At 71.9% G+C, this 40,929-nt stretch carries 33 protein-coding genes; 13 read left to right on the plus strand and 20 right to left on the minus strand.

The features are described from left to right. Positions 1 to 46 precede the first annotated feature (46 nt). Positions 47 to 2,767 carry a pyruvate, phosphate dikinase gene (gene ppdK / locus MB828_RS45160; protein ID WP_301653240.1) on the minus strand — a complete coding sequence of 907 codons (2,721 nt, stop codon included), beginning with the start codon at positions 2,765 to 2,767 and terminating at the stop codon, positions 47 to 49. A gap of 408 nt (positions 2,768 to 3,175) precedes the next feature. After that, entirely contained in the window at positions 3,176 to 4,396 is a 1,221-nt protein-coding gene (locus MB828_RS45165) for an ROK family transcriptional regulator (protein ID WP_301653241.1), read from the minus strand. A 120-nt stretch (positions 4,397 to 4,516) separates the two neighbouring features. Between MB828_RS45165 and MB828_RS45170 the strand changes: the two genes are divergently transcribed. From MB828_RS45170 to MB828_RS45180, 3 genes are all read left to right on the plus strand, one after another. Next, entirely contained in the window at positions 4,517 to 5,950 is a 1,434-nt protein-coding gene (locus tag MB828_RS45170) for an MGH1-like glycoside hydrolase domain-containing protein (RefSeq protein WP_133022018.1), read from the plus strand. A gap of 64 nt (positions 5,951 to 6,014) precedes the next feature. Beyond that, entirely contained in the window at positions 6,015 to 7,952 is a 1,938-nt protein-coding gene (locus MB828_RS45175; protein WP_301653242.1) for an amylo-alpha-1,6-glucosidase, read from the plus strand. A 1,006-nt stretch (positions 7,953 to 8,958) separates the two neighbouring features. Beyond that, a complete protein-coding gene (locus MB828_RS45180; RefSeq protein ID WP_430381523.1) occupies positions 8,959 to 10,527 on the plus strand; it encodes a sulfatase-like hydrolase/transferase in 1,569 nt (522 codons plus the stop codon). 94 nt (positions 10,528 to 10,621) lie between these two features. Here the strand turns inward: MB828_RS45180 and dusB are convergent, their stop codons facing one another. Beyond that, entirely contained in the window at positions 10,622 to 11,764 is a 1,143-nt protein-coding gene (gene dusB, locus MB828_RS45185; RefSeq protein ID WP_301653244.1) for a tRNA dihydrouridine synthase DusB, read from the minus strand. Between the two features lie 131 nt (positions 11,765 to 11,895). Here dusB and MB828_RS45190 point away from each other — a divergent pair, with 131 nt between their 5' ends. After that, positions 11,896 to 13,347 carry an MFS transporter gene (locus MB828_RS45190; protein WP_301653245.1) on the plus strand — a complete coding sequence of 484 codons (1,452 nt, stop codon included), beginning with the start codon at positions 11,896 to 11,898 and terminating at the stop codon, positions 13,345 to 13,347. Positions 13,348 to 13,362: 15 nt separating this feature from the next. Here MB828_RS45190 and MB828_RS45195 read toward each other — a convergent pair whose 3' ends face one another. Together MB828_RS45195 and MB828_RS45200 are read right to left on the minus strand one after the other, a co-directional pair. Then, on the minus strand, positions 13,363 to 13,701 hold the full coding sequence (locus MB828_RS45195) for an SCO4225 family membrane protein (RefSeq protein WP_301653246.1): 339 nt from the start codon (positions 13,699 to 13,701) through the stop codon (positions 13,363 to 13,365). Positions 13,702 to 13,784: 83 nt separating this feature from the next. Then, positions 13,785 to 14,801 carry a helix-turn-helix transcriptional regulator gene (locus tag MB828_RS45200; RefSeq protein ID WP_301653247.1) on the minus strand — a complete coding sequence of 339 codons (1,017 nt, stop codon included), beginning with the start codon at positions 14,799 to 14,801 and terminating at the stop codon, positions 13,785 to 13,787. Between the two features lie 101 nt (positions 14,802 to 14,902). Here MB828_RS45200 and MB828_RS45205 point away from each other — a divergent pair, with 101 nt between their 5' ends. After that, the gene (locus MB828_RS45205; RefSeq protein WP_301653248.1) at positions 14,903 to 16,330 is read left to right on the plus strand and encodes an MFS transporter; all 1,428 of its coding nucleotides are present in this window, start codon (positions 14,903 to 14,905) and stop codon (positions 16,328 to 16,330) included. A gap of 20 nt (positions 16,331 to 16,350) precedes the next feature. Here the strand turns inward: MB828_RS45205 and MB828_RS45210 are convergent, their stop codons facing one another. Then, a complete protein-coding gene (locus MB828_RS45210; protein ID WP_301653249.1) occupies positions 16,351 to 18,621 on the minus strand; it encodes an ATP-binding SpoIIE family protein phosphatase in 2,271 nt (756 codons plus the stop codon). Positions 18,622 to 18,969: 348 nt separating this feature from the next. Between MB828_RS45210 and MB828_RS45215 the strand changes: the two genes are divergently transcribed. Next, entirely contained in the window at positions 18,970 to 19,188 is a 219-nt protein-coding gene (locus MB828_RS45215) for a hypothetical protein (protein WP_133022011.1), read from the plus strand. A 55-nt stretch (positions 19,189 to 19,243) separates the two neighbouring features. Next, on the plus strand, positions 19,244 to 20,392 hold the full coding sequence (locus MB828_RS45220; RefSeq protein WP_301653250.1) for a serine hydrolase domain-containing protein: 1,149 nt from the start codon (positions 19,244 to 19,246) through the stop codon (positions 20,390 to 20,392). 11 nt (positions 20,393 to 20,403) lie between these two features. Here the strand turns inward: MB828_RS45220 and MB828_RS45225 are convergent, their stop codons facing one another. Together MB828_RS45225 and MB828_RS45230 are read right to left on the minus strand one after the other, a co-directional pair. Beyond that, positions 20,404 to 20,994 (minus strand): TetR family transcriptional regulator, encoded by a 591-nt coding sequence (locus tag MB828_RS45225; protein ID WP_301653251.1) that lies wholly within the window; start codon positions 20,992 to 20,994, stop codon positions 20,404 to 20,406. Positions 20,995 to 21,041: 47 nt separating this feature from the next. Then, positions 21,042 to 22,064: an aldo/keto reductase gene (locus tag MB828_RS45230; protein WP_301653252.1), complete on the minus strand. Its 1,023-nt coding sequence runs from the start codon at positions 22,062 to 22,064 to the stop codon at positions 21,042 to 21,044. Positions 22,065 to 22,257: 193 nt separating this feature from the next. On the opposite strand from MB828_RS45230, the gene MB828_RS45235 reads away from it, so the two are divergent. Continuing rightward, positions 22,258 to 23,304 (plus strand): chitinase, encoded by a 1,047-nt coding sequence (locus MB828_RS45235; RefSeq protein ID WP_301653253.1) that lies wholly within the window; start codon positions 22,258 to 22,260, stop codon positions 23,302 to 23,304. A 161-nt stretch (positions 23,305 to 23,465) separates the two neighbouring features. Further along, positions 23,466 to 24,593 (plus strand): endonuclease/exonuclease/phosphatase family protein, encoded by a 1,128-nt coding sequence (locus MB828_RS45240; protein WP_301653254.1) that lies wholly within the window; start codon positions 23,466 to 23,468, stop codon positions 24,591 to 24,593. A gap of 136 nt (positions 24,594 to 24,729) precedes the next feature. Here MB828_RS45240 and MB828_RS45245 read toward each other — a convergent pair whose 3' ends face one another. Next, entirely contained in the window at positions 24,730 to 26,112 is a 1,383-nt protein-coding gene (locus MB828_RS45245; protein ID WP_046729864.1) for a glycine--tRNA ligase, read from the minus strand. Positions 26,113 to 26,296: 184 nt separating this feature from the next. Between MB828_RS45245 and MB828_RS45250 the strand changes: the two genes are divergently transcribed. The 4 genes from MB828_RS45250 (at position 26,297) to MB828_RS45265 (ending at position 29,406) form a co-directional block, all read left to right on the plus strand. Beyond that, complete coding sequence (locus MB828_RS45250; RefSeq protein WP_301653255.1) at positions 26,297 to 27,253, plus strand: metal ABC transporter substrate-binding protein; 957 nt, start codon at positions 26,297 to 26,299, stop codon at positions 27,251 to 27,253. Positions 27,254 to 27,264: 11 nt separating this feature from the next. After that, a complete protein-coding gene (locus MB828_RS45255; RefSeq protein WP_301653256.1) occupies positions 27,265 to 28,029 on the plus strand; it encodes a metal ABC transporter ATP-binding protein in 765 nt (254 codons plus the stop codon). Next, positions 28,029 to 28,931: a metal ABC transporter permease gene (locus tag MB828_RS45260; RefSeq protein WP_301653257.1), complete on the plus strand. Its 903-nt coding sequence runs from the start codon at positions 28,029 to 28,031 to the stop codon at positions 28,929 to 28,931. The genes MB828_RS45255 and MB828_RS45260 overlap by 1 nt, the downstream gene beginning before the upstream one ends. A 61-nt stretch (positions 28,932 to 28,992) precedes the next feature. Further along, positions 28,993 to 29,406: a Fur family transcriptional regulator gene (locus tag MB828_RS45265; protein ID WP_133022003.1), complete on the plus strand. Its 414-nt coding sequence runs from the start codon at positions 28,993 to 28,995 to the stop codon at positions 29,404 to 29,406. A 1-nt stretch (position 29,407) separates the two neighbouring features. On the opposite strand, the gene MB828_RS45270 is transcribed toward MB828_RS45265, so the two are convergent. The 11 genes from MB828_RS45270 to MB828_RS45320 all read right to left on the minus strand — a co-directional run. After that, complete coding sequence (locus tag MB828_RS45270) at positions 29,408 to 29,944, minus strand: YcxB family protein (protein WP_301653258.1); 537 nt, start codon at positions 29,942 to 29,944, stop codon at positions 29,408 to 29,410. Positions 29,945 to 29,967: 23 nt separating this feature from the next. Further along, entirely contained in the window at positions 29,968 to 31,320 is a 1,353-nt protein-coding gene (locus MB828_RS45275; RefSeq protein ID WP_301653259.1) for a histidine-type phosphatase, read from the minus strand. Between the two features lie 87 nt (positions 31,321 to 31,407). After that, complete coding sequence (locus tag MB828_RS45280) at positions 31,408 to 32,247, minus strand: isoprenyl transferase (RefSeq protein ID WP_301653260.1); 840 nt, start codon at positions 32,245 to 32,247, stop codon at positions 31,408 to 31,410. A 17-nt stretch (positions 32,248 to 32,264) separates the two neighbouring features. Then, positions 32,265 to 33,014 (minus strand): DNA repair protein RecO, encoded by a 750-nt coding sequence (gene recO / locus MB828_RS45285; protein WP_133021999.1) that lies wholly within the window; start codon positions 33,012 to 33,014, stop codon positions 32,265 to 32,267. Between the two features lie 49 nt (positions 33,015 to 33,063). Continuing rightward, positions 33,064 to 33,330, minus strand: coding sequence for a hypothetical protein (locus MB828_RS45290; protein ID WP_046729856.1), 267 nt, complete (start codon positions 33,328 to 33,330; stop codon positions 33,064 to 33,066). 69 nt (positions 33,331 to 33,399) lie between these two features. After that, on the minus strand, positions 33,400 to 34,326 hold the full coding sequence (locus MB828_RS45295; protein ID WP_301653261.1) for a dihydrodipicolinate synthase family protein: 927 nt from the start codon (positions 34,324 to 34,326) through the stop codon (positions 33,400 to 33,402). After that, positions 34,326 to 35,324, minus strand: a complete 999-nt coding sequence (locus MB828_RS45300; RefSeq protein WP_301653262.1) for an oligopeptide/dipeptide ABC transporter ATP-binding protein — start codon at positions 35,322 to 35,324, stop codon at positions 34,326 to 34,328. Before MB828_RS45300 ends, MB828_RS45295 begins: the two co-directional genes overlap by 1 nt. After that, the gene (locus MB828_RS45305; protein WP_301653263.1) at positions 35,321 to 37,405 is read right to left on the minus strand and encodes a dipeptide/oligopeptide/nickel ABC transporter permease/ATP-binding protein; all 2,085 of its coding nucleotides are present in this window, start codon (positions 37,403 to 37,405) and stop codon (positions 35,321 to 35,323) included. Before MB828_RS45305 ends, MB828_RS45300 begins: the two co-directional genes overlap by 4 nt. Next, positions 37,402 to 38,361, minus strand: a complete 960-nt coding sequence (locus MB828_RS45310; protein ID WP_133021995.1) for an ABC transporter permease — start codon at positions 38,359 to 38,361, stop codon at positions 37,402 to 37,404. Before MB828_RS45310 ends, MB828_RS45305 begins: the two co-directional genes overlap by 4 nt. Positions 38,362 to 38,365: 4 nt before the next feature. Further along, the gene (locus tag MB828_RS45315) at positions 38,366 to 39,961 is read right to left on the minus strand and encodes an ABC transporter substrate-binding protein (protein ID WP_301653264.1); all 1,596 of its coding nucleotides are present in this window, start codon (positions 39,959 to 39,961) and stop codon (positions 38,366 to 38,368) included. Between the two features lie 204 nt (positions 39,962 to 40,165). Beyond that, positions 40,166 to 40,929 (minus strand): hypothetical protein (locus MB828_RS45320; protein WP_301653265.1); only part of this gene is annotated, 764 nt, incomplete at its 5' end.

Consider the following 40,929-nt stretch of genomic DNA (forward strand, 5'->3'; position numbering starts at 1 on the left):
TCGGGGACGGACGACGGACCCGGGGTTCGGAGGAGGCCGTGGGGCCTCAGCGGTGGTCGCTGCCCGCCGACTGCGTCGCCGCCCGGCCCGCTTCGAGGCGGGCCACCGGGATGCGGAACGGGGAGCAGGAGACGTAGTCGAGGCCCACCTCGTGGAAGAAGTGGACGGACTCGGGGTCGCCGCCGTGTTCGCCGCAGACGCCCAGCTTGAGGTCGGGGCGGGTGGCGCGGCCCGCCTTCGCCGCCGCCGCGACCAGGGAGCCGACGCCGTCCCGGTCGATCGTCTCGAAGGGGGAGACTCCGAAGATGCCCTTCTCCAGGTAGGCCGTGAAGAAGGAGGCCTCGACGTCGTCGCGGCTGAAGCCCCAGACCGTCTGGGTCAGGTCGTTGGTGCCGAAGGAGAAGAACTGCGCGGCCTCGGCGATCTGACCGGCCGTCAGGGCCGCCCGCGGGAGTTCGATCATCGTGCCGATGGAGAGCTTCAGGCTGGTGCCCGTCGCCGCCTCGACCTCCGCGATGACCTGGTCGGCCTCCTCGCGGACGATCTCCAGCTCCTGGACCGTGCCGACCAGCGGGATCATGATCTCGGCGCGCGGGTCGCCCTTGGCGTTCTTGCGCTCGGCGGCGGCCTCGGCGATCGCGCGGACCTGCATCGTGAACAGGCCGGGGATGACCAGGCCGAGGCGTACGCCGCGCAGGCCCAGCATCGGGTTCTGCTCGTGCAGGCGGTGGACGGCCTGGAGCAGGCGGAGTTCGTTCTCGTGGGGTTCCTGGCGGGACTCCGCGAGGGCCACCCGGACCGAGAGCTCCGTGATGTCCGGGAGGAACTCGTGCAGCGGCGGGTCGAGCAGGCGGACCGTCACCGGAAGGCCGTCCATCGCCGAGAAGAGTTCGACGAAGTCCTTCTTCTGGAGCGGGAGCAGGGCGCTCAGCGCCTCCTCGCGGTCCTCCTGGGTGTCCGCCAGGATCAGGCGTTCGACCATCTCACGGCGGTCGCCGAGGAACATGTGCTCGGTGCGGCACAGGCCGATGCCCTGGGCGCCGAACCGGCGGGCGCGCAGCGCGTCCTCGGCGTTGTCGGCGTTGGCGCGCACCCGCAGCCGGCGCTTGCGGTCGGCGAAGGCCATGATGCGGTGGACGGCCTCCACGAGTTCGTCGGCGTCCTGGGCGCCCGCGTGCATCCGGCCCTCGAAGTACTCCACGACGGGGGACGGGACGACCGGGACCTCGCCCAGGTAGACCTTGCCGGACGAGCCGTCGATGGAGATGACGTCGCCCTCCTCGACCACGTGGCCGCCCGGGACCGTCATCCGGCGGCGCTTGGTGTCGACCTCCAGGTCCTCCGCGCCGCACACACAGGTCTTGCCCATGCCGCGGGCGACGACGGCCGCGTGGGAGGTCTTGCCGCCGCGGGAGGTGAGGATGCCCTCCGCGGCGATCATGCCGTCGAGGTCGTCGGGGTTGGTCTCCCGGCGGACCAGGATGACCTTCTCGCCCGAGCGGGACCACTTCACGGCGGTGTACGAGTCGAAGACCGCCTTGCCCACGGCCGCGCCCGGCGAGGCCGCGATGCCCCGGCCGACCTGCTGGGCCTTCGCCTGCTCGTCGAAGCGCGGGAACATCAGCTGGGCGAGCTGGGCGCCGGTGACGCGCTGGAGGGCCTCGGTCTCGTCGATCAGGCCCTGGTCGACCAGCTGGGTGGCGATCCGGAAGGCCGCGCCCGCGGTGCGCTTGCCGACCCGGGTCTGGAGCATCCACAGCTGACCGCGCTCGATGGTGAACTCGATGTCGCAGAGGTCCTTGTAGTGGTTCTCCAGCGTCTCCATGATCTGCATCAGCTGGTCGTACGACTTCTTGTCGATCTGCTCCAGCTCGGCGAGCGGGACGGTGTTGCGGATGCCCGCGACCACGTCCTCGCCCTGGGCGTTCTGGAGGTAGTCGCCGTAGACGCCCTGGTGGCCGGAGGCGGGGTCACGGGTGAAGGCGACGCCGGTGCCGGAGTCGGGGCCGAGGTTGCCGAAGACCATCGAACAGACGTTGACGGCGGTGCCGAGGTCGCCGGGGATGCGCTCCTGGCGGCGGTAGAGCTTGGCCCGGTCGGTGTTCCAGGACTCGAAGACCGCCTTGATGGCGAGGTCCATCTGCTCGCGGGGGTCCTGCGGGAAGTCCCGGCCGGCCTCGGTCTTGACGATCTTCTTGAACCTGGTGACGAGCTTCTTGAGGTCGGCCGCCTCCAGGTCCGTGTCGACGGTGACCTTCTTGGCGTCCTTCGCCTCGTCGAGGGCCTCCTCGAAGAGCTCGCCGTCGACGCCCAGGACCGTCTTGCCGAACATCTGGATGAGGCGGCGGTAGGAGTCCCACGCGAACCGGTCGTCGCCGGCCTGCTTGGCCAGGCCCTGGACGGACTTGTCGGAGAGGCCGATGTTCAGGACCGTGTCCATCATGCCGGGCATGGAGAACTTGGCGCCGGAGCGGACCGAGACCAGGAGCGGGTTGTCGGCCTGGCCGAGCTTCTTGCCCATCCGGCCTTCGAGGGCGTCGAGGTGCGCACTCACCTCGTCACGCAGTGCCGCGGGCTCCTCGCCGCTGTCCAGGTAGACCTTGCAGGCCTCCGTCGTGATGGTGAAGCCGGGGGGAACGGGGAGTCCCAGGTTCGTCATCTCGGCGAGGTTCGCGCCCTTGCCACCCAGGAGGTCCTTGAGGTCCTTGTTTCCCTCGGTGAAGTCGTAGACGAACTTCGCTACGTGGGGTTCTTTGTTTTCCGACACGGGTCTCGACTCCCTCGAGGACGCGGTGGCTGCCCTGACGGCCAGGAACATACCCAGATCGAAGGCGTCTGGGTACGTCTACTTGCGTGTCATGCGCCCGTAACCGGTCGTCCGCCAGTGGATCGAAAGTCAAAGCTTGGCAAGCGGGGGGCCGATTGTGTTTTCAGTTCTTGAACACATCATCACTCAGCGCCGCACTATTTCGCTCATGTGAGCGGCTGTACCGCACGTCTGAGTTCGATCGATGAACGATCAAGGGGTGGCACTCGGTGCCACCCCTTGGAGAAGTGCAGTCGCTCATGATCCGCTCATCTGAGCGCAACCCTTATCAAGGGTGGCGAGAATCACGCTGCCACAGAGCGCCCGGGTTCACCATGCGGACAGCGGAACGGAACCGAAACACGCCGGTCACACGCCCAGCGCGAGCAGCCGTTCCTCCACCCGCTCCGGCGCGTACAGCTGCGCCACGACCAGCAGCCCGGCACCCACCAGCGCCGCCCGTTCCTCCAGTCGCGAGGTGACGACGTCCAGGTGGGCGGTGGAGCGGGGCAGCGCCCGCTGGTACAGCAGCTCGCGCACTCCGGTGAGGAACGGCGTGCCCGCCAAATCCCCCGCGATCATCAGCACGCCGGGGTTGAGCAGGGTGACGACGGTCGCCAGCACGTCCCCGACCTGGCGTCCGGCCTCCCGCGCCAGCGCGGCCGCCTCCGGGTGGCCGGAGGCGAGCAGGTCGCGCACGTCCGAGCCGGAGGCCGCCGGCACCCCCGCCTCCGCCAGCCGCCGGGCCACCGCGCCACCGCTGGCGACGGCGGCGAGGCAGCCGTACGAACCGCAGCGGCACCGCACCTCGGCGCCCACCCGGATGTGACCGATGTCCCCGGCGCCGCCGTCGACGCCCCGGTAGATCACGCCGTCCACCACGACCCCGGCGCCGATGCCGGTGGAGACCTTCACCAGGACGAACGCCGAGCAGTCGGGGTGCCCGGTGCGCTGCTCGCCGTACGCCATCAGGTTCGCGTCGTTGTCGACCACGACCGGTACCGCGGGCGCGCCGGCGTGTTCCGTGAACGCCCTGGCGAGCCGGCCCCGTATGTCGTAGCCGTCCCAGCCGGGCATGATCGGGGGCTGCACGACCCGGCCGGTGTCGGTGTCGACGGGGCCGGGCACCGCGAGGCCGATGCCGCAGACCTCGGTGGCGCGGTGGCCGGTCTTCGTCAGCAGCTCGGCGAACCAGTGGCCCAGTTCGGGGAGCACGGCCTCCGGGCCGTCCTGGATGACCAGGGTGCCGGAGTGCTCGGCGAGGATCTCGCCGCTCAGCGTCAGCACGGCGGCCCGGGCGTGCCGGGTCTCCAGGTCGGCGGCTAGCACCACCGCGTGCGAGTCGTCGAACTCGAGGGTGATCGAGGGGCGTCCGCCGAGCGGCGAGTCGACCGGGCCGCCGGCGCCCTCGCGCAGCCAGCCGGCACGGAACAGCCGGTCCAGGCGCTGGCCGACGGTCGCGCGGGAGAGCCCGGTCGCCTGCTGGAGCGCACCTCGCGTCACCGCCCGTCCGCTGCGCACCAGTTCGAGCAGTTCTCCGGCGCTCGCCTGGCCGCCGCCCCTGCCGGTCCTCCCCGGACGTCCGGTCATGCGCACCCCCTTGTGTTTCTCAAGCTTGCATTACATATTGAGTTTTGCGTGTTAAATAGACGTAACCCTACGGTAGCCACAGCCGAACCCGGCCGGCCGGACGTCTTCGGGGAGTCCCGAGTGGATCGCACTGCCCAGCTCACCACCTCCGCGCCCGATCGCGCGATTGCATACGATCCACCGCCCGCCCTGTCGAACGGCCCGGCGTCCGTGCACGTCACGGCCGCGCGGGTGCTCGACGCGAACTGGACCGGCACCTCGACCGTGCCCTCCCGGCAGCTGTATCCGCACCAGTGGTCGTGGGACTCGGCGTTCGTCGCGATCGGGCTGCGGCACCTGTCGCCGCTGCGCGCGCAGACCGAGCTGGAGACGCTGCTGGCCGCCCAGTGGGGCGACGGGCGGATCCCGCACATCGTGTTCAACCCCTCCGTGCCCCTCGACGCGTACTTCCCGAGCCCCGACTTCTGGCGCTCCTCGACCGCGGGGCGCGCCGCGGGCGCCCCGCGCACCGTACAGACCTCCGGGATCGTGCAGCCACCGGTGCACGCGCTGGCCGCCTGGCTGGTGCACCTCGCCGACCCGGGCCTGTCCCGGGCACGCTCCTTCCTGGCCGGCGTCTACCCGCGGCTCGCCGCCTGGCACCGCTATCTGCTGCACCGGCGGGACCTGGGCGGCGGCGGACTGGTCAGCGTGGTCCACCCCTGGGAGCAGGGCATGGACAACAGCCCCTGCTGGGACGCCCCCCTCGCCCGGGTCACCCCGGCGCCGGCCCGCTCCTTCCGCCGCGCCGACCTCGACCACGGCGCGGCGGAGGACCGGCCGACCGACCTGGACTACGGGCGGTACGTGCGACTGGCGACCGAGTACCGGGACGCCGGCTACGCCGACCGCGCACGGGAGTTCGCCGTCGAGGACCCCGCGTTCAACGCGCTGCTCATCGCCTCCGAGCACGCCCTCGCCCGGATCGCCCGGGAACTGGGGGCGACCGGGACGGCACGGCACGCGCGGGCCGAGCGGCTGACGGCGGCGCTGGTGGACCGGCTGTGGGACCCGGAACGCGAGATCTTCCTCTGCCGGGACCTGCGGGGCGGCGGGCTGATCCCCGAGCGCTCGGTCTCCGGACTGGTCCCGCTGCTCCTGCCCGAGCTGCCCCGCGAGACGGCCACCGCGCTGGTACGGACCCTGACCGGCCCGCACTTCGGCACCGCCACCCGGCTGGTGCCCAGCTACGACCTGCTCGGCGAGGCCTTCGACCCGCACCGCTACTGGCGCGGACCCGCCTGGTTCAACACCGGCTGGCTGCTGGAGCGCGGCCTGCGCGAGCACGGCGAACGGGCGCGGGCGGACGCGCTCGCCGAGGCGGTCGTACGGACGGCCGCCGCGAGCGGGTTCGCCGAGTACGTCGACCCGCACACGGGCGAGGCGTGCGGTGCGGCCGGTTTCAGCTGGACGGCGGCGCTCGCCCTCGACCTGCACCACGGGCGGCAGGCACGGCCCGACGAAGAGCACGGCAGTCGGCACACGCGACACGGTCAAAGTATGGACAAGGGCTGACAAAACGACGTGTCCTCATGGTCTGCGGCACGTTCGACCTGGGTGACAAAGGAGGGGACCGGGGATGACGGACCGGCATCATCTGCTCGTGCACGGCGAGACGTTCGCCGCCGTGGACGACCGCGGCGACATCAGCGGCGTCCGGGGCGGCGGCTCCCCGGACGGGTTGTTCGTACGGGACGCCCGGCACCTCAGCCGCTGGCAGCTGACGGTCGACGGGGCGCTGCCCGAGGTGCTCAGCCCGGTCGCCGACGGGGACGGCACGCACTGTGTGCTGGTCCCGCGCGGCGGCCGCCAGGAGCCGCCCGCACACACGATCTTCCGCGAACAGGCCGTCGGGGACGGCTCGTTCGTCGAGTCCGTACGGGTCACCAGCAACCGCCCGGTGCCGACCACGATCCGGCTCGCGATCACCGCCGACGCCGACTTCACCGACCAGTTCGAACTCCGCGCCGACCACCGCACCTACACCAAGTCCGGTGCCGTGCGCTCCCGTCAGGTCCTCGACGACGGGCTGGAGTTCGGCTACCGCCGGGGCGAGTGGCGGTCCTGCACGACGATCACCGCCGACCCGGCGCCGGACGGCGTGGAGGAGACCGGGACCGGCGCGCGGCGCATGGTCTGGACGCTGGAGCTGGCACCCCACGGCACGACCGAGCTGGTCCTCCGGGTGATAGGGCGCCCGCACGGTGACCGGCGGGCACTGCGGGTGCCCCGCGACCCGGCCGCACTGAACGAACAACTGGTCCGCGAGGAAGGCGAGTTCGTCGAGGGCGTCGCCTTCCCGACCGGGTGGCCGGAGCTCGCGGCGGCCTGCGCGCGAGGACTCGCCGACCTCGCCACGCTCCAGGTGCCGGCGACCGGTCCTGACGGCGAGGAACTCAGGGTCCCGTCGGCCGGGGCGCCCTGGTTCCTCACCCTGCTCGGCCGCGACGCCCTCATCACCTCCCTCTTCGCCCTGCCCTACCGCCCCCAGCTGGCCGCGGCCACCCTGCCCGCCCTGGCCGCCACCCAGGCGACCGAGGCCGGCGCGAACTCCGTGGCCCAGCCCGGGAAGATCGTCCACGAGGTACGGCACGGGGAACTCGCCCACTTCGGGCAGGTGCCGTACGGGCGTTACTACGGGTCCGTCGACGCGACCCCGCTCTTCCTGATCCTGCTCGGCGCGTACGCGGAACAGACCGGGGACCTGGCCACGGCCCGGCGGCTGGAGCGCCATGCGCGCGCGGCCGTGGGGTGGATGCTGGACCACGGCGGGCTGACCTCGCGCGGCTACCTCGTCTACCGCGCCGACAAGGGCGGCCTCGCCAACCAGAACTGGAAGGACTCCCCCGGCGCGATCTGTTCCGCCGACGGCAGCCGGCCGGTGGGGACGGTGATGGCGGCGGGAGCCCAGGGGTACGCGTACGACGCGCTGCGGCGGACGGCGTGGGTGGCGCGGACCGCGTGGGACGACGAGACGTACGCGGCACTCCTCGAACAGGCGGCCGCCGATCTGCGGGACCGGTTCCAGCAGGACTTCTGGATGCGGGAGGCCGGGTTCCCCGCCCTCGCCCTGGACGGGGAGGGGCGGCAGGTCGACGCGCTCGCCTCGGACGCGGGGCACCTGCTGTGGTCCGGGCTGCTGGACAAGGAGTACGGGGAGCAGGTCGGGCGGCGGCTGCTGGAGCCGGACTTCTTCTCGGGGTGGGGGGTGCGGACGCTGGCCGCGGGGCAGACGGCGTACCACCCGCTGTCGTATCACCGGGGATCGGTGTGGCCGCACGACAACGCGCTGATCGCGCTGGGGCTGGCGCGGTACGGGCTGCACGACGAGGCGCGGGCCGTGGCGCACGGGCTGGTGGACGCGGCGACCGCGGGCGGGCACCGGCTGCCGGAGGTGCTGGCCGGATACGGTCGCGAGACGCATCCGGAGCCGGTGCCGTATCCGCACGCGTGTGTGCGGGAATCCCGGTCGGCGGCGGCGCCGCTGGCGCTGCTGACCGCGGTCGGGGGTGCGTAGGGGCGTTGTGTTTGCCCGGTGTTTGCCGAAAGGCCTGAACCGGGGTCTTCGGTGAGCCGTACGGAAAGTCGGCGCGGTCAGGCCTCCCCAGCGTTGGCCCGCCGGTTCCGTCTCACGGGTCGCGCACGGAAGGACCTCCGGGTTGCCTCAGCACACGAGCACACACCAGCCAACAAGCACGACCGGGGACACCGGAGCTGAGACCGACAAGACCACGAACAGGTCAGCCACCCCCGAGACAACCGCCGAGGCCGGAGGGACCGGAGGGACCGGAGACTTCGAAGGGGCCCCCGACGCGGAGGCTCTGGTCGAGAGGGAGGCCGTCGGAGGGAAGGCAGCCGCGGGCGAGGACGCGGCCGTGGAGCGGGAGGGTTCCGGCTCCGACGCCGCGCCCGGGGCCCCCACCGCGAAGACGGCCACAGCCGGCGAACCGGCCGTGCCCGCACAGGCCACCGCGCCCGAAGCCCTTCCTGCCCCGCCCGCTTCCGCCACTTCCACCGACGCCCCCGGCTCCGCAGACGCCTCCAGTTCCTCCGGCCCCCCTGATCCCACCGACTCCCGCGGGGCCGCCGAATCCCCTGGCGCCCCCGCTTCCGCCGACTCCCCCGGCGCCCCCGACCCCGCCGGTTCMSCCGGCGCCCCCGATCCCGCCGACTCCTCCGGCGCCCCTAGTTCCGCCGACTCCCCCGGCGCCCCCGACCCCGCCGGTTCCCCCGGCGCCCCCGATCCCGCCGACTCCTCCGGCGCCCCTAGTTCCGCCGACTCCCCCGGCGCCCTCGATTCCCCCGGCGCTCCCGATTCCCCCGGCGCTGCCGGGTCCGTCGGCTCATCCGGTTCTCCCGGCGCCTCCGGTTCTGTCGGCTCGTCCGATTTCGTCGGTCTCGGGGAGGAGGGGCGGCGGGTTCGGGGGTGGGAGCGGTGGCGTAGGGGGCATCCTGGCGGGGCGCAGGCCGTTTCCGTGTCCGTCACCGTGGTCAGCGCGCTCGTCGTCTACCTCTCCCTGCTGATGCCGAACACGCTCAGCGGGCTGAAGGCGGTCACGTTCGTGCGGATACCGGCCGAGGCGGTCATGGGCGCGGTCGTGCTGCTGGCCCTGCCGCGGCGGCCCCGGCTGGTGCTCTCGGCGGTCGCCGGCGCGGTGGTCGGGGCGCTGACCGTCGTGGACTTCTTCAACATGGGGTTCGTCGACTACCTGGGGCGCCCCTTCAACATCATCCTGGACTGGTCGCTGCTGCCCGACGCCCGCGGCTACCTGAAGGACACCCTCGGCGGCACCGTCGAGCTGGCGGTCACCGTCGGGGCCGGGCTGCTGATCTTCCTGCTGATCGCGGTCGTCGCACTGGCCACCGTCCGGGTCTCCAACCAGCTCACCCGGGTCCGGACGAAGGCCACCCGGGCCACCCTGATCGTCGGCACGGTGTGGATCACCTGCAACGCGCTGGGGCTGTCGGTCGCCGGCTCGCCGCTCGCCGCGCAGAAGGCGACCGCGGTGCTGAAGTCGCAGGTGCGGACCGTCCAGCAGACCCTGAAGGACGAGGCGGAGTTCCGCAAGGTCGCCAAGGTCGACGCCTTCGGGAACACCCCGGGCGACCAGCTCGTGCCGGCGCTGCGCGGCAAGGACGTCGTCTTCACGTTCATCGAGAGCTACGGCCGCAGTGCCATCGAGGACCCGATCGAGGCACCCGGTGTGGACAAGACGCTCGACGCGCAGACCGCGATGCTGAAGAAGGCCGGCTACGCGGCGAAGAGCGGCTGGCTGACGTCGGCCACGTACGGCGGCAGCAGCTGGCTCGGCCACTCCACGACCATGTCGGGGCTGTGGGTCAGCAACCAGCAGCGGTACCGGACCGTGATGGCCAGCGACCACCTGAGCCTGACGAAGGCGTTCCAGAAGACCGGTGACTTCGACACCGTCGGTGTGATGCCGGGCATCCAGAAGGGCTGGCCGGAGCAGAGCTTCTACGGCCTCGACAAGGTCTACAACGCCTTCCAGCTCGGCTACAAGGGACCGAAGTTCAGCTGGTCGACGATGCCCGACCAGTACGCGCTCCAGCAGTTCCAGGACCGGGTGCACAGCAAGAAGCCGGCCGACGGCAAGTCCCGGATGTCGCTGCTGATCCTGACCTCCAGCCACCAGCCGTGGGCGCCGATCCCGAAGATGGTCCCGTGGGACCAGCTGGGCGACGGCTCGGTCTTCGACGCCATCCAGAAGGCCGGCAACAAGGCGTCCGACGTCATCGCCGACACCACCAGGTCCCGCCAGGAGTACGGCAAGTCGGTGCAGTACTCGGTGACCGCGCTCACCCAGTGGCTGCAGCGCTACGGCAACGACAACACGGTCCTGGTCTTCCTCGGCGACCACCAGCCGATCGCCCGGGTCAGCGGCAACCACGCCAGCCGTGACGTGCCGATCTCGGTAGTTGCCAAAGACCCGAAGGTCCTTGACGCGATCGACTCCTGGAACTGGACCGACGGCCTGCGCCCGGCGCACGACGCCCCGGTGTGGAAGATGAGTTCGTTCCGCGACAGGTTCCTGGCGGCGTACGGTTCCACACCGCACCCGAAGACGAACTGAGCGGTCAGCCGGGAAAGCCGCGATAAGTGTCGCCATTCGGCCGCGGCACCATCCTGGCTGGTCGCGCAGTTCCTCGCGCCCCTTACGGGGCGCCTCAGCCGCCGGAGGTGTCCAGTTCGGCGTCCTCGGTGATGCCCGCGCAGTCGTAGGGGTCCTTCAGCCAGCCGTCCGGCAGCACCACGCGGTTGTTGCCGGACGTACGGCCGCGGGGGCCGTCGGCGCCCGTGGGCCAGGGCTGGTCGAGGTCCAGTTCGTCGAGGCCCGCGCGGAGTTCCGCCAGGGACGACGTGATGGCAAGGCGCTTGCGCATCTCGCTGCCGACCGCGAAACCCTTGAGGTACCAGGCGACGTGCTTGCGGAAGTCGACGACGCCCTTGGACTCGTCGCCGAGCCACTCGCCGAGCAGGGTGGCGTGCCGGACCATGATGTCGGCGACCTCGCGGAGGGCGGGCTTCAGGATCTCCTGCTCGCGGCCCTCGAAGGCGGCGACCAGGTCGGCGAAGAGCCACGGGCGGCCCAGGCAGCCGCGGCCGACCACGACCCCGTCGCAGCCCGTCTCGCGGACCATGCGGAGCGCGTCCTCGGCCGACCAGATGTCGCCGTTGCCGAGCACCGGGATCTCCGGGACGTGCTCCTTGAGGCGGGCGATGGCCTCCCAGTCGGCGGTGCCGCCGTAGTGCTGGGCGGCGGTGCGGCCGTGCAGGGCGATCGAGGTGACGCCCTCCTCGACGGCGATCCGGCCGGCGTCGAGGTAGGTGATGTGGTCGTCGTCGATGCCCTTGCGCATCTTCATGGTGACCGGGAGGTCCCCCGCGCCGGAGACGGCCTCGCGCAGGATCGCGCGCAGCAGGTTGCGCTTGTAGGGCAGGGCCGAGCCGCCGCCCTTGCGCGTCACCTTCGGGACCGGGCAGCCGAAGTTCAGGTCGATGTGGTCGGCCAGGCCCTCCTCCGCGATCATGCGGACGGCCTTGCCGACGGTGGCCGGGTCGACGCCGTACAGCTGGATCGAGCGCGGCTTCTCGGTCGCGTCGAAACGGATCAGCTGCATGGTCTTCTCGTTGCGCTCGACCAGCGCCCGGGTGGTGATCATCTCGCTGACGAACAGCCCCTTGCCACCGCTGAACTCCCTGCACAGGGTGCGGAAGGGCGCGTTGGTGATCCCGGCCATGGGGGCCAGGACGACCGGCGGCTGAACAGTGTGGGGGCCGATCTGGAGCGGCGACGTGGGCTCGGGCATTCCCCCATTGTCGCGTACGGCGCGCGGTGCTCGGCCGGTCCTGTGGACAACCGCCCGCCGGCGTGCTCCGGCATGATCATGTACCACTCATTAGTTAGACGCACTATCGAAATGGGCGTACGATGGGACCCATGCCCGAGCTGAGCCCCCGCCGCCGCATGTTCGTGCTCGCGATCTGCTGCATGAGCCTGCTGATCGTGAGTCTCGACACCACCGCCCTGAACGTCGGCCTGCCGTCCATGCAGCGTGAGCTGCACGCCTCCACGGCGGGACTGCAGTGGACCATCGACGCGTACACCCTGGTCCTGGCCTCGCTGCTGATGCTCGCGGGCTCCACCGGCGACCGGGTCGGGCGCAAGAAGGTCTTCATGACCGGCCTGGTGGTCTTTTCGATCGGCTCGCTGCTCTGCTCGCTCGCGCCGAACCTGGAGTCGCTGATCGCGTTCCGCATGATCCAGGCGGTGGGCGGCTCGATGCTCAACCCCGTCGCCATGTCGATCATCACCAACACCTTCACCGACCCGCGCGAGCGGGCCCGCGCGATCGGCGTGTGGGGTGCGGTGGTCGGCATATCCATGGCCGCGGGACCGCTGGTCGGCGGTCTGCTGGTGGAGTCGGTCGGCTGGCGCGCGATCTTCTGGGTCAACCTCCCGGTGGGTCTGGCGGCGCTGCTGCTGACGCTGCGCTTCGTGCCGGAGTCCCGGGCGCCGAAGGCCCGCCGCCCCGACCCGGTCGGCCAGGTGCTGGTCATCGCCCTGTTCGGTGCGCTGACGTACTCGATCATCGAGGCGCCGACGGCGGGCGCGGCCACCGTGGTCCCCTTCGCCGTGGTCGCCCTGGCCGCCCTGCTCGGACTGCTCTGGTACGAACCGAGGCGCGACCAGCCCCTCATCGACCTGCGCTTCTTCCGCTCGGCGCCGTTCAGCGGGGCCACGCTGATCGCGATCAGCGCGTTCGCCTCGCTCGGCGGCTTCCTGTTCCTGTCCACGCTGTACCTGCAGAACGTGCGCGGCCTGGACGCCCTGCACGCGGGCCTGTGGATGCTGCCGATGGCGGTCCCGATGTTCCTGTGCGCACCGCTGTCGGGCCGCCTGGTCGGCAGCCGCGGCCCCCGCCTGCCGCTGGTGGTCGCCGGGGTGGCGATGACGGCGAGCGCGGTGCTGTTCGCCGCGTTCGAGGCGGAGACCTCGAACGCCACCCTGATCCCCGGCTACATCCTGTTCGGCATCGGCTTCGGCTTCGTGAACGCCCCCATCACCAACACCGCGGTCTCGGGAATGCCGAGGTCCCAGGCGGGGGTGGCGGCGGCGGTCGCCTCGACCAGCCGGCAGCTGGGCCAGACCCTGGGCGTGGCGGTCATCGGCGCGGTGCTGGCCTCGGGGATCAGCGCCTCGTCGTACCGCGCGAGCTTCGTGGCCGCCGCGCGGCCCGGCTGGTGGGTCCTCGCCGCCTGTGGCCTCGTGGTCCTGGTCCTGGGCGCCCTGACCAACGGCAGCTGGGCACGCGGCACGGCCGAGCGGACCGCTCGGCGCCTGGAGTCGGCGGAGATCCGGCAGCCGGTGGGCGCCGGGGACCGGGTCTGACCCCGGCCGGGGGCGTCAGCAGGAACTGGTCATCCGCTGGTGGCGGGTCCTGACCGCCTGGTGGAGGGCGCCCAGGGCGAGGGCCTGGAGCAGGGCGGACACGACGACCGTGGCGACGAAGTACCAGTTCGGCATCTCCGCCGGGCCCCACGCCGTCCGGCTCAGCGCCCCGACGAGCAGGAAAGCGGGGAAGGTGACCAGCGGCGGCCAGGGCCACGCGGAGGCCGGGTCCCCCGAGGCGACGGGGTCGGCCATGGCCTTGGCGATGACGAAGGCGACCAGGACCAGGTAGGCCACCGACACCCGGTTGCCGATCGTCAGCCGTAGCAGCGTGCGGACAAGGCCAGGTCCCATCGGTAGCCCCCTGTGGTCGCGACGTTCCGTCCCCTCCCCGCATGGTGGTTCGAACGGCCGTGCGCTGTCCTGAGTACCCGTACTCAACCCTGTTCGACGGCCGCCGTCAGCTCGGCCGCCGTCAGCTCGTCCAGCCGCGCCAGCCGTTCCCGTGACTCCTCGTCCACCGGGACGTAGGTGACCATCCGGGCCCCGGACTCCGGGTTCAGCCACAGATCCGTGTGGTCCATGGTGAGCAGGCCGACGTACGGGTTGAGGAACTGCTTCGTCTTGGTGTTGGGCACGGCCATCACCTCGTACCGCTCCCAGATGTCGCGGAACTCCGGGGACTCCGTCGTCAGCCGTTTGACCAGCATCTTCCAGGCCGGCTCGCCGAGGTGGCCGGCCATGGCCGCGCGGAGTTTGGCGGCCATGAAGCGCCGGGTCTCCTCCAGGTGGACGATCGACCGCCGCCACTCCGGGTGGGTGTAGGCGAGGATCATGGAGTTGCGGTCCTCGGGCGGGACCGCGTCCAGGTCGCCCATCAGCCGGGCGTAGGTGCGGTTGTGGTCGAGGATGTCGTAGCGGCTGTTCTGGATGCAGGCCGGGATGGGTTCCAGGGCGCGCAGCATCTCGCTCAGGGCCGGGGTGATGGTCGGGCAGCGCGAGGCCGGGGTCGGGTCGACGGCGGCGGCCAGCTGGAAGAGGTGGGCGCGCTCGCTCGCGTCGAGCCGCAGGGTGCGGGCCAGGGCGTCCAGGACCTGGACGGAGACCTGGATGTCCCGGGCCTGTTCCAGCCAGGTGTACCAGGTGACGCCGACCGCCGAGAGCTGGGCGACCTCCTCGCGGCGAAGGCCGGGGGTGCGGCGGCGGGTGCCGCGCGGCAGGCCCACCTGTTCCGGGGCGATCCGCTCACGGCGGTTGCGCAGGAACGCGGCCAGTTCATGGCGCCGGACGGCCGCGCCCCCGGCCGCGGACAGGGGCGCCGTCCCGGCCCTGGCGGCCGTCCCGCGCGCGGCAGCCGTCCCGGGCGTGGTCGTGGCTGCCGTCCCGGTCTTGGTCGTCGCCCCGCTCGCGGCTGCCGTCCCGGTCGTGGTCGTCGAGCCGGTCGTGGTCGTCATGACTCCAGAGTGCCGTCCCGCGGATCCTGTTGCCAGGTACTTCTTGTACCAGGACAAGAAGACTCTGGTACCAGGCTGAGCGGCACCGCAGGCTCGGTGCCATGACCGACACCGTCACCGCTCAGACCCTGCGGTCCCCTGCCGCGCCCCCGGCGCTCGGCGGGCCCGGCCTGTTCACCGTGCTGCTGGCCGCGGCCCTGCCGCTCGTCGACTTCTTCATCGTCAACGTCGCCCTGCCCACCATCGGAACCGACCTGCACGCGGGCGAGGCCGTCCTGGAACTGGTGGTCGCCGGGTACGGCGTCGCCTACGCCGTCCTGCTGGTGCTCGGCGGCCGGCTCGGTGACCTGTTCGGGCGCCGCCGGCTCTTCCTCGCCGGCATGGCCGCGTTCGGGCTGACCTCGCTGGCCTGCGGACTCGCACCCGGCGCCTGGTCGCTGGTGGCCGCCCGGGTCGCCCAGGGCGCCGCGGCCGCCGCGATGCTTCCGCAGGTCCTCGCCACCATCCAGGCCGCCACCAGCGGTGGCCGCCGCGCCAGGGCCATGAGCCTGTACGGCGCCACCGCCGGCCTGTCCATGGTGGCCGGGCAGATACTCGGCGGGGTGCTGGTCGCCGCCGACCTCTGGGGCACCGGCTGGCGTTCCGTGTTCCTCGTCAACGTGCCGGTCGTGATCGCCGGGCTGGTGCTCGGGACGCGGTTCGTGCCGGAGACCCGGTCGCAGCGGCCCGAGCCCGTCGACGGACCCGGGACCGTGCTGCTCGCCATCGCCCTGCTCACCCTCCTCGCCCCGCTCACCGAGGGCCGGGCGGCGGGCTGGCCGCTGTGGACCTGGCTGTCGCTGGCCGCGTTCCCGGGCGCGGCCGCCGCCTTCTACGCCGTGGAGCGCCGCGCCGACCGCGCGGGCCGCACCCCGCTGGTGCCGCCGAGCCTGTTCGAACTCGCCTCGCTGCGCCGGGGCCTGGTGCTGATGCTGCCGTTCTCGATCGGGTTCAGCGGGTTCATGTTCGTGATCGCCGTTGCCCTCCAGAGCGGGGAGCGGCTGGGACCGGTGGCGGCGGGGATGGCGCTCGCGCCGATGGCCGTCGCCTTCCTGTTCGTCTCGCTCGCCGGGCCGCGTCTGATCGCCCGGTTCGGCAGCCGGGTGGTGACCGCCGGTTCGGTGCTCCAGGGGATCGGCGTCGCCCTCATCGTGCTGGCCGCCTGGCGGGACTGGCCGCACCTGGACTTCGCCGGACTGCTTCCGGGGGTGACGGTCGCCGGTGCCGGTCAGGCCCTGCAACTCCCCAACGTGCTGCGGCTGGTGATGTCCGAGGTGCCGCCGGAGCGGGCCGGGGTGGGCAGCGGGGTGATGGTCACCACCCAGCAGTCCGCGCTCGCCCTCGGCGTGGCCACCCTGGGCACCCTGTTCCTCTCCCTGGTCCCGCAGCAGGGTGTGCGGGACGCCCTGGTCATCACCCTGCTGGTACAGCTGGGCCTGGTGGTGCTGACAGGGCTCCTCAGCCTGCGGCTCCCCCGACCGGTGTCCTGACCCCGCACCGCCCGCCGCCCTCAGTTCGCTGGGCCGCCCAGTTCGAACCAGACGTTCTTGCCGGTGCCCAGCCGGGTGGTGCCCCAGCGCCTGGCCAGGCGGTTCACCAGGTACAGGCCGCGGCCGTGCTCCTCGTCGGGCGAGGCCCGGCGCAGCCGCGGCAGCTGCGGCACGTCGTCGCCGACCTCGCAGCGCAGCACCTCGGTGCGCAGCAGCCGCAGGCCGATCGGACGGGAGGCGTGCCGTACGGCGTTGGTGACGATCTCGCTGACCAGCAGTTCGGCGGTGTCGGTGAGGTCGTCCAGGTCCCAGGTGGCGAGCGCCTGCCGGGTGAGCCGGCGGGCCCGGCCGGGGGCGGCGTTGTCCGGGTCCAGGGTCCAGTACGCGACGTCGCTGGGCGCGATGCCGTCGAAGCGGGCGGCGAGCAGCGCGATGTCGTCGTCCCGGTCGCCCGGGCCGAGCATGTCGAGCACTTCGTCGCACAGCGCCTCGAGCGGCGGCGGCCGGTCGGGGCCGGTCAACTGGGCGGTGGCGGCCAGCTTTTCGCGCAGCTGCTCGATACCGGTCCACACGTCGCGCAGCCGGGACTCCACCAGTCCGTCGGTGTAGAGGAGCAGGGTGGCCCCGGCGGGCGCCTCCAGCTCCACCGCCTCGAAGTCGATGCCGCCGACGCCGATCGGGGCGCCCGGCGGCACCGCGAGGACCTCGGTCTTGCCGCCGGGGTGCAGCAGGATGGGCGGCGGATGACCGGCGTTGGCGACCGTGATGCGGTGCGAGACCGGGTCGTAGACGACGTACAGGCAGGTCGCCATGCGGTCGGTGCCGAGGCGCTGGGCCTGTTCGTCGAGGTGGTGCAGGACCTCCTGCGGGGGCAGGTCGAGGCCGGCCAGGGTGAGCGCGGTGGTGCGCAGCTGGCCCATGACGGCGGCCGAGGTCATGGAGTGCCCCATGACGTCCCCGACGACCAGTGCCACCCGGCTGCCGGGCAGCGGGATCGCGTCGTACCAGTCGCCGCCGACGCGTGCGGTCTCGGCGGCGGGCAGGTAGCGGACCGCGAGCCGGACGCCGGTGGGGCGGGGCAGACTGTGCGGGAGCATCGCGCGCTGTAGCCGGTCGGCGATGAAGGCCTCCCGGCTGTACAGCACGGCCTTGTCGACGCCGAGCGCGGTGTGGGTGGCCAGCTGGGCGGCGACCAGCAGGTCGGCGGGCTCGAACGCGGGGCGTTCCGGGCGGCGCAGGAAGACCACCGCGCCGGTGACCCGGCGGCGGCCGCGCAGCGGGGCGAGGATCGCGTGCGTGCCGGCCCAGCCGTTCAACGCGCTCTCCTCGCCGACGAGTTCGCTGAGCGCGGCGCGGGTCGGTGAGTTGTCGGCGAACACCGGGCGGACCCCGCGCAGGACCTCGGCGAGGGCACCGCCGGGTACCACCTCGCTCCAGTCGGAGGCGTCCAGGTCGTCCTGCTCGTCGTCCACGGTCTCCGGCCAGACCAGGCCCTCGGCGCCGGGGCCCTTCATCCGGTCGGTGCGGCGCAGCCGCAGCACGGCGGGGCCGGTGGGGCGTTCGTCGCCGACCGGGAGCGGGTCGCGCAGATAGACGAGGGCCGCGTCGGAGTACGTGGGCACGGCGGCCCGGCACAGGCCGAGCACGATCTCGTCGGTGTCGAAGCCGCGGGCGATCCGCCGGGTGGCGGCGCCGACGTAGCGGAGGCGGTCCTCGTCCGGTGCCTTCAGCGCGGTGGCGGGCCTCACCTGCGGGATCGCGGTGGCCTCGCGGACCCCGAGCGCGGCCTGCGCCGCGAGGGCGTCCGCCAGGGCGATGTCGTCATCCACGAAGTCCTCCCGGTCCGGGCGACGCAGGAACACCGCCACGCCCACGACGGCGTCGGGTGCGCGCAGCGGGGCGAGCAGGACCCGGTTGCCCTGCGGGAGCCGGGGTGCCTTCCCCAGCAGCTCGCGCAGCGCCTCGTCGGTCTCGGTCTCGGTGCCGGCCGGGCCGGCGCCGCGTGTTCTGCCGCACCGCAGCAGCCGGGCCAGCACGCCGTCGGGCGGCACCGACGCGGTGTCCGGGGGCACCCCGCCCATGGCGCCGCCGAGTTCGGCCGGCGCCCCGTCCAGCCGCAGCCGCAGCGGTTCGGAGTGGTCCTGCCGGCCGTCCTCCAGGTAGACGACCACGCCGTCCGCCAGTTCGGGGACGACCGACCGGCACAGCTCGCGGACGACCTGGGCCGCGCCCTCGGCGCGCGCGATCCGGCGGCCGGCAACGGCCAGGAAACGTTGAGGATCCGGCAGCATCGCCTCTCCGTGCCGGTGGCCGCTTCACAAGGTCGCTTTCATCTTGAGCCAGGGTCAATGCCGTGTCCAGGGTTTCCGTCGGTAGACCAAGTCCGGCTCATGATCCGGTGGTTGGGACGGCGACCGGAGCGTGACCCCGGCGACACCCACCGTGTGCCCGGTTCCGGCGCTCCGGCCTGCACGGCAGCGCCGTGTGAACGGGGTGCGACGCCCGTCGAGTTCGCGTTAACACCGGGGGCGTGCTCGGCAAAACCCGGTGAAGACGTCCCCGTTGATGTTGGTCTTGCTGCACACTCCTCCCGTCGACACGTGCCGAACAGCAGATCGGGCAGGGACTCCGGAGGCGTCATGTCGCAGAACGACGAGAGCAAGGTCAGACGCTGGGACCAGCACGGCCGGGAGCACGTGGTCCGGGTGCGGCGCACGGGTGTGCAGCGCACGATCGAGTGCGGCACCTGCGGCTGGCGCAAGGGCGCGCAGTTCCTGCCCTGGCTGAAGGCCGAGGAGCATCTGGCGGAGGCCCACCAGGCCACCGTGGACCCGGCGGGGGCCGAGCCCTCCCGATGAGTTTCCGCCGGGGCGGCAGTCGTACCCACGACCGCACCCACCGGAGGGACCACAGATGACCCCGACCCCGCTGCACGCCACCCTGCGCCGGTACGTCGACGACGGCACCGTTCCCGGAGCCGTCGGGCTCGTCGCCCGCGGCGACGACGTGGAGGCCGTGGCCGTCGGCACCACGGATGTGGCGGGCTCCGCGCCGATGGCCCGGGACTCGATCTTCCGGCTCGCGTCGGTCACCAAGCCGATCACCGCCGCGGCGGTGCTGATGCTGGTGGACGACGGCCTGGTCGGGCTGGACGACCCGGTGGAGCGGTGGCTCCCCGAGCTGGCGAAGCCGATGGTGGTGCGCACGCCCGCCGGGCCCGTCGAGGACGTGGTGCCTGCGGCCCGCCCGGTCACCGTCGAGGACCTGCTGAGTTTCCGCGCGGGCTGGGGTCTGCCCGGCGACTTCTCGCTGCCCGCCGCGCAGGCCCTGCTCGCGGTGCAGCGGCACGACCTCCCCTTCCGGGCGTGGCCGGACCCGGACAGCTGGCTGGGCCTGCTCGCCGAGGTGCCGATGCTGCACCAGCCGGGCGAGGCCTGGCTGTACGGCACCGCGTCCGCGCTCCAGGGCATCCTGGTCGCGCGGGTGTCGGGCGGTACGCTGCCGGACTTCCTCGCGGAACGGCTCTTCGAGCCGCTGGGCATGCGGGACACCGCGTTCGAGGTCCCGGCGTCGAAACGGGACCGCTTCACCTCGTTCTACCACCGCGCCGAGGACGGCGGCCTGCGGCCGGCCGACACCCCGGACGGCGACTTCAGCGGCCTGCCGCGGTTCCCTTCGGGCGGCGGCGGCCTGGTCTCCACGGCCGACGACTGGCTCGCCTTCGGCCGGCTGCTGCTGAACGCGGGTGCCACCGCGGACGGCCGGCGGCTGCTCTCCGCCACCTCGGTGAGCCGGATGACCACCAACCACCTGACGGCGGCCCAGCGCGACGCCGCCGGCCTGTTCCTGGAGGGGCAGGGCTGGGGGTACGGCGGCCAGGTCGACGTCACCCCGGCCGACCCGTGGTCGGTGCCCGGCCGCTACGGCTGGGTCGGCGGCACCGGCACCACCGCGCACATCGTCCCGGCCACCGGCACGGTCACGGTCCTGCTGACCCAGGTGGCCATGACGGGCCCGGCGCCGCTCCAGGTGATGCGGGACTTCTGGCGGGTGACGTCGTAGGCCGGGCGGCGTCAGTGGAGGCCGCGGACCAGGAGGTCCACCAGGGACGTGAAGTCCGCGTCGGCCTCCGGCCGCTCCCACTCGCGCGCGTAGCCCGGGTCGTGGAAGCGGCCGGTGGCCTGGAACACGGCGCGGGCCGCGGCGGCCGGGTCGGACACGGTGAAGGTGCCCGACGCGGTCCCGTCCGCGATGATCCGGGTCAGCTGGCCGGTCAGGTCGGCGATGTGGCCGGTGACCGCCGGGCCGTTCTCGTCGACCAGCACCATGTAGGTGGCGAACAGTTCGGGGTCGTCGCCCGCCTTGCGCCGCTTCGCCTCGAACAGTGCCGCGAGCCAGGCCCGCAGCCGGTCCTCGGCGGCCCGGTCCTCGGCCACGATGCCGGACAGCGCGGCAGAGGTGCGGTCCAGCCACCGCTTGGTCACCGCCTCGCGCAGCGCCGCCTTGGTGCGGAAGTGCCGGTAGACGGTGCCGTGGCTGACACCGAGGGCGCGGGCCACGTCGACCACGGTGGCCTTGGCCGGACCGTGCCGGCGCAGCACCTCCTCGGTCGCCTCGAGGATGCGTTCGGCGGTGAGGGTCGGGGGCGGGGACGTGGCTGCCATGACCTAGACGGTACCCGGACGGTGGTTCGCGCTGCCCGGAGCCGTGATCACTGCTCGGTGCCCAGGGTGGCCATCTGCACGGCCGGGTAGCGGGTGCCGGCCGCCGCGTCCGCCGGGACGGCCTCCTCGATCGCCGTCAGGTCGGCCGCGTCCAGGGTGACGTCCAGGGCGCCCAGCGACTCGGAGAGCCGTTCGCGGGTGCGGGCGCCGACGAGCGGCACGATGTCGTGGCCGTGCTGGGCGCCACGGGAGAGCACCCAGGCGATGGCGATCTGCGCGACCGTCACGCCCTTCTCGTCGGCGATCTTGCGCAGCGCCTCGACCAGGTCGAGGTTGTGCTGGAGGTTGTCGCCCTGGAAGCGGGGCGAGTGGGCCCGGAAGTCGCCGGCGCCGAACTGCCGGTCACGGGTGAAGTGGCCGGAGATCAGCCCCCGGGACAGCACGCCGTACGCCGTGATGCCGATGCCCAGTTCACGGGTGGTCGGCAGGATCTCCCGCTCGATGTCCCGGGTGATGATCGCGTACTCGACCTGGAGGTCGGAGATCGGCGCGGTGGCGGCGGCCCGCCGGATGTTCTCGGCGCTGGCCTCGCTGAGCCCGATGTGCCGGACGTACCCGGCGTCGACCAGTTCCTTGATGGCGCCGACCGTCTCCTCGATCGGCACGTCCGGGTCGACGCGGGCGATCCGGTAGACGTCGATGTGGTCGACGCCGAGGCGCTGGAGGGAGTAGGCGGCGAAGTTCTTCACCGCGGCCGGGCGGCCGTCGTAGCCGAGCCAGCTGCCCTCCGGGCCACGCAGCGCGCCGAACTTCACGCTGAGCAGGGCCTGTTCGCGGTGGGCGGCGGGGGCGCCGCGCAGGGCCTCGCCGATCAGCATCTCGTTGTGGCCCATGGCGTAGAAGTCGCCGGTGTCGAGCAGGGTCACGCCGGCGTCGAGGGCCGCGTGAATGGTGGCGATCGACTCGGCGCGGTCGGCCTCGCCGTACAGCGCGGACATGCCCATGCAGCCGAGGCCGAGGGCGGAGACCTGGGGGCCGGTGGTGCCGAGGGTGTGGGTGTGCGTCGTCATGGCTCCACTCTGGCATGACAGCTGACAGATTTCAATATCTGTCATTCCAAGCATCCAGCACCCCGCCCGGTGCGACGAGGCGACGCGAACCCCACGGAATGGTCCAGACCTATTGACGGGAGGTCTGGACCACGCGCACTGTCATGCATACGACATCTCAGCGACCCGCCCCGACCCCACCGGGAGGAACCGCATGCTCCGCCGCGCCCTGAGCCTGCTCGCCGCAGCGCTCGCCACCGCCTGTCTGGCCCAGCTGCCCGCCGCCGCCCCCGCCTCCGCCGCCGACACCTGCGCCCTCAGGTCCCGCCCCGCGGGCAAGGTGCTGCAGGGGTACTGGGAGAACTGGGACGGCTCCGCCAACGGCGTCCACCCGCCGTTCGGCTGGACCCCGATCACCGACTCCCGGATCGTCGCCCACGGCTACAACGTGATCGACGCGGCCTTCCCCGTGATCCGTTCGGACGGCACCGCCCTCTGGGAGGACGGCATGGACGCGGGCGTGAAGGTGGCGACACCCGCGGAGATGTGCGCGGCGAAGGCGGCCGGGCAGACGATCCTGCTGTCGATCGGCGGCGCGGCGGCGGGCATCGACCTCAGCTCCGCCACCGTGGCCGACAGGTTCGTCTCGACGATCGTCCCGATCCTCCAGAAGTACAACTTCGACGGCATCGACATCGACATCGAGACCGGCCTGGTGGGCAGCGGGTCCGTCACCCAGCTCTCCACCTCGCAGGCCAACCTGGTCCGCATCATCGACGGCGTCCTGGCCCGGATGCCGGCCGGCTTCGGCCTGACGATGGCCCCGGAGACGGCCTACGTCACCGGCGGCAGCATCACGTACGGGTCGATCTGGGGCGCCTACCTGCCGATCGTCAAGAAGTACGCCGACAACGGCCGTCTGTGGTGGCTCAACATGCAGTACTACAACGGCAGCATGTACGGCTGCGCCGGCGACTCGTACGCGGCGGGCACGGTGGCCGGCTTCACCGCTCAGACCGACTGCCTCAACAAGGGCCTGGTCGTGCAGGGTACGACGATCAAGGTGCCGTACGACAAGCAGGTCCCGGGGCTGCCCGCACAGTCGGGCGCGGGCGGCGGCTACATGGCACCGTCCCTGGTCTCCCAGGCCTGGAGGCACTACGGCACCTCCCTCAAGGGCCTGATGACCTGGTCGGTCAACTGGGACGGCTCGAAGAACTGGACGTTCGGCGACAACGTGAAGGCGTTGCAGGGCCGCTGAAGCCGGCACCCGGCCGGCACCGGAGGAGCCGGCGACGGCCCGGCTCCTCCGTTCGACAGGGCCCGGCCGGGCTCCGAGAATGGAAGTGCCGACGAGCAGTCAGCGGCGGCGCCTGCCGTCGGCCGTGCCGCGCGATGCTCTCGCGCCGCCGAGGAGGCGCCATGACCATCCGGATCGCCACGTTCAACATGGAGAACCTCTTCCGCCGGCCCACGGCCTTCCGTCTGGAGAAACCGGCCGAGCGGGAGCAAGTCCTCACGGACTTCGCCGAGTTGGTCGCCCTCCTCGACAAGCCGGTGTACATGAAGGCCGACAAGGAGGAGATGGTACGGATCATCACCACGTACCGGGCCGACAAGATCGACGACCCCGAACACCCGGACCCGAAGGGCCCGCCGCCGATCACCGTCAACCAGTCCCGCCCGGGGAAGGACACCGGGCTCTTCGACTCGGCCAAGCCGTTGCGGACCTTCGAGGACATCACCGCCACCGGCCGGGACTCGTGGACCGGATGGGCCGAACTGGGGCAGGACGACCTCGACATGACGATGGTGCGGAACACCGGCCGGGTGGTCTCCGAGGTCGACGCGGACATCCTGCTGACCGTGGAGGTCGAGGACCGGCTCGCCCTGGAGCGCTTCAACACACAGGTCCTGCAGGGGGCTCTGGGCAGGCGGCCCTACCCGTACAACCTGCTCATCGACGGCAACGACCCCCGGGGCATCGACATCGGGATCCTCAGCAGGCACCCGATCACGTCCGTCCGGACCCATGTCTTCGACACCCGCCAGGACCGCCCCGACGAACGCCTCTTCAGCCGGGACTGCCCGGAGTTCGAGATCCAGCTCGACGGATCGCCTCTCGTGGTCCTCGGCAACCACTTCAAGAGCAAGTTCCGTGACGACCCGGAGCTGCGGCTGGCCCAGGCGCGGCGGGTCGCGGAGATCTACCGTGCCGCGCTGGAGCGCACCCCGCACGTCGTGGTCGCCGGGGACCTCAACGACGACCCGAACAGCGCGCCGGCCGTGGAGCTCGGGGAGACCGGCCTGCGTGACGTGATGAGCCACCGCGCCTATCGCGGACTGCCCGGCACTCACGGGAAGTGCAGCAGAGAGGACGACAAGCTCGACTACATCCTGCTCCCGCCGTCGCTCTGGCCCGAGGTCCAGCACGTCGGCCTGGAGACCCGCGGCATCCACGCGGACGGCATCAAGTCCTTCGACACCGTGAATTCGAAGCTCACCGAGGCATCGGACCACGCGGCACTCTACGTGGACCTGGACATATGAACGCCGAATCCCCGCGCCCCCTAGGGGCGCGGGGATTTATCGAACATGCGGCTACCGCCGCGTGGGCGCGACCAGCCACGGACAACCCGCAGCCGGCTCTCGCACGAGCCGGGCGGACGCCGACCCGCTCAGACGCCTAGCACCCGACGAGACGCCCCGCGAGGTAGCCCTCGATCTGGTCCAGCGAAACCCGCTCCTGCTTCATCGTGTCGCGCTCACGCACCGTCACCGCGTTGTCCTCGAGCGTGTCGAAGTCGACGGTGACGCAGTACGGCGTGCCGATCTCGTCCTGGCGGCGGTAGCGGCGGCCGATGGCGCCCGCGTCGTCGAACTCGATGTTCCAGTTCTGCCGCAGCGCCTGCGCGAGACCCTTGGCCTTGGGCGAGAGCTCCGGGTTGCGGGACAGCGGGAGCACCGCGACCTTCACCGGGGCCAGGCGGTGGTCCAGGCGGAGCACCGTGCGCTTCTCCAGCTTGCCCTTGGCGTTCGGCGCCTCGTCCTCGACGTAGGCGTCGAGCAGGAAGGCGAGCATCGCCCGGCCGACACCGGCCGCCGGCTCGATGACGTACGGCGTCCAGCGCTCCCCGGCCTCCTGGTCGAAGTAGGAGAGGTCCTGGCCGGAGGCCTTGGAGTGGGCGCCGAGGTCGTAGTCGGTGCGGTTGGCGACACCCTCCAGCTCGCCCCACTCGTTGCCGCCGAACTGGAAGCGGTACTCGATGTCAGCGGTGCGCTTGGAGTAGTGGGAGAGCTTCTCCTTCGGGTGCTCGTACCACCGCATGTTCTCCTCGCGCAGGCCCAGGCCGGTGTACCAGTTCCAGCGCTGCTCCATCCAGTACTCCTGCCACTTCTCGTCCTCGCCCGGCTTGACGAAGAACTCCATCTCCATCTGCTCGAACTCGCGGGTGCGGAAGATGAAGTTGCCGGGCGTGATCTCGTTGCGGAAGGACTTGCCCATCTGCGCGATGCCGAACGGCGGCTTGCGGCGCGAGGTGGTCTGCACCTGGGCGAAGTTGGTGAAGATGCCCTGCGCGGTCTCCGGACGCAGGTAGGCGACGGAGCCGCTGTCCTGGGTCGGGCCGAGGTGGGTGGAGAGCAGGCCGGAGAACTGCTTGGGCTCGGTGAACTGGCCCTTGTTGCCGCAGTTCGGGCAGTTCACGTCCGCCAGGCCGTTCTCCGGCAGGCGGCCGTGCTTGGCCTCGTAGGCCTCCTCCAGGTGGTCCGCGCGGAACCGCTTGTGACACGCGGTGCACTCGGTCAGCGGGTCCGTGAAGGTGGCGACGTGACCGGAGGCCACCCAGACCTCGGGGGCCAGGATGACGGACGAGTCAATGCCGACCACGTCCTCGCGGGACGTCACCATGTAGCGCCACCACTGGCGCTTCAGGTTCTCCTTGAGCTCGACACCCAGCGGCCCGTAGTCCCAGGCGGCGCGCTGGCCGCCGTAGATCTCACTGCACGGGAATACGAAGCCTCGGCGCTTGCTCAGGCTGACGATGGTGTCGATCTTGTCGGCGGCCACGGTGCTCTCTTCATTACGACGACGGGCGACGAAGCGAGACGCTTCAGAGCGAATGCTTCAGCGTACCGGCGGGGGCTCCCCCTCGACCAAATCGGATCCCCTTTACCGGCCTCTCACCGGGGCTTACCGGCCTCTCACCGGGGCTTGTTGACAACGGTTTCCATGTTTGTTGAAAATGACTCTCATGAACGTACGACGAGGCCTGATATCCGCGGCCGCCGCGACCACCGTCACCGCACTCGGCATAGCCACCCTCACGGCCTGCGGCGGCGACGCCACGGCGGCCCAGACCGGCAAGTTCGACGTCGTCGCGTCGTTCTACCCGATGGCCTACCTCGCCGATCAGATCGGCGGCAGCCACGTCCACGTCACCAGCCTCACCTCGCCCGGCCAGGAACCGCACGACCTGGAGATCAGCCCGAAGCAGATCGTCGGGATCGAGAAGTCCGACGCGGTCCTCTACCTCAAGAACCTCCAGCCCTCCGTCGACAACGCGGTCGCCCAGTCGTCCGTCAAGACCAAGATCGACGCGGCCTCCCTGACCACCCTGGAGAAGCACGGCAACGAGGTCGGCGGCCACGCGGCCTCCCACGACACCTCGAAGAACGAGGAACTGGCCGGCGAGGACCCGCACATCTGGCTGGACCCGGTGCGCTACGCCCAGGTCGCCGAGGGCGTGGGCAAGGCCTTCGAGAAGGCCGACCCGGACCACGCGGCCGACTACCGCAAGAACACCGCGGCCCTGGTCAAGAAGCTGGACGAGCTGAACACGCAGTTCAAGAACGGTCTCGCGGACACGAAGTCCAAGGTCTTCATCACCACCCACGCCGCCTTCGGCTACCTCGCCGAGCGCTACGGCCTCACCGAGGAGGCCATCAACGGCCTCGACCCCGAGTCCGAGCCGAGCGCGGCCCGGGTCAAGGACCTGGAGACCATGGCCAGGGCCGACGGCGTCACCACCGTGTTCTACGAGACGCTGGTCAGCGACAAGACCGCCAAGACCATCGCCTCCGACGCCGGCCTGAAGACGGACGTCCTCGACCCGATCGAGGGCATCACCGGCAAGTCCCGCGGCAAGGACTACTTCGCCGTCCAGGAAGCCAACCTCAAGGCACTCCAGCAGGCGCTGGGCGCCAAGTGACGGGAGACGAGATGACCGGCGAGCCCGTCATATCCCTGCGCGGGGTCACCGCCGAGCTGGGCGCACGCCCCGTGCTGCGGGGCATCGACCTGACCGTGCGGCGCGGTGAGGTGGTCGCGCTGCTCGGCGCGAACGGCTCCGGCAAGTCCACCGCGATCCGTACCGTCATCGGCCAGGTGCCGGTGAGCGGCGGCGAGATCGAACTGTTCGGCACGCCCCGCCGCGCCTTCCGGGACTGGTCGCGGGTGGGCTACGTCCCGCAGCGCACCACCGCGGCGGGCGGCGTCCCCGCCACCGTCACCGAGGTGGTGTCGGCCGGCCGGCTCTCCCGCACCCGCTTCGGCCTCTTCCGCAGGGCCGACCACGAGGCCGTACGGGACGCGCTCGGCCTGGTCGGGATGGCGGACCGGGCCAAGGACAACGTCGAGGCGCTCTCCGGCGGCCAGCACCAGCGGGTGCTGATCGCCCGCGCCCTGGTCGCCCGCCCCGAACTGCTGATCATGGACGAGCCGATGGCGGGCGTCGACCTGGCCAGCCAGGAGATCCTCGCCCGGACCCTGCGCGAGCAGGTCGAACAGGGCACCACGGTCCTGCTCGTCCTGCACGAACTGGGCCCGCTGGAACCCCTGATCGAACGCGCGGTCGTGCTCCGCGACGGGTGCGTCCTGCACGACGGCCCACCGCCGCGCGCCGTCGGCCAGCACGCCCTGCCCGGCCATGACCACGTCCACCCCCATGACGAGCACACGCCACTGCGCACGGGACTGCTGAGCTGATGGACTTCCTGAACTACGCCTTCATGCAGCGGGCCCTGCTCGCCGCCGTCCTGGTCGGCATCACCGCCCCCGCCGTCGGCATCTACCTGGTCCAGCGCCGCCAGGCCCTGATGGGCGACGGCATCGGCCATGTCGCGATGACCGGCGTCGGCCTCGGCTTCCTGCTCTCCACCTCCCCCGTCTGGATGGCCACGGCCGTCTCCGTGCTCGGCGCGATCCTGATGGAACTGATCCGCTGGTACGGCCGCACCCGCGGTGACATCGCCCTCGCCATGCTCTTCTACGGCGGGATGGCCGGCGGGGTGATGCTGATCAACCTGGCGCCGGGCGGCTCCAACGCCAACCTGATGTCGTACCTCTTCGGCTCGCTGTCCACGGTGTCCGAGTCGGACGTGACCGCGATCTGCGTGCTGGCGGCGTTCGTCCTCGTGGTGACCCTCGGCCTGCGCAGGCAGCTGTTCGCGGTCAGCCAGGACGAGGAGTTCGCGCGGGTGACGGGCCTGCCGGTGCGGGCCCTGAACCTGCTCACGGCGATCACCGCGGCCGTGACGGTGACCGTCGCGATGCGGGTGGTGGGGCTGCTGCTGGTGTCCGCGCTGATGGTCGTCCCGGTGGCCGCCGCCCAGCAGTTGAGCCGCAGCTTCGCGGCCACCTTCGCGATCGCCGTGGCGATCGGTGTGACGGTGTCGATCGGGGGCACGATCACGTCGTACTACCAGTACGTGCCGCCGGGCGCGACGATCGTGCTGCTGACCATCGCCGCGTTCTTCGCGCTGAGCGTGCTGGCCGCGCCGCTGGCCCGGCGGCGCGCCCGTGCGGCCGCGGCACGGACACCCGCCGGAGACCCGGCGGAGTGCGCGATTCCGGCCGGCCGGGGCAGCGCCGACGAGGTCGGCGTCTGAACGCCCGCAGCCCGGGCTGGCACAATGGCCCGGCAGAGGCGAACAGGTGAGGAGGCAACCGGTGACGACCGCTGGACCGCCCGTGAAGGGCCGCTCGACCCGTCAGCGGGCAGCCGTGGCGGCGGCCCTGGACGAGGTCGAGGAGTTCCGCAGCGCGCAGGAACTGCACGACATGCTCAAGCACAAGGGCGACTCGGTCGGCCTCACCACGGTGTACCGCACGCTCCAGTCCCTCGCCGACGCCGGTGAGGTGGACGTGCTGCGCACGTCCGAGGGCGAGTCCGTGTACCGGCGCTGCTCCTCGGGCGACCACCACCACCATCTCGTCTGCCGGGTCTGCGGCAAGGCGGTGGAGGTGGAGGGGCCCGCCGTCGAGAAGTGGGCCGAGGCCATCGCCGCCGAGCACGGGTACGTGAACGTGGCCCACACCGTGGAGATCTTCGGCACCTGCGCGGACTGCGCGGGGGGCTGCTGAGCTACGCGCGCGCGAGGTGCCGGTCGAGGATCGCGCGCAGCCGGTCGGTGTCGGCGGGGGCCGTGAGGCCCCGCTTGGGCAGCACCGTGAAGCAGGAGGCGTTCTTGTCGTCGCTGTAGGTGATGAAGGCGTCCGCCGTCTCCCGGTAGCGGGGCTGCGCCGACCAGTTGACCGACGTCGTGCTGTTGTCGTTGGCCACCGTCACCCCGGCGTCCGACACGGTCGCGCGGAACGCGCCGTTGTGGGCGGCGAGCTTGAGGAAGGCGCGGGCCTGGAGCCGGGGTGTGAGGAACAGCAGGGCCGCGGCCAGGGGCATGAGGATCAGCAGGAACCAGTCGGGTTTCTCGCGCCCCGCCGCCGAGAGCGAGGCGTTCAGCACGAAGGCGAACGCGATGGCACCGACGGCCCACCACCGTAGCCACCTGCGCCGCCGCAGCCGCTCGCGTTCCCGCAGCGCCCCCTGGAAGTCCCCCACGACGTGCTGGTAGGCCAGCTCCACCACGCCCTGCCCGGCGTCCCGCCCCATGTCCATGACCATGGGGCGGATCGTACCGGCGCCGGTCAGCTACGGTCGAAGCACTTCTCCAGCTCGTTCAGGTCGTAGAACGTGCTGCCCCTGGAAACGGGCTTGCAGCCCGCCTTGAAGGCGATCTCCTTCTCGTCGTAGAGCATCCGCACCAGGTAGTCGTCGCCCTTCCGGAAGACGTCCCACTGGATGTTGGAGGCGAGGGAGGCGACCTCGGCGCCGCGCCACGGGTTGTTCTCGTAGGTGTAGGTGCTGCCGGGGGCGGCGGCCCGCTCGCTGCCCGGGAGCCGCATCAGCGCGGCCAGCGGGATGATCTCCTCGGCGTGGGTGAAGCGGAGTTCCGCGCCCAGCGTGCTGGTGCCGTCCCGCTTGGCCTCGACCTGCTGGAAGAGGTCGTCGAGGAGGGGCTGGGCCATCTTGTAGGTGATGTCGCTGTCCGCGAAGCTCGGGCCCTTCTCGTAGAAGTCCTCGGCGTCGCTCAGGTAGCCGAACCAGGCCGCGTCGCGCGGGGCGAGGTAGCGGCCGAAGTCCCAGCCCCTGCCGTCCGGGCTCTCCTCGCTCATCGCGGGTGCGATGGCGTAGAGGTCGTAGACGGCGGTGGCGGCGGTGATGTCGTCGGCGGTGGCGGCGAACTCGCCGTCCACGACGCGCTGGACGAACGCCGGCTTGAAGATCCTGCCGAGGACGCGGGCGGCGGCCTGGTGCGAGGCCGGCTGGCCGGTGACCGACTTCAGGGTGGTGGCCAGGCGCTCGTCGCCCGCCAGCCACTTCTGGTAGTCGGCGCCGCCGGACGACTTGTGGAAGTAGAGCAGGTTCTTGTCGACGCGGGCGGGGCCGAGCGCAGGCTTCAGCGCGGGGTCGGCGTCGGTGAGGGCGGTGGCGAAGACCGTACCGCTGTCGACGGCGCGGCCCTGGCCGGAGCTGACGACGTCGATCTTCTCGCCGTTCGCGGCGATGGCGGAGAACAGGCCCGGCAGGCGCTTCTCCAGGCGGACGGCGGTGGCGCGGAGCTCGTCCTTGCCGCGGCCGCTGAGGTTGCCGTAGCCGACCGTGCTCATGGCCGCTTCAAGGACCCGCACGTCCGGGCCGAACTTCCTGCCGCGCGCGGTGAGCTGGCCGTCGGCACGGGCCTGGTCCCAGAGCGCGAGGATCGTGTCGCCGTCCTCGCCGTCGGTGGCGGACCGCGAACCGTGCCGGGAGACGTTCTCGGTGAAGACGGCGGTGTAACCGGCGGGCGGCCGCTGGTAGCCGCGCGGGTTCGGGCCGGGCGAGTACACGGCCTTGGTGCCGTAGCTGTCGCGGTGGGCGAGCCCGCTGTCCGTGGCGTGCGCGGGCAGCGCGGTGAGGAACAGGGCGCCGAGGGCGAGGGCGGGCGTGACGCGCTTCATGAGGGACCGTTTCGGACGCGGGAGACGGGGGGTGGCCAGGCATCAACTCCCGCATCCTGGACGGCCCTCATGAACGGCGGGTGGCCGTCAGTCGCTCTCCTGGTCGCCCTCCATGGCCAGCAGCTCCTCGTTGGGGATCGCCCCGCCGAACCGCCGGTCGCGGGAGGCGAACTCGAGGCACGCCCGCCACAGGTCGCGGCGGTCGAAGTCGGGCCACAGGACGTCCTGGAAGACCATCTCGGCGTAGGCGCTCTGCCAGATCAGGTAGTTGGAGGTGCGCTGCTCGCCGCTGGGCCGCAGGAACATGTCCACGTCCGGCATGTCCCCGTAGTACATGTGCTTCTGCAGCGTCTTCTCGGTGATCTTCGACGGGTCGAGGCGGCCCGCCTTCACCTCCTCGGCGATCGCCTGCACCGCGTCGGTGATCTCGGCGCGGCCCCCGTAGTTCATGCAGAAGTACAGGGTGAGCCGGTCGTTGTCCTTGGTCTGCTCCTGGGCGACCTGGAGCTCCTTGGCGACCGACTTCCACAGCCGGGGCATCCGGCCCGCCCAGCGCACCCGGACGCCGAGTCCGTCGAGCTGGTCGCGGGACTTGCGGATGAAGTCGCGGTTGAAGTTCATCAGGAAGCGGACCTCGTCGGGCGAGCGCTTCCAGTTCTCGGTGGAGAAGGCGTACAGCGAGATGTTGCGGACGCCGATCTCGATCGCGCCCTGGAGCACGTCCAGCACCTGCTCGGCGCCGACCTTGTGGCCCTCGGTGCGGGGCAGCCCGCGCTCCTTCGCCCAGCGGCCGTTGCCGTCCATGACGATGGCCACATGGCCCGGGACCAGCTCGCCCGGGAGCTTCGGCGGGCGGGCGCCGGAGGGGTGCGGCTCCGGCGCGGTGTACTCGCGGCGCTGGCGTCCCAGGATCCCGCGTACGACCATGTGCTTCTCGTCTCCCTCTAGCTCTTCTCTACATACCTGAGCGAGCGCAGCCCCCGCTCCAGATGCCAGTGCAGATACGCGGACACGAGGCCGCTGCCCTCCCGGACGTGACGCGGCTCGGCCGCGTCCGCCGTCTCCCAGTCTCCCGTAAGCAGCGCCCCGAGGAGTACCAGGGTCCCCGGTGAGGGTACGACGCTGCCGGGCACCCGGCAGTCCACGCAGACGCTGCCGCCGGAGGCGACCGAGAAGAACCGGTTCGGGCCGGGCATCCCGCACCGGGCGCAGGCCGCGAAGCTGGGCGCGTAGCCGTTGACGGCGAGGGAGCGCAGCAGGAAGGCGTCGAGGACCAGGTGGGGGGCGTGCTCGCCGCGGGCGAGGGTCCGGAGCGCCCCCACCAGCAGCAGGTACTGCTGCACGGCCGGCTCGCCCTCGTGGTCGGTGAACCGCTCGGCGGTCTCCAGCATGGCCGTCCCGGCGGTGTACCGCGCGTAGTCGGCGACGATCCCGCCGCCGTACGGCGCGATGGTCTCGCTCTGCGTGCACAGCGGCAGCCCGCGCCCGACCAGTTCGCTCCCCCGGGCGAAGAACTGCACGTCGACGTGGGAGAACGGCTCCAGCCTGGCCCCGAACTTCGACTTGGTCCGCCGCACCCCCCGGGCGACGGCCCGCACCCGGCCGTGACCACGGGTGAGCAGCGTGATGATCCGGTCCGCCTCACCCAGCTTCTGGGTGCGCAGCACGATGCCGTCGTCGCGGAACAGGCTCATGGGCCCATTCTGCCCTGCCGCCGCGGTGCGCCGGGCCCGGCCGGGACCTTCAAGGGACCTCGCCGCGGCTGCGGGCGTTGGCGTGGGCGGTGGCCGCGCTGAGCCGTTCCGCCTGGGTGGCGACGCGTACGGCATCCGGGTGCGCGTCCCATTCACGGCCTCCCCCGTACGGCCGCAACTGCACGTAGGGGCCCTCGTGCCCCATGACGATGCCCAGCCGTCCGGTACGGGTGTCGACGGCGCAGGAGCCGATGGGCAGGTTCTTCGCGTTCACCTCACTGGGCTCCCCCGCCCCTGCCGATTTCACGCTTCGCATCACTGAGGTGGCGCTGCGTGCCTAGACTCGGCCGGAGACTGTACCCGGACCGCGCCCCGGGCGGCCCGCCTACATCAGCCCGGCCCCCGCGAGGAACTTGGCCACGCACTCGGTCTCCGTCTCCGACAGCGGTACCTGGGGCTCGGCCGTCGCCGGGCAGTCGATCACGCCGCGCAGGTGCAGTGCCGTCTTGAACGCCCCCAGCGCCGCCGAGCTCGCGCCCATCCGGGCCGGGTCGCCGGCGCCGGTCATCCGGAAGAGGCCGCACAGCCGCTCCTGCTCGGCCCGCGCCCGCTCCCAGTCGCCCGCGCGGCACAGGCGGTACAGGCGGACGTAGCCGTCCGGGTCGACGTTGGCGAGCCCCGGTACCACCCCGTCGGCGCCCAGCGCCAGCGCCGAGTCGACGGTCAGCTCGGAGCCCGTCAGCGCGCCGAAGCCGGGCAGGCCGCGGCTGCCGACGACGACCTCACGGAAGCCCGCCAGGTCCCCGCTGGAGTCCTTGAGACCGGCCAGCACCCCGTCGGCGGCCAGTTCGAGCACCAGGCCGGCCGGGAGCCTGGTGTGGACGGCGGACGGGATGTCGTAGGCGATCACGGGGACGGGTGAGCGGCCGGCGACCAGGCGGAAGTGGCGGGCGGTCTCGGCGGGGTGGGTGCGGGTGTAGAAGGGGGCGGTGACCACGATCGCGTCCGCGCCCGCCGCCGTGACGGCGGCGACGTGGTCCAGGACCCGGGGTGTGGTCATGTCGATGACGCCCGCCAGGACCGGGAGCCGGCCGGCCGTCCGGGCCACCACCGTCTCCGTGACCAGTCGGCGCTGCCGGTCCGTCAGATAGGCCGCCTCCGACGTCGAGCCGAGGACGAACAGGCCGTCCACGCCGGCCGTCATCAGATGGTCGACGAGCCTGCGCAGGGACGGGACGTCCACCTCGCGGTCCGGGGTCAAGGGCGTGCAGACGGGCGGTACGACTCCGGTCAGCGGGGCGGAAAGGGGCATCAGGTCTCCCGGGGCAGGCTGCGGCTCGGCTGGTCCTCCTCCAACGGATGGTGACAGCGGTAGCGGTGACCGGGGCGTGACGCGGCCGCGAAGTCAGGCATGCGGGCGGCACACGTGTCGTCCGCCCGCCAGCAGCGGGTGCGGAACGGGCACCCGGACGGCGGCCGGGTCGCCGAGGGGACCGGGCCGGTCAGCGGGATCGGGTCGACGGGGCTCAGCAGTCCGGGGGTGGCCGAGAACAGGGCGCGGGTGTACGGGTGGCGGGCGTCGCCGGTGACGTCGGCGGCCGGGGTGTCCTCGACGATCCGGCCCAGGTACATGGTGATCACCCGGTCGCTCATCCGCCGTACCGTCTGGATGTCGTGGGAGACGAAGACCATCGCGAGACCGAGGCGTTCCCGCAGGTCCAGCAGGAGGTTCAGGATCTGGGCGCGGACCGAGACGTCCAGGGCGCTGGTCGGTTCGTCCGCCACCACCAGCGGCGGGTCGAGGGCGAGCGCGCGGGCGATCGCGACGCGCTGGCGCTGACCGCCGGAGAGCTGGCCGGGCAGCGCCCCGGCGAGCGCCCGCGGCAGCCCGACCAGGCTCATCAACTCCTTCACCCGGTCCTCCCGTTCGGCCTTGGTGCCGCGGCCGTGGACGTCCAGCGGGTCGCGCAGGACTCGGCCGACGGGCAGCCGGCGGTTCAGGGCGGTCGAGGGATCCTGGAGGACCAGTCCGGTGCCGGCGCCGACGGCGCTGCGGCGTTCGGCCGCGGACATGGCCCACAGGTCACGGCCGTGGACGGCGACCGTCCCCGCGGTCGGCCGCTGGATGCCGACCAGCACCTTGACCAGGGTCGACTTCCCGCACCCCGACTCGCCGACCACGCCGACCGTCTCGCCGGCCGCCACGCTGAGGTCGGCGTCGGTCAGCGCGTACACCCGGTCGCCGCCGAACAGACCGCCGCCGCGGGCCCGGTGCACCACGTGGACGCCGGACAGCTCCACCACGCTCATGTCACCGCCTCCGTGCCGGCCAGGTCGACGGCCGGGTGGTGGCAGGCCGCGGTGTGGGCGGGGGCGCCGAGGAGGGCCGGCGGTGTCGTACGGCAGACGTCGCCCGCCGCGGGGCAGCGGCTGCTGAACCGGCACCCCGCGGGGAAGTCGGCGGGCGCCGGGACCACGCCCCTGATCTGGGTGAGGCGGGCGGCGCCGGACTCCAGGGAGAGGACGCTGCCGAGGAGGCCGCGGGTGTAGTGGTGGGCCGGGGAGCCCACCAGTTCGGCGGTGACGCCGGTCTCCACGAGCTGGCCGCCGTACATCACCACCACCCGGTCGGTGACGTCCGCGACGAGGGCCAGGTCGTGGGAGACCAGGATCAACGCGAAGCCGAGTTCCTCGCGCAGGCGCAGGAGGAGTTCCATCACCTGGGCCTGGACGGTGACGTCGAGGGCGGTGGTGGGTTCGTCCGCGATGATCAGGCGGGGGTCGCGGGAGAGGGCCATCGCGATCAGGACGCGCTGGCGCTGGCCGCCGGAGAGTTCGTGGGGGTGGCTGCGGAGGGTGCGGGCGGGGTCCAGGCCGACGAGGGTGAGGAGTTCGGTGGGGGTGCGGTGGCCGCCGCGCCGGGTGAGCTGCTTGAGCTGGGCGTTGACGGTCATGGAGGGGTTCAGGGAGGACAGGGCGTCCTGGTGGACCATCGCGATCTCGTGGCCCAGGAGGCGGCGGAGGCGGCGGTGGGGGGTGGTCAGGTCCACGGGCGGCTGCGGGTGCGTTGTGGCTGTTCGCGCCCGCGCGGCGGTAGCCGCATATTCCATATCGCCCCGCGCCCCTGAAGGGGCGCTTCGGCCGACGGCGTTGAAGAGGATCTCGCCCGTCACCCGGGCCGTCTTCGGTTGCAGACCCATGATCGTGAGCGCGGTGAGGGACTTTCCGCAGCCCGACTCCCCTACCAGGCCCAGCACTTCACCCGGGTGGATGTCGAAGCTGATGCCGTCGACGATGTTCACGCCCCGGTGGCGGTCCGGGAAGGCGATCGTCAGGTTCTGCACGGACAGGACCGGTGGGCCCTCCCGGGAGGGCAGCGGGCGGGCCCGGGCGCGGAGCCGTTCCCCCGCCTCCGTCAGGCCCGGCAGCTCCAGGATCTCGCCCCGCTCCACGGTCTCCACCGGGTCGGTCTCCACCGGGTCGGTCTCCACCGGGTCGGCCTCCGTCGGTTCCGGCTGCCTCGGTGCCGGCGACGCCCAGGCGTCCGAGACGCCCTCGGAGAGGAGGTTCAGGGCGAGGACGGTGAGGAGGATCAGCAGACCGGGGAAGAGAGTGGCCCACCAGCCGCCGGTCAGCACCATGTTCTTGCCGTCCGCGATGACGCTGCCCCAGGACGGGTCCGGGGGGCGGACGCCCGCGCCGATGAAGGACAGGGACGCCTCGAAGACGATCGCCTCGGCCACCTGGACCGTGCAGAAGACCAGGACGGGAGCGGCGCAGTTGACCGCCACGTGGCGTAGGACGATGTGCGGGGTGCGGGCGCCGATCACCCGTTCCGCGGTGACGTAGTCCTCGCCGTACTGGTCGAGGACGTTCGCCCGGACGACGCGGGCCACCGGCGGGGTGAAGAGGAAGGCGATCGCGCAGATCAGGACGGTGATGCCACCGCCGAAGACGGCGACCAGGACGGCGGCCAGGGCGATGCCGGGGAACGCCATCACCACGTCCAGGCAGCGCATCAGGCTCTCGTCGACGCCCTTGCGGGAGGTCGCCGCGAGCGCTCCGAGGAGCGCGCCGGCGGCCAGGGCGAGGCCGGTCGCGCCGAGGCCGATGGCGAGGGACCAGCGGGCGCCGTACATCAGCCGGCTGAGGATGTCCCGGCCGAGGCTGTCCTGACCCATCCAGTGGCCGGCGGAAGGGTGTCCGGTGCCGTCGGCGGGGGCCTGCTGGGCGAGGGGGTCGTCGGGGGCGAGGAGGGGGGCGCACAGTGCCACCAGGACGATCACGGCGAGGAAGGCGAGGGCCGCCCTCGACGCCGGCGGCAGTCTGCGCAGCCGTACGCCGGGCCGGGCCAGGGCGGTGGTGAGGGCCGCGCGGGTGAACGTCGTCATGTCGCCTCCCGCAGACGTGGGTTGACGAACAGGTAGAGGATGTCGATGACGAGGTTGACGACGACGAAGCCGGTGGCGGTGGTCAGGACCACGCCCTGGACGACGGCGGGGTCGCCGTTCTGGACCGCGTCGATCATCAGCTTGCCCATGCCGGGCAGGGCGAAGACGGTCTCGATGACGACCGCGCCGCCGAGCAGGTAGCCGACCCGCAGACCGAGCACGGTCAGCGGGTTGACCAGGGCGTTGCGCAGGACGTTGCGGCCGACCACGACGTGGGGCGGCAGGCCGCCGCCGATCGCGGTGCGGACGTAGTCCTTGTCGAGTTCCTCCACCACCGAGGTGCGGACGACACGGGTGAGCTGGGCGGCGACCGGCAGGGAGAGCGCGAGTGCGGGCAGCGCCATGGTCCGCAGCCAGCCGGTGACGGAGTCCTCGGGGTTGATGTAGCCGCCGGACGGGAACCAGCCGCGGTCGACGGCGAGGTACTGGATCATCAGCAGCGCCAGCCAGAAGGCGGGGGCGGCGACGCCGACCAGGGAGAGCACCCGGATGACCTGGTCGGTCCTGCGGTCGCGGTGGACGGCCGCGGTGACGCCGCCGGCGAGCGCCAGGACGACGGCGATGCCGAGGCCCAGGAAGGTCAGCTGGAGGGTGAGCGGGAGCGCGGTGAGGACCTGGTCGCGGACCGGGGTGCGGGTGAGGGCGCTGGTACCGAGGTCGCCGTGGGACAGGTCGCCGACGAAGTGGACGTAGCGCAGCGGGAGCGGGTCGAGGAGGCCGTTGCGTTCGCGGAAGTCGTGGAGCTGCCGCGGGGTGGGGTTGGCGCCCTGGAAGAACGCGGACGCCGGGTCGACGTCGGAGAAGCGCATCACCAGGAACACGAACAGGGCGATGCCGAGCAGCAGCGGCACCAGCAGGGCGACGCGGCGCAGCAGGATGCGCAGGACGGCGGTCATGCCGTCAGGCCCACTTGGCGGTGAGGACGTTGATACCGGGGTAGGGCTGGGCCCTTATGCCGGTGAGCCGGCGCGGGTCCCAGGCGGTGATCAGCTCGTTGTGGACGACCGGGTAGATGACGGCCTGTTCGGCGACGACGTCGATGTAGTCCTGGATCATCGCCCGCTTCCTGTCGGGGTCCGGTTCGCGGGTGGCCGCGTCCATGTCCTCGAAGAGCCGCTTGGCGACGGGGTCGTCGGCCCAGCGGGCGTAGCCCGTCCAGAGGTTCTCGGGGCCGTAGTTGTAGCGCATGATCAGGTCGGCGTCGAGGCCGAACTGGTTGGGGTTCGAGACGGCGGCGACGACCTGGTAGTCCTGTTTCTGGTCCAGCTTGGTGAACACGGCCGTGGTCTCCTGCGGGGACAGGGTCGTGGGGACGCCGATCGCGTCCCAGGACGACTTGATGGTGGGCAGGCAGTCGACGATCCAGCTCACGTTGACGGCGAGCAGGTCGATGCGCAGTCCGCTGACTCCGGCGGCCTTGAGCAGCGCCTTCGCCCGGTCCGGGTCGTGGTCGTAGACCGTCCTCGCCCTGCGGTAGGCGGGATTGGCCTCGTTCAGGAACGAACTCGCGGGTCTCCCGTGTCCCTTGAGGGCGACCTCGACGATCTTCTTCTTGTCCACGGCGTAGTGCAGGGCCTGCCGGACCCGGACGTCGTCGAAGGGTCCCTGCCTGGTGTTGAACATCAGGAACAGGTTGTTCATCCCGGCCCCGCCGCCGACCGACAGGCCGCCCTGTTCGAGGCGGGGGATGTTGGCGTAGGGGATGTTGTCGGAGATCTGCGCGCCCGCGTCCACCCCGGAGATCCTGGCCACGCGGGAGGCGGCGTCGACGATCGTCAGCCAGTTCATCCGCGGGAAGGCGGGCCTGCGGGGGCCGTTGTAGCGGTCGTACGCGGCGAAGGTGGTGTTCGACTTCGGGTGGTGGCCGGTCTGCCGGTACGGTCCCGAGCCCACCGCGAGTCCCCTGATCGCGTCGTCCCAGGCGCCGGGCCGGGCGAACACGTGCCTCGGCATGATCTTGGCGAGGGTGAGGCGGGCGATCCCGTCCGGGAAGGGGAAGCGGAGCACCAGGTCGACGGTCCCGGTGTCGACCCTGCGAACCTCCTTCAGCCAGCCGGCGAAGAAGCCCTGGGCGAGGGTCGGGGTGGCCGGGTCGAGGATCCGGTCGAAGACGAAGACGACGTCGTCGGCGGTGACCGGTCGCCCGTCGTGGAACGTGGCGCCGGGGCGCAGGGTGAACCGCCAGGTGGTGGCGTTCGGGTCGGCGGGCAGCCGGGTGGCCAGCGCCGGGTAGGGGGCGCGGGTGATCGGGTCGGTGTCGGCGAGGCCCTCGTAGATGTGGTTGTTCGCGGCCATCGCGAACGCGGAGGCGGTCTGGGTGGGGTCCCAGCTGCCGTCGTTGCCGTAGCCGATCACGGCGGTCAGGGTGCGGTCGGCACCGGTGCCGCCGAGGTCGATCGTGGACCTGGGCCCGCAGGCGGTCAGCGAGGCGGCGGCGCCCAGGGCACCCGCCTGTTTCAGGAACGTCCTGCGGGCGTGGGTCGCCTGGTCGCGCACGGTGCCTCCGGCGTGGGGGGAAGGAGACGTCGGACGTCCTGTGTAAGCGCGACCATAAGAGTGGGTTCAGGGACGGTCAAGACAACGCACGCGAATGGCGTAAACCACCAGAGGTGGGACCAATGACACCGCGAGCGGACACCGCCGGACGCCGGCCGACGGGTGGCGACCGGCGACCGGCGCCCAGGGTCGAAGACAGGGAACCTAGGGCAGGGTCTTCTCGTACGACGGGTCCTGGTCGGAGTCGTAGACGAGCTTGCCGGTCGCGTCGTAACCCTTGAGGTGCGGGGCCCTGGTGACCTGCTCGTGCAGGGTGCCGGTGGCGACGAACCAGCCGTGGTCGAGGACCACCTGGCCCGCGTCGCCGCCGTAGGAGACGGTCATCCGGGTCACCGAGGTGCGGTGGCCGCCGATGATCCCCCAGCGGAACGGCAGTTTCCAGTCGCCCTTGTCGATGACCGACTGCTGGTACAGCTTGCCGCTGTTCATGTCCGGCACCACGGGCGTGCCCGCGTCACCGAAGGGGTCGCCGACACTGGTGTTCAGGCCGGAGGCCGCGCCGTCCTTGACGGTGCAGATGAGCCGGGCAGGCACCGGCTTCTCGCGCACCGCCACCACGAAGTAGCCGTCGCCGGGGGCGTTGGAGTCGCCGGTGCTGCGCATCGCCAGGATGATCCGGTAGTCGGCCGGCTTGCCCAGGTCGGTGTAGGTCGGGTCCTTGGGCAGGCGGTGCGCCTTGTTGTAGTCGAGGCAGGCGCCGAGTCCGGCGGCCGCCTGTTCGAAGGTGATCCCGTCCAGCAGCTGGTGCGCCGCGGACGCCGGGCGGGCGGGGTTTGTCGGGGTCGCCACCGGTGCCGAGGTGGTCGGGGCCGGGGCGGTCGGGGTCGAGGCCGACGCGGTGGCCGGGCCGGTCGGGGTGGCCTGGCCGGTCGGGGCGGGGCGGGCGCTGGAGAGCACGGTGGGGGCGG

Origin of the sequence: Streptomyces arenae, from assembly GCF_022343545.1 — a bacterium.
In the GTDB taxonomy this organism is placed as follows: Bacteria; Actinomycetota; Actinomycetes; order Streptomycetales; family Streptomycetaceae; genus Streptomyces; species Streptomyces humi.

Coding starts and splice junctions, on each gene's coding strand:
- MB828_RS45165 (WP_301653241.1), bottom strand. CDS start 4,396: ATGACCGGACGTCCGGGGAGGACCGGCAGGGGCGGCGGCCAGGCGAGC.
- MB828_RS45175 (WP_301653242.1), top strand. CDS start 6,015: ATGACGGACCGGCATCATCTGCTCGTGCACGGCGAGACGTTCGCCGCC.
- MB828_RS45180 (WP_430381523.1), top strand. CDS start 8,959: ATGCCGAACACGCTCAGCGGGCTGAAGGCGGTCACGTTCGTGCGGATA.
- dusB (WP_301653244.1), bottom strand. CDS start 11,764: ATGCCCGAGCCCACGTCGCCGCTCCAGATCGGCCCCCACACTGTTCAG.
- MB828_RS45190 (WP_301653245.1), top strand. CDS start 11,896: ATGCCCGAGCTGAGCCCCCGCCGCCGCATGTTCGTGCTCGCGATCTGC.
- MB828_RS45195 (WP_301653246.1), bottom strand. CDS start 13,701: ATGGGACCTGGCCTTGTCCGCACGCTGCTACGGCTGACGATCGGCAAC.
- MB828_RS45200 (WP_301653247.1), bottom strand. CDS start 14,801: ATGACGACCACGACCGGCTCGACGACCACGACCGGGACGGCAGCCGCG.
- MB828_RS45205 (WP_301653248.1), top strand. CDS start 14,903: ATGACCGACACCGTCACCGCTCAGACCCTGCGGTCCCCTGCCGCGCCC.
- MB828_RS45210 (WP_301653249.1), bottom strand. CDS start 18,621: ATGCTGCCGGATCCTCAACGTTTCCTGGCCGTTGCCGGCCGCCGGATC.
- MB828_RS45215 (WP_133022011.1), top strand. CDS start 18,970: ATGTCGCAGAACGACGAGAGCAAGGTCAGACGCTGGGACCAGCACGGC.
- MB828_RS45220 (WP_301653250.1), top strand. CDS start 19,244: ATGACCCCGACCCCGCTGCACGCCACCCTGCGCCGGTACGTCGACGAC.
- MB828_RS45225 (WP_301653251.1), bottom strand. CDS start 20,994: ATGGCAGCCACGTCCCCGCCCCCGACCCTCACCGCCGAACGCATCCTC.
- MB828_RS45230 (WP_301653252.1), bottom strand. CDS start 22,064: ATGACGACGCACACCCACACCCTCGGCACCACCGGCCCCCAGGTCTCC.
- MB828_RS45235 (WP_301653253.1), top strand. CDS start 22,258: ATGCTCCGCCGCGCCCTGAGCCTGCTCGCCGCAGCGCTCGCCACCGCC.
- MB828_RS45240 (WP_301653254.1), top strand. CDS start 23,466: ATGACCATCCGGATCGCCACGTTCAACATGGAGAACCTCTTCCGCCGG.
- MB828_RS45250 (WP_301653255.1), top strand. CDS start 26,297: ATGAACGTACGACGAGGCCTGATATCCGCGGCCGCCGCGACCACCGTC.
- MB828_RS45255 (WP_301653256.1), top strand. CDS start 27,265: ATGACCGGCGAGCCCGTCATATCCCTGCGCGGGGTCACCGCCGAGCTG.
- MB828_RS45260 (WP_301653257.1), top strand. CDS start 28,029: ATGGACTTCCTGAACTACGCCTTCATGCAGCGGGCCCTGCTCGCCGCC.
- MB828_RS45270 (WP_301653258.1), bottom strand. CDS start 29,944: ATGGTCATGGACATGGGGCGGGACGCCGGGCAGGGCGTGGTGGAGCTG.
- MB828_RS45275 (WP_301653259.1), bottom strand. CDS start 31,320: ATGAAGCGCGTCACGCCCGCCCTCGCCCTCGGCGCCCTGTTCCTCACC.
- MB828_RS45280 (WP_301653260.1), bottom strand. CDS start 32,247: ATGGTCGTACGCGGGATCCTGGGACGCCAGCGCCGCGAGTACACCGCG.
- recO (WP_133021999.1), bottom strand. CDS start 33,014: ATGAGCCTGTTCCGCGACGACGGCATCGTGCTGCGCACCCAGAAGCTG.
- MB828_RS45290 (WP_046729856.1), bottom strand. CDS start 33,330: ATGCGAAGCGTGAAATCGGCAGGGGCGGGGGAGCCCAGTGAGGTGAAC.
- MB828_RS45295 (WP_301653261.1), bottom strand. CDS start 34,326: ATGCCCCTTTCCGCCCCGCTGACCGGAGTCGTACCGCCCGTCTGCACG.
- MB828_RS45300 (WP_301653262.1), bottom strand. CDS start 35,324: ATGAGCGTGGTGGAGCTGTCCGGCGTCCACGTGGTGCACCGGGCCCGC.
- MB828_RS45305 (WP_301653263.1), bottom strand. CDS start 37,405: ATGACGACGTTCACCCGCGCGGCCCTCACCACCGCCCTGGCCCGGCCC.
- MB828_RS45310 (WP_133021995.1), bottom strand. CDS start 38,361: ATGACCGCCGTCCTGCGCATCCTGCTGCGCCGCGTCGCCCTGCTGGTG.